General features: G+C 33.2%; 50 protein-coding genes, 1 tRNA gene and 1 pseudogene (1 of these 52 running past the window's edge). 24 read left to right on the forward strand and 28 right to left on the reverse strand.

The window, feature by feature from the left end; translation table 11 throughout:
• Positions 1 to 225: 225 nt before the first annotated feature.
• Both BQ5209_RS07410 and BQ5209_RS07415 read left to right on the forward strand, forming a co-directional pair.
• Positions 226 to 939: a helix-turn-helix domain-containing protein gene (locus BQ5209_RS07410; protein WP_085247906.1), complete on the forward strand. Its 714-nt coding sequence runs from the start codon at positions 226 to 228 to the stop codon at positions 937 to 939.
• A 56-nt stretch (positions 940 to 995) separates the two neighbouring features.
• Positions 996 to 2039: a YdgH/BhsA/McbA-like domain containing protein gene (locus tag BQ5209_RS07415; RefSeq protein WP_085247907.1), complete on the forward strand. Its 1044-nt coding sequence runs from the start codon at positions 996 to 998 to the stop codon at positions 2037 to 2039.
• A gap of 48 nt (positions 2040 to 2087) precedes the next feature.
• Here BQ5209_RS07415 and hrpA read toward each other — a convergent pair whose 3' ends face one another.
• Positions 2088 to 5930, reverse strand: coding sequence for an ATP-dependent RNA helicase HrpA (gene hrpA, locus BQ5209_RS07420; protein WP_370737835.1), 3843 nt, complete (start codon positions 5928 to 5930; stop codon positions 2088 to 2090).
• A 124-nt stretch (positions 5931 to 6054) separates the two neighbouring features.
• Between hrpA and BQ5209_RS07425 the strand changes: the two genes are divergently transcribed.
• The 4 genes from BQ5209_RS07425 to BQ5209_RS07440 all read left to right on the forward strand — a co-directional run bounded on the left by BQ5209_RS07425 (position 6055) and on the right by BQ5209_RS07440 (position 11923).
• Positions 6055 to 6474, forward strand: a complete 420-nt coding sequence (locus tag BQ5209_RS07425; RefSeq protein ID WP_085247909.1) for an META domain-containing protein — start codon at positions 6055 to 6057, stop codon at positions 6472 to 6474.
• Between the two features lie 338 nt (positions 6475 to 6812).
• The gene (gene pykF, locus BQ5209_RS07430; protein WP_085247910.1) at positions 6813 to 8225 is read left to right on the forward strand and encodes a pyruvate kinase PykF; all 1413 of its coding nucleotides are present in this window, start codon (positions 6813 to 6815) and stop codon (positions 8223 to 8225) included.
• Positions 8226 to 8331: 106 nt separating this feature from the next.
• Positions 8332 to 10389: a polyphosphate kinase 1 gene (gene ppk1 / locus BQ5209_RS07435; protein ID WP_085247911.1), complete on the forward strand. Its 2058-nt coding sequence runs from the start codon at positions 8332 to 8334 to the stop codon at positions 10387 to 10389.
• A gap of 64 nt (positions 10390 to 10453) precedes the next feature.
• Complete coding sequence (locus BQ5209_RS07440; RefSeq protein ID WP_085248139.1) at positions 10454 to 11923, forward strand: Ppx/GppA phosphatase family protein; 1470 nt, start codon at positions 10454 to 10456, stop codon at positions 11921 to 11923.
• A gap of 83 nt (positions 11924 to 12006) precedes the next feature.
• On the opposite strand, the gene BQ5209_RS07445 is transcribed toward BQ5209_RS07440, so the two are convergent.
• The 3 genes from BQ5209_RS07445 to BQ5209_RS07455 all read right to left on the reverse strand — a co-directional run bounded on the left by BQ5209_RS07445 (position 12007) and on the right by BQ5209_RS07455 (position 17402).
• A complete protein-coding gene (locus BQ5209_RS07445; protein ID WP_085247912.1) occupies positions 12007 to 13467 on the reverse strand; it encodes a DASS family sodium-coupled anion symporter in 1461 nt (486 codons plus the stop codon).
• Positions 13468 to 13629: 162 nt separating this feature from the next.
• A complete protein-coding gene (locus tag BQ5209_RS07450; protein WP_085247913.1) occupies positions 13630 to 14601 on the reverse strand; it encodes an FAD:protein FMN transferase in 972 nt (323 codons plus the stop codon).
• 29 nt (positions 14602 to 14630) lie between these two features.
• Complete coding sequence (locus BQ5209_RS07455) at positions 14631 to 17402, reverse strand: flavocytochrome c (RefSeq protein WP_085247914.1); 2772 nt, start codon at positions 17400 to 17402, stop codon at positions 14631 to 14633.
• A 527-nt stretch (positions 17403 to 17929) separates the two neighbouring features.
• Here BQ5209_RS07455 and BQ5209_RS07460 point away from each other — a divergent pair.
• Positions 17930 to 18988 carry a beta/alpha barrel domain-containing protein gene (locus BQ5209_RS07460; protein WP_085247915.1) on the forward strand — a complete coding sequence of 353 codons (1059 nt, stop codon included), beginning with the start codon at positions 17930 to 17932 and terminating at the stop codon, positions 18986 to 18988.
• A gap of 259 nt (positions 18989 to 19247) precedes the next feature.
• Here BQ5209_RS07460 and BQ5209_RS07465 read toward each other — a convergent pair.
• A tRNA-Asp gene (locus tag BQ5209_RS07465) sits at positions 19248 to 19324 on the reverse strand.
• Between the two features lie 117 nt (positions 19325 to 19441).
• Entirely contained in the window at positions 19442 to 20176 is a 735-nt protein-coding gene (gene dnaQ / locus BQ5209_RS07470; protein WP_085247916.1) for a DNA polymerase III subunit epsilon, read from the reverse strand.
• A 221-nt stretch (positions 20177 to 20397) separates the two neighbouring features.
• On the opposite strand from dnaQ, the gene rnhA reads away from it, so the two are divergent.
• Positions 20398 to 20871, forward strand: a complete 474-nt coding sequence (rnhA, locus tag BQ5209_RS07475) for a ribonuclease HI (protein ID WP_085247917.1) — start codon at positions 20398 to 20400, stop codon at positions 20869 to 20871.
• A 509-nt stretch (positions 20872 to 21380) separates the two neighbouring features.
• Positions 21381 to 22451, forward strand: a complete 1071-nt coding sequence (locus BQ5209_RS07480; protein WP_167370328.1) for a transglycosylase SLT domain-containing protein — start codon at positions 21381 to 21383, stop codon at positions 22449 to 22451.
• On the opposite strand, the gene BQ5209_RS07485 is transcribed toward BQ5209_RS07480, so the two are convergent.
• The 3 genes from BQ5209_RS07485 to rlmC form a co-directional block, all read right to left on the reverse strand.
• On the reverse strand, positions 22423 to 23211 hold the full coding sequence (locus BQ5209_RS07485; RefSeq protein ID WP_085247919.1) for an endonuclease/exonuclease/phosphatase family protein: 789 nt from the start codon (positions 23209 to 23211) through the stop codon (positions 22423 to 22425). The two genes, BQ5209_RS07480 and BQ5209_RS07485, sit on opposite strands and share 29 nt — an antisense overlap.
• Positions 23204 to 24775 carry a glutamate--cysteine ligase gene (gshA, locus tag BQ5209_RS07490; protein ID WP_085247920.1) on the reverse strand — a complete coding sequence of 524 codons (1572 nt, stop codon included), beginning with the start codon at positions 24773 to 24775 and terminating at the stop codon, positions 23204 to 23206. The genes BQ5209_RS07485 and gshA overlap by 8 nt, the downstream gene beginning before the upstream one ends.
• A gap of 234 nt (positions 24776 to 25009) precedes the next feature.
• Positions 25010 to 26158 carry a 23S rRNA (uracil(747)-C(5))-methyltransferase RlmC gene (gene rlmC / locus BQ5209_RS07495; protein WP_085247921.1) on the reverse strand — a complete coding sequence of 383 codons (1149 nt, stop codon included), beginning with the start codon at positions 26156 to 26158 and terminating at the stop codon, positions 25010 to 25012.
• 216 nt (positions 26159 to 26374) lie between these two features.
• Between rlmC and map the strand changes: the two genes are divergently transcribed.
• Positions 26375 to 27163 carry a type I methionyl aminopeptidase gene (map, locus tag BQ5209_RS07500; protein WP_085247922.1) on the forward strand — a complete coding sequence of 263 codons (789 nt, stop codon included), beginning with the start codon at positions 26375 to 26377 and terminating at the stop codon, positions 27161 to 27163.
• Between the two features lie 62 nt (positions 27164 to 27225).
• Here map and BQ5209_RS07505 read toward each other — a convergent pair whose 3' ends face one another.
• Positions 27226 to 28095 carry a co-chaperone YbbN gene (locus BQ5209_RS07505; RefSeq protein ID WP_085247923.1) on the reverse strand — a complete coding sequence of 290 codons (870 nt, stop codon included), beginning with the start codon at positions 28093 to 28095 and terminating at the stop codon, positions 27226 to 27228.
• A 26-nt stretch (positions 28096 to 28121) separates the two neighbouring features.
• Positions 28122 to 28913, reverse strand: coding sequence for an SDR family oxidoreductase (locus BQ5209_RS07510; RefSeq protein WP_085247924.1), 792 nt, complete (start codon positions 28911 to 28913; stop codon positions 28122 to 28124).
• 77 nt (positions 28914 to 28990) lie between these two features.
• On the opposite strand from BQ5209_RS07510, the gene mtnN reads away from it, so the two are divergent.
• Entirely contained in the window at positions 28991 to 29683 is a 693-nt protein-coding gene (gene mtnN, locus BQ5209_RS07515) for a 5'-methylthioadenosine/S-adenosylhomocysteine nucleosidase (RefSeq protein WP_085247925.1), read from the forward strand.
• Positions 29680 to 30305 (forward strand): annotated as a pseudogene (locus BQ5209_RS11030) (TRIC cation channel family protein). Before mtnN ends, BQ5209_RS11030 begins: the two are co-directional and overlap by 4 nt.
• A 32-nt stretch (positions 30306 to 30337) precedes the next feature.
• Here the strand turns inward: BQ5209_RS11030 and rnd are convergent.
• Complete coding sequence (rnd, locus tag BQ5209_RS07525; protein ID WP_085247926.1) at positions 30338 to 31420, reverse strand: ribonuclease D; 1083 nt, start codon at positions 31418 to 31420, stop codon at positions 30338 to 30340.
• Between the two features lie 24 nt (positions 31421 to 31444).
• On the reverse strand, positions 31445 to 32599 hold the full coding sequence (locus BQ5209_RS07530; protein WP_085247927.1) for a metallophosphoesterase: 1155 nt from the start codon (positions 32597 to 32599) through the stop codon (positions 31445 to 31447).
• Between the two features lie 33 nt (positions 32600 to 32632).
• On the opposite strand from BQ5209_RS07530, the gene cmoA reads away from it, so the two are divergent.
• Together cmoA and cmoB are read left to right on the forward strand one after the other, a co-directional pair.
• Positions 32633 to 33403, forward strand: a complete 771-nt coding sequence (cmoA, locus tag BQ5209_RS07535; protein ID WP_085247928.1) for a carboxy-S-adenosyl-L-methionine synthase CmoA — start codon at positions 32633 to 32635, stop codon at positions 33401 to 33403.
• A 36-nt stretch (positions 33404 to 33439) separates the two neighbouring features.
• Entirely contained in the window at positions 33440 to 34408 is a 969-nt protein-coding gene (gene cmoB / locus BQ5209_RS07540) for a tRNA 5-methoxyuridine(34)/uridine 5-oxyacetic acid(34) synthase CmoB (protein ID WP_085247929.1), read from the forward strand.
• 514 nt (positions 34409 to 34922) lie between these two features.
• On the opposite strand, the gene BQ5209_RS07545 is transcribed toward cmoB, so the two are convergent.
• The gene (locus BQ5209_RS07545; protein ID WP_085247930.1) at positions 34923 to 35444 is read right to left on the reverse strand and encodes a DUF2867 domain-containing protein; all 522 of its coding nucleotides are present in this window, start codon (positions 35442 to 35444) and stop codon (positions 34923 to 34925) included.
• Between the two features lie 267 nt (positions 35445 to 35711).
• On the opposite strand from BQ5209_RS07545, the gene argE reads away from it, so the two are divergent.
• Entirely contained in the window at positions 35712 to 36869 is a 1158-nt protein-coding gene (gene argE, locus BQ5209_RS07550; RefSeq protein ID WP_085247931.1) for an acetylornithine deacetylase, read from the forward strand.
• A gap of 58 nt (positions 36870 to 36927) precedes the next feature.
• On the opposite strand, the gene rnz is transcribed toward argE, so the two are convergent.
• The gene (gene rnz, locus BQ5209_RS07555) at positions 36928 to 37845 is read right to left on the reverse strand and encodes a ribonuclease Z (protein WP_085247932.1); all 918 of its coding nucleotides are present in this window, start codon (positions 37843 to 37845) and stop codon (positions 36928 to 36930) included.
• Between the two features lie 6 nt (positions 37846 to 37851).
• The gene (locus tag BQ5209_RS07560; protein WP_085247933.1) at positions 37852 to 38079 is read right to left on the reverse strand and encodes a YccJ family protein; all 228 of its coding nucleotides are present in this window, start codon (positions 38077 to 38079) and stop codon (positions 37852 to 37854) included.
• A 74-nt stretch (positions 38080 to 38153) separates the two neighbouring features.
• On the opposite strand from BQ5209_RS07560, the gene yaaA reads away from it, so the two are divergent.
• Together yaaA and BQ5209_RS07570 are read left to right on the forward strand one after the other, a co-directional pair.
• A complete protein-coding gene (gene yaaA, locus BQ5209_RS07565; protein WP_085247934.1) occupies positions 38154 to 38927 on the forward strand; it encodes a peroxide stress protein YaaA in 774 nt (257 codons plus the stop codon).
• 10 nt (positions 38928 to 38937) lie between these two features.
• A complete protein-coding gene (locus tag BQ5209_RS07570) occupies positions 38938 to 39897 on the forward strand; it encodes an AEC family transporter (RefSeq protein ID WP_085247935.1) in 960 nt (319 codons plus the stop codon).
• Positions 39898 to 39910: 13 nt separating this feature from the next.
• Here BQ5209_RS07570 and BQ5209_RS07575 read toward each other — a convergent pair whose 3' ends face one another.
• On the reverse strand, positions 39911 to 40762 hold the full coding sequence (locus tag BQ5209_RS07575) for a carboxylate/amino acid/amine transporter (RefSeq protein ID WP_085247936.1): 852 nt from the start codon (positions 40760 to 40762) through the stop codon (positions 39911 to 39913).
• A gap of 502 nt (positions 40763 to 41264) precedes the next feature.
• Here BQ5209_RS07575 and BQ5209_RS07580 point away from each other — a divergent pair.
• Positions 41265 to 42857, forward strand: a complete 1593-nt coding sequence (locus BQ5209_RS07580; RefSeq protein ID WP_085247937.1) for an ABC-F family ATPase — start codon at positions 41265 to 41267, stop codon at positions 42855 to 42857.
• Between the two features lie 88 nt (positions 42858 to 42945).
• On the opposite strand, the gene BQ5209_RS07585 is transcribed toward BQ5209_RS07580, so the two are convergent.
• Positions 42946 to 43281, reverse strand: a complete 336-nt coding sequence (locus BQ5209_RS07585; protein WP_085247938.1) for a YggL family protein — start codon at positions 43279 to 43281, stop codon at positions 42946 to 42948.
• A gap of 27 nt (positions 43282 to 43308) precedes the next feature.
• Complete coding sequence (gene rhlE / locus BQ5209_RS07590; protein WP_085247939.1) at positions 43309 to 44622, reverse strand: ATP-dependent RNA helicase RhlE; 1314 nt, start codon at positions 44620 to 44622, stop codon at positions 43309 to 43311.
• Between the two features lie 297 nt (positions 44623 to 44919).
• On the opposite strand from rhlE, the gene nikA reads away from it, so the two are divergent.
• Genes nikA through BQ5209_RS07620 form a run of 6 tightly spaced genes read left to right on the forward strand, consistent with a single transcriptional unit; the run spans position 44920 to position 51255 of the window.
• Entirely contained in the window at positions 44920 to 46485 is a 1566-nt protein-coding gene (gene nikA, locus BQ5209_RS07595; RefSeq protein WP_085247940.1) for a nickel ABC transporter substrate-binding protein, read from the forward strand.
• 26 nt (positions 46486 to 46511) lie between these two features.
• Entirely contained in the window at positions 46512 to 47456 is a 945-nt protein-coding gene (opp1B, locus tag BQ5209_RS07600) for a nickel/cobalt ABC transporter permease (RefSeq protein ID WP_085247941.1), read from the forward strand.
• Entirely contained in the window at positions 47453 to 48283 is an 831-nt protein-coding gene (gene opp1C / locus BQ5209_RS07605; RefSeq protein ID WP_085247942.1) for a nickel/cobalt ABC transporter permease, read from the forward strand. The genes opp1B and opp1C overlap by 4 nt, the downstream gene beginning before the upstream one ends.
• Positions 48280 to 49146 (forward strand): ABC transporter ATP-binding protein, encoded by an 867-nt coding sequence (locus BQ5209_RS07610; protein ID WP_085247943.1) that lies wholly within the window; start codon positions 48280 to 48282, stop codon positions 49144 to 49146. The genes opp1C and BQ5209_RS07610 overlap by 4 nt, the downstream gene beginning before the upstream one ends.
• Positions 49147 to 49926, forward strand: a complete 780-nt coding sequence (locus tag BQ5209_RS07615; RefSeq protein WP_085247944.1) for an ABC transporter ATP-binding protein — start codon at positions 49147 to 49149, stop codon at positions 49924 to 49926.
• 3 nt (positions 49927 to 49929) lie between these two features.
• The gene (locus BQ5209_RS07620) at positions 49930 to 51255 is read left to right on the forward strand and encodes an MATE family efflux transporter (protein ID WP_085247945.1); all 1326 of its coding nucleotides are present in this window, start codon (positions 49930 to 49932) and stop codon (positions 51253 to 51255) included.
• Positions 51256 to 51476: 221 nt separating this feature from the next.
• On the opposite strand, the gene BQ5209_RS07625 is transcribed toward BQ5209_RS07620, so the two are convergent.
• The 9 genes from BQ5209_RS07625 to BQ5209_RS07665 all read right to left on the reverse strand — a co-directional run.
• Positions 51477 to 51905: a hypothetical protein gene (locus tag BQ5209_RS07625; RefSeq protein ID WP_085247946.1), complete on the reverse strand. Its 429-nt coding sequence runs from the start codon at positions 51903 to 51905 to the stop codon at positions 51477 to 51479.
• 683 nt (positions 51906 to 52588) lie between these two features.
• Positions 52589 to 52795 carry a hypothetical protein gene (locus BQ5209_RS07630; RefSeq protein ID WP_085247947.1) on the reverse strand — a complete coding sequence of 69 codons (207 nt, stop codon included), beginning with the start codon at positions 52793 to 52795 and terminating at the stop codon, positions 52589 to 52591.
• Between the two features lie 425 nt (positions 52796 to 53220).
• Entirely contained in the window at positions 53221 to 53757 is a 537-nt protein-coding gene (gene hxlB / locus BQ5209_RS07635) for a 6-phospho-3-hexuloisomerase (RefSeq protein ID WP_085247948.1), read from the reverse strand.
• Between the two features lie 10 nt (positions 53758 to 53767).
• A complete protein-coding gene (locus tag BQ5209_RS07640) occupies positions 53768 to 54418 on the reverse strand; it encodes a ribulose-phosphate 3-epimerase (protein WP_180214328.1) in 651 nt (216 codons plus the stop codon).
• Positions 54419 to 54432: 14 nt separating this feature from the next.
• On the reverse strand, positions 54433 to 54948 hold the full coding sequence (locus BQ5209_RS07645) for a YjbQ family protein (protein WP_085247949.1): 516 nt from the start codon (positions 54946 to 54948) through the stop codon (positions 54433 to 54435).
• A gap of 106 nt (positions 54949 to 55054) precedes the next feature.
• Entirely contained in the window at positions 55055 to 55339 is a 285-nt protein-coding gene (locus BQ5209_RS07650; RefSeq protein WP_085247950.1) for a PTS sugar transporter subunit IIB, read from the reverse strand.
• A 13-nt stretch (positions 55340 to 55352) separates the two neighbouring features.
• Positions 55353 to 56690: a PTS galactitol transporter subunit IIC gene (locus tag BQ5209_RS07655; RefSeq protein WP_085247951.1), complete on the reverse strand. Its 1338-nt coding sequence runs from the start codon at positions 56688 to 56690 to the stop codon at positions 55353 to 55355.
• A 29-nt stretch (positions 56691 to 56719) separates the two neighbouring features.
• The gene (locus BQ5209_RS07660) at positions 56720 to 57175 is read right to left on the reverse strand and encodes a PTS sugar transporter subunit IIA (protein ID WP_085247952.1); all 456 of its coding nucleotides are present in this window, start codon (positions 57173 to 57175) and stop codon (positions 56720 to 56722) included.
• A protein-coding gene (locus tag BQ5209_RS07665; RefSeq protein ID WP_085247953.1) for a BglG family transcription antiterminator crosses the window boundary here: on the reverse strand, positions 57165 to 57671 show its end. The gene runs 1470 nt beyond the window's last position; 507 of the gene's 1977 nt are visible here — the last part of the coding sequence; its start codon lies beyond the right edge, outside the window; the stop codon is at positions 57165 to 57167. Before BQ5209_RS07665 ends, BQ5209_RS07660 begins: the two co-directional genes overlap by 11 nt.

Consider the following 57671-nt stretch of genomic DNA (forward strand, 5'->3'; position numbering starts at 1 on the left):
TTTTCTGTGTATTTTTATTTGAAATAAGAAAATATGATATGTGATTAGATCGCATAATATGACGTTAATTTAACTACTCGCATAATTTATAATTAATCAATAAATGAAAAATTAAAATAATCAAATCAATCTTGTTTATAGATACCAAAATTAAAATAACTAATGTTGTTTTATTGTAAAATATGATAATCTTACTATTTTATAAACTATAATTATTCGTTAAATATGCAAAATTTTTCCAAGACATTACGTTCAAAAAGTTATTCTGTTCCATGCGAACTATGCAGTATAGCATCTATGTGTATTCCAATGTTACTTGATAATAAGTTAGATGGTATATTAGAGCGTAAAATGTCTTATACTAAAAACCAAATTCTAGTTAGAGCTAATACACCATTTACTAAATTCTATATTATTCATTCAGGCGCATTAAAAACTTTTGTTACAACGCCTGATAATCAACAACAAATTAATGGTTTTTATTTACCTGGTGATATTGTTGGTTTAGATTCACTTTCAACCAAAGTATATAATAATAATATTCAGTCTCTTTGTAATACACTCATCTGTGAGCTTTATTATGACGAACTGATGTCATTAGTTGATACTCAAAAACATATCAGAGATCTGGTATTTAATTTACTCAGCTCGGATCTTTATAATTATCAAAAATTAGTATTATGCTATTCACAGAAAAAAGCGGATGAACGGCTAGCAACTTTCATATATTCGCTTTATCAACGTTATGAAAAAAGAGGTCATTCTTCGTTAAATATTAAACTGATGATGAGTCGAGCGGAGATTGCTAACTACTTAGGATTAACAATTGAAACGGTTAGTAGAAATTTATCAAAATTACAGGAGCAAAATATTGTGTCAGCTAAAGGAAAATATATTTTTATTAAAAATTTAAATGCTTTGATAGATTTAGGTAAGTAGACGCATAGCATATATGTTAAAATAATCACAATAATTCATTGTAAGGTCATTAATATATGAAAAGTTTAAAGAAAGTATTCATTGCTACAGCTATGACCATTTTCTCTCTTTCTTCGTTTGCTGCTCAACAATTAACCGAGCAACAAGCTAAAGATTTACAACCATTTAAAAGTATAACTATTCGTGGAGCCTTTTATACTGATAATGATTATGTTTTGGCTATATCAAAAGCAGCAGATAAAGAAGGTGCTGCTTCTTTTTTCATAACAACCACCAATATCAGCCCTTCTAATGACACTTTACGAATTGTCTACGCTAAATTATATAAAGCAGATGCTCCTAAAGCTGAAGAACAAACTGAAAATTTACGCAAATTTGAAGGTGTATATGAATATCCAAAATCTAAAGCAATTCGTTTAGAGCCTTTCAATGTTGTGCGTATTCGTGGTTATTTTCCTAATGAATATGATATGAATCAAGCAATTGCGAAAGAAGCATCGACAAAAGGTGCTTATGCCTTTTATATTGATTCTCGTTCTGAATTAGGTAGTAATATACAAGTTGCAGCCTATTTATTTAAGAAGGATGCACCTGAACGTAAACTACAACCAGAAAATGCAATTCCTTATGATTCTGAAGCTGGTCAGCAAGCCCTAGCTAAGGGTGGTGATGCTGCAATGCAAGTTGAAAAACCTGGTTATTATTCTCCTTCAGCTTTTAATGAGAAATTTTATGCTGATAAATTTAATAATAAAGTAAAAGTCATTGAGCAACCGATTGATAATACAACAAAATCAACATCAACTAACACGTCTAAGTCTGACGTTAGTACGATGACTTCAGAGCCTCAACGAATTAATCGTTACACTGTCACATTGCCAGATGGACGCAAAATTCAAGAATTGAATGATGCAACTGCTGCTAAAATGGTAGCATTTGATACAATTAAATTTAGAGGCTACTATGTTACTGATCAGGAAATTTCTTATCAGGCAGGTAAACGAGCAATTGATGCTGGCGCTAAGTATTATCATATTGCACGAGTGTCTCACGATCCAAATGGTCCGAACATAACTGTTTTTGTCGATCTTTATCGATGAATTTACTAGGGCGCATAAGCGCCCTATTTTTTTATTTAATTCTATTAACTATTGTAACTCAGATTTTACTTTGTCAATTTGTTGCTTAATACGTTTTGCAGAAATTGGATATAACGTGCCTAATTGTTGTGCAAATAAATTTACTCTTAACTCTTCAATCATCCAACGGATATTAGTTACGTTTTTTTGTAATTTTGAATTATCTGGTAAGCTATTCACCCACTTTTTGTATTGAATTTCAACCTCTTCTATTATATTCATTGACTGTCTATCTTTAGTCGAATTCAATATTAGTTTTTCAATTCTTTTTTCAATTGCAGATAAATAACGGTTGATATCTGGCAGTCGATTATAACCCGATTTGGCAACAAATCCTTTGTAAACAAGGTTGTCAAGTTGCATTTTTATGTCAGATAAAGCAAAAGCTAATGATAAATCAATACGACCTTTTAACTTTTTACTGATGTTGTAATGTAGAGTTAAAATGGACTCAACTTGTTTTGCAATATCAACAACCAATTCATTAATATGAACTTTGGTATAACCCAATAATGCCTGATAGTTATCTTGGCTTTGAATTACCTGATTGTTTTTTTCAATCAAATAGTCAACACCACAAGCAATACAATCATCAATTAAGCTTAGCACTGAACCAAAAGCATTGAAATATAAACCTAGTTTAGATTTATTCGGTAGTTTTTCATGTAGATATTTTATTGGTGATGGTATGTTAAGTATAAGTAGTCGTCTTAATCCTAGTTTGGTTAGCCGTTGTTGCTCAGCTTGATTGTCTATTAATTTAATACTTACTGAATGCTGATTATCAATGATTGCTGGATAAGCTTTAATAGTGTAATTTTTATGTGTTTTTTCATATACACTTGGCAAAGAACCAAAACTCCAATCTGTTATATTACTTTGTTCAATTTGAGCTGTTTTTTTGTTTGTTACAGATGACAATGCTTGTTGAACTTCATTTTTGAGTTTCTCTTTTAGTAAACCTAAGTCTTTGCTTGCAACAATTTCTTTATTGCTATTATTAACAATGCTAAACGTTATTTTCAAATAGTCAGGGACTTGATCAAGTTGCCAATCTTCAGAGATAATTTTTACCCCTGTCATTTTGTAAAATTCGCTTTCTAGACTTTCAAGCAAAGGCTTATCTATAGTAAGAACTCTACTTAAAAAAGCATCAGCATAGTTTGGTGCAGGTACAATATTCCGACGCAATGATTTAGGTAATGATTTAATTAAAGCAACAATCAAATCTTTCCTAAACCCCGGTACTTGCCAATCAAATCCCCTATTTTCGATCTGATTTAACACATTAAGTGGTATCTTTATAGTGACGCCGTCACGTTTTTGCCCAATGTCAAATTGATAACTAAGTGCTAATTTCAGGTTATCTTGATACCAAAAGTCAGGAAAATCATTTAAATTATCCAGTTGTGCCGATTGTTTGATTAACATCTTTTTCTCGACATTCAGAAAGTCAGGATCGGATTTTTGTTTTTGTTTCCACCAAGTATCAAAGTGTTTAGATGAAATAACCGATTTATCAATTCGTCTATCATAAAAATCAAAAAGTTCATCATCATCAATTAAAATATTTTGTCGACGGGTTTTATGTTCAAGATCTTCAACTTCATTGATCAATTTTTGATTTTGTTTATAAAACTGATGATTGGTTTGCCAGTCACCTTCAACCAAAGCATGACGAATAAATAAAGAACGACTCAATATGGGATCAATTTTACTATAATTAACTATTCGACTGGCAACGATGGGTAAACCAAATAAAGTCACTTTTTCATTCGCTATCGCTGTACCCTGTTTTTTAGACCATCTTGGCTCGTTATAGCTATATTTAACTATATGCTTGGCTATAGGTTCAACCCATTCAGCATCAATTTTAGCCACCGTTCTCCCCCATAATCGGCTTGTTTCAACCAATTCACTTGCAATACACCATTTAGGTTGATGTTTGAAAAGTGCTGAATTAGGAAAAATTGCAAATTTAATATTACGCGCACCAATATATTCATGCTTCTCAAGCTCTTTCATTCCAATATGGGATAATAAACCACTTAGTAACGAAATATGTAATGAATTATAATCTGCAGCTTTACTATTAATAGGAAATGCTAATTGTTTAATCGTCTGTCTAATTTGTGTATAAACATCTTGCCATTCCCGAATTCGAAGGTAGTTTAAAAAATCTTTTTGGCATAATCGTCTAAATTGATTTCCGGATAATATATTTTGTTGTTCTTTAATATAATTCCATAAATTGATTAAAGAAATAAAATCGGATTCCTTATCAATAAAACGACGATGTTTTTCATCAGAAGCTTGTTGCTTATCAAACGGTCTTTCTCTTGGATCTTGAATTGATAATGCAGCTGTAATTATCATGATTTCCTTAGTACAACCTAATCGTCTAGCTTCAACCAGCATTCTCGCCAATCTTGGATCGATAGGTAATTGTGCTAAAATTCGCCCTATTTCAGTTAAATGATATCGATGATGTTTGGTAAAAACAGCTCCAAGTTCTTCTAATAATCGAATGCCATCACGAATATATTTTGCATCAGGTGCTTCAACAAAAGGAAATTCAGCAATATCACCTAAATCTAGCGAGGTCATTTGTAGTATCACCGATGCTAAATTAGTTCGTAAAATTTCAGGTTCAGTAAACTCAGGGCGCGATAAGAAATCTTGTTCATCATATAAACGTATACAGATACCATCCGAGGTTCGACCACAACGCCCTTTTCGTTGATTAGCTGAAGCTTGTGATATGGGTTCAATCGGCAAGCGCTGAACTTTAGTACGATAACTATAGCGACTAATTCTAGCTAAACCCGGGTCGATGACGTATTTTATTCCTGGCACAGTTAACGATGTTTCAGCTACATTTGTTGCAAGAACGATTCGTCTTTTAGTGTGTGATTGAAAAATACGATTTTGTTCTGTTATTGATAACCTTGCATATAAAGGCAAAATATCTGTGTGTCGAAGTTCTAATTTATTAAGTGTATCAGCAAGATCTCGAATCTCTCTTTCGCCGGTTAAAAAAATCAATATATCGCCATTACTTTCAGCTGACAATTCATCAATTGCATCTATGATGGGTTTAAAATCACTATTTCTATCTTTGTAATTATCATCTCCAGCCAGTGTAGGTGAACGATATCTAACTTCAACTGGATAGGTACGACCAGATACTTCAATAATTGGTGCTTGATTGAAATGTTTAGAAAAACGCTCTACATCAATCGTTGCTGATGTTATTATGACTTTTAAGTCAGGACGTTTAGGCAATAATTGCTTAAGGTAGCCTAAAATAAAATCGATATTTAAGCTTCGTTCATGAGCTTCGTCAATAATAATCGTATCGTATTGTAACAATAGTTTATCTTTTTGAATTTCAGCAAGTAATATGCCGTCAGTCATTAATTTAATCAGTGTTGAGTTACTTACATGATCAGAAAATCTGACTTTGAAACCAACAATTTGCCCTATTTCTGTTTTTAATTCTTCTGCGATACGATTAGCCACTGAACGTGCGGCTAATCGCCTTGGCTGGGTATGGCCAATATAGCCTTTGACACCCAAACCTAATTCTAAACATATTTTTGGAATTTGTGTTGTTTTACCTGAACCCGTTTCGCCAGCTATTATAACGACTTGATGATGCTTAATTGTGTTATAAATTACCTGTTTTTTTTCAGCGACAGGCAAGTTATCAGGAAAATCAATGTTCTTCGGTAACGATTCTATTCTAGCTTGGTAATGTAAGTTAGCATCTTGTATGGCAGAATCTATATCAGTTATAGTTTGACTTTTCTTAGCCAACTTTATTATTTTATGTTTATTTAACAAAGTCATTGAATCAAGATTTTTTAATTGCAGTTGAGATAACATAGCGAGTCACGAGTCAGATATTTTACGAAAAGTTATAATTATGATTAGGCTTAATTATAGCAAATTTAACCTATTATTAGGAGCTCAAATGAAAAAAACATTATTACTCATTTCTCTATTTACAGCTATTTTTGTTATGTCTGGATGTAATGAGTCGAGTAAAATACAAAATAGTGATCTTATGCATCATCGTTTTGTATTGATTAAAGTAAATGGTCAAGATATTTTTTCAGATGAACCTGCAGAGCTTATATTTGGTGAAAACATGACAATCACAGGAAAAATGTGTAATCAGTTTACTGGTCAAGTTACGTTAGATGAAGGTAACATTAAAGGGTCAGGTGTTGCAATGACTAAAATGCTTTGTAATGATGATCAATTAAATCAATTAGATTATATTATTGAAAAATTGATTAAAGATGGGGCAAAAATCAATTTAACCGGTAATCAATTAATCTTAAAAAATCATGAGAATGAACTTATTTACCAACTTAAAGATTTAATGTAATTCAGACTATTTTGGGTAAAAATATTTCTATTATGTGGCTATTCTTAATTAATCCATAAACAAAAAAAGATATTTGACATAAAAAACTTTATTTAAAATACTGTTAAGAATATAATAAGGGTAGTTCTTATTGGATTTAAGTTATTGATGAAATTATCATATTATTCGAGTGTTTTGTGTGAATTTTGTAGTTACTTAAAGCTGCAAGAAACCCTTTTTACCAATCCCACCAATGCCTTGTCATTGGTTTTTTTTTGCTTAACATTGGTTTATCAAATTTTTAAATTGAATTAAAACTTTAACTTTAACATTAAATAAATTAACAAGTAGATATTATTATGAAAAAGACAAAAATAGTTTGTACTATCGGACCAAAATCCGAATCAAAAGAAATGTTAGCTAAATTATTAAAGGCGGGCATGAATGTTATGCGTTTAAACTTTTCACATGGTGATTATGAAGAGCATGGCAACCGTATTAAAAACTTGCGTGAAGTGATGCAAGAAACAGGGTTAAAAGCCGCAATTATGTTAGATACCAAAGGTCCTGAAATCCGCACCATTAAACTGGAAGGTGGGAATGATGTATCGCTAGTTGCCGGTCAAACATTTACTTTTACAACAGATAAAAATGTTATTGGAAATGCTGAACGAGTAGCGGTTACTTATGACGGCTTTGCTCATGATCTTAAGCCTGGTAATCGAGTACTAGTTGATGATGGCTTAATTGCTATGGATGTTAAAGAAATCAAAGATAATGAAGTTATCTGTACAGTTTTAAATAATGGTGATCTTGGTGAAAATAAAGGTATCAATTTACCAGGCGTTTCAATTAAGTTGCCGGCACTTGCAGAAAAAGACAAAAATGATCTCATCTTTGGCTGTGAACAAGGTGTTGATTTCATTGCCGCTTCATTTATACGTAAACGTTCTGATGTTGAAGATATCCGTGCTCACTTAAAAGCTCATGGTGGTGAAGACATTAAAATCATCTCTAAAATCGAAAACCAAGAAGGTTTAGATAATTTTGATGAAATTCTTGAAGCTTCTGACGGTATTATGGTTGCTCGTGGTGACTTAGGTGTTGAAATTGCCGTTGAAGAAGTTATTTTTGCTCAAAAGATGATGATCAAAAAATGTAATAGAGCCTCTAAACCAGTTATAACTGCAACACAAATGCTCGATTCAATGATCAAAAATCCACGCCCTACTCGTGCTGAAGCTGGTGATGTAGCTAATGCAATTATTGATGGTACAGATGCTGTTATGCTTTCAGGGGAAAGTGCTAAAGGTAAATATCCGCTAGAAACAGTTAATGTAATGGCTACTATCTGTAAACGCACTGATAGTACAATTCCAGCATCATTAGAATTAACTTCAAAAGAAGAAAAATTACGTATAACAGCGGCAGTTTGTTGTGGTGCTGTAGAAATTGCTGAACGTTTAAATGCGCCATTGATTGTTGTTGCAACTCGCAGTGGTAAATCAGCTCGTGAAGTTCGTCATTATTTCCCAAGAGCGCGTATTTTAGCTCTTTCATCAAGTCAAAAAACGGTTAATCAACTAGCTGTTACTAAAGGCGTAGAACCTATTTTAATTGATTCAATCAACTCAACTGACGATTTTTATCGTTTAGGTAAAGAGATGGCAGTTAAAGTATGCGGTTTACAACAAGGCGATATTATTGTGATGGTGTCTGGTGCTTTAGTACCTAGTGGAACTACTAACACTACTTCTGTTCATCGTATCTAAAAACGAAATTTTTAATCTACCTAAAAAAAGCTAGCTGTCTGCTAGCTTTTTTTTGTACATAAGCTATTCTGTATAAAATATTATTGATAAAATTTGAAAGACTAAAATGATTGAAGCAAAAGTATATTTACCTAAAGAGCTCAGCTGGTTATCTTTCAATCAGCGCGTTTTACAAGAAGCTGCAGATAAAAGTAATCCCCTTATTGAGCGTATACATTTTTTAGGTATATACTCGAGTAATCTTGATGAATTTTATAAAGTACAATTTGCAAACTTAAAAAAATATGTACTTATAGAACAAGAACAAGCTCACCCTTTGTCTAACTCTAAAAACTTATTGCGCCAAGTAAATCAAAAAGTTATACAATTAGAATTACAGTTTGACCAACTCTATAATGAATTGTTATTGGAAATGGCTAGAAATCAAATCTTTTTGATTAACGAAAGACAGCTCTCATCATATCAAGAAAATTGGATAAAAAATTATTATAAAAAAAATCTTAGACAATACATTACCCCTATTTTACTTGATAGTCACACTGAACTTATTCAATTTTTAAAAGATGATCATGCCTATTTAGCTGTAGAAATTATTTATGAAAATAACATTAGTTATGCGCTACTTGAACTACCAACGGATAATATTCCCCGTTTTGTATTATTACCTTCAGAAATTTCAACTAAAAATAAATTCATCATTTTTTTAGACAACATATTACGTTATTGTTTACCTGATATTTTTAAAGTGTTTTTTGATGCCAAAGAATTAAATGCTTACTCAATTAATATCAACAGAGATGCAGAATACGAACTAAACACTGAGTTAGACAGTTTACTTGAATTGATGTCTCAAGGTTTAAAACAACGTTTGACTGCACAGCCAGTACGTTTTACTTATCAAAAAGATATGCCTAAAGCATTATTTGAATTATTGATTAGTAAATTACGATTAACAGAACAAGACGCAATGCCAAGTGGACGTTATCCTAATTTTAAAGATCTTGTTAAATTTCCTGATTTTGGGCAAAAAAATTTATTAAATAAAAAAATTCCAAGTCTCAGTTATAATAGATTTAAACAATTTCGTAATGCATTTGAAACGATTAAAGATCGAGATGTTTTGCTTTATTATCCTTACTACTCTTTCGGTCATGTCCTAGAAATCATGCGGCAAGCTTCATTTGATCCTTCTGTCACACACATTCGAATGAATATCTATCGAGTTGCGAAAGATTCTCGCTTTATTCACGCCGCTATTAATGCAGCCAATAATGGTAAAAAAGTTACGGTAGTGGTTGAATTACAAGCACGATTTGATGAAGAGGCAAATATAAAGTGGGCCAAACGATTAATTAGTAGTGGCATTAAAGTAATCTACTCACAACCAAAACTAAAGATCCATGCCAAATTGTTTTTAATTGATCGTAAAGAAAACGATGAAATTGTTCGTTATGCTCATATCGGTTCGGGTAATTTTAATGAAAAAACAGCAAGAGTTTATACCGATTTTTCATTATTAACGGCAGATCCCGCAATTACAGATGAAGTTAGAAATGTATTTAATTTTATCGAAAACCCATTTAAACCAGTATCATTTAACCATTTACTTGTTTCTCCACAAAATACACGATTGCGATTTTATGAATTTATTGAACGAGAAATAAACAATGCCAAAGCAGGAAAAAATGCAGGTATATATTTAAAAATTAATGCAATAACTGATAAAGATATGATAGATCAATTGTACCGTGCATCTTGTGCTGGCGTGAAAATTAGAATGATAGTGAGAGGTACTTGCGTATTAGTACCGCAAATTCCAAACTTAAGTGAAAACATTACTGTCACAAGTCTTGTTGATCAATTTTTGGAGCATGCTCGAGTATATATTTTTGAAAATGATGGACAAAAAGATACTTATATCTCTTCTGCTGATTGGATGCCTCGTAATATAGATAATCGTATTGAAGTGGGAGTAAAAATCTTCGATCCAATAATAAAATCAACTATACATAATATTTTTGACATACAGTGCAATGATAATGTAAAAGCTCGCATTATTGATAAAGAGGCAGCTAACAATTATGTACAAAGAGGTAATAAGAAAAAAATCAGAGCCCAATATGCCATTTATGATTATTTGAAGCAGTCAGAGTCTTTTGAATGAGGATTTTAAAGTGAATAAATTCAATGAGTATGCTGTCGTTGATCTTGGTTCAAATAGTTTTCATATGGTCATTGCTCGTATCATTAACGGTGCCATACAGATCATTTATAAAAATAAAAAAAATATTCATCTTGCAACTGGGCTTAAAGCCAACAACGAACTCACTGAATCAAGCATTATGCGAGGAGTAGAATGCCTTGCGCTATTTGCAGAACGATTAAATGGATTTCCCCCCGAACATGTTCGTGTTATAGCAACTCATACTTTACGAGTGGCAAAAAATAGACATAAATTTTTAATGGCTGCCGCTAAAGTATTTCCTTTCCCTATTGAAATTATTTCTGGTCAAGAAGAAGCCCGTCTTATTTATTTAGGCACCATGACAGGAGAATCAACATCATCAACTGATACAAAATTTGTGATAGATATAGGTGGGGGTTCTACAGAAATTGCAATAGGAAAAGGAAATGATCTAAATCCTTTGATTGTTGCCAGTCGCCCCATGGGTTGTGTAACTTATACTAAACAGTTTTTTGGTGAAAAAAAAATTGATGTTGCTTCATTTCAACAAGCAAAACTTGCAGCCGAACAGCAAATTGAAAGTATCATTAATACGATAAAAAAAATGAATATTACAGTTGCATTTGGTACATCTGGAACAATTAAATCTATTTATCATATTTTATTAGATATTGGTGTTAACGATGGTATAATTACACCTAAAAGATTAGACGACTTAATTAGTTATGTTTTAGAATTTAAATCCTTTCACGACATTGATTATCCATCGCTTTCCAATGAAAGGAAAAATGTCTTTATTAGTGGACTGGCCATATTTAGTGGTGTGTTTAATGCACTGGGCATAGAGGCTTTACAGTTTAGTCCATACGCATTACGAGACGGCGTATTTTATGAGTTAATTGATGGTCCTAACTACCAAGATATTAGACAAAATACAGCACAATCGCTTTCAGAACATTACAACATAGATCAACGTCATGCTAAACAAGTTGTAAAAACTACAAAATATTTTTTTTCACAGTGGCAACAGCAAGTATCAATGACGATTCCGCCAAGTCTTGAATCAATGTTATATTGGGCAGCTCAGTTACATGAGGTGGGGTTAAAAATTAACTTTTCTTCAATTCATAAACATTCAAGTTATATTTTGCAAAATAGTAATCTACCAGGGTTTAATGAAGAGCAACAATTACTTCTATCTACCCTTGTTCGTTATCATAGAAAATCAATTAATATTGATGAACTACCTTATTTTAGCTTATTTGAATACAAACATATTATATCATTAATGCAAATTCTGAGATTATCAATCCTAATAAATAATCAACGGAATCCCGAAATTGATTTGCAAACCTTTCAATTAAAATTGTTAGAAAATAAACTAACCAAAATCACTTTAGAAGTTAACAAAGAATTTGTTAAAAATAATAAATTAATATTACTTGATTTAGCACAAGAACAAAAATATTGGGAAATGATTGATGATTGGAAACTATCAATTGCAATTTACTAGTTAAAATTAATTTATATATAAAAATACCGCCCATTAAAAGGCGGTATATATTATTAATGAATAATATCACTATCTACTAATTATTAACCAAAGCCAATAACTTTCCACCATAAAATACCAATAGTAAATACGATAATCAGATTTACGATACTACAAATAAATCCAACTTTCCACCAAGTTTTTACTGGGACAAATCCTTCAGCAAATAATAGCGGATTTCTAGCATTGGCAAATTGTGTAATTGATCCAAAGTAGTTAGTGCAAATAACCAGAGCAAAAATCGCAATTAAAGTTGGTACACCAAGCGCAATGGCAATCGATAAGAAAACTGGAAATAATGCAGCAATATGAGCATTTCCACTTGCAAAAAAGTAGTGTAAATAAACATAAGCAATACATAAGACAATTATTACAAATACCCAACTGCTTTCTCCCAAATGACTTTGCACTACACTACCTATTGTGTCACCTAGCCATTTTGTTACGCCGAGTTTATTCACTTGACTTGCCATCATTAATAACGCTGCAAACCAAATTAATGTGTCCCAAGCTGATTTTTCACCTTTTATATCATCCCAGCTTAGTACACCAGTTAAAATCAAAATAGTCAAACCAATAAAGGCTGTAGTTGTTGAATCTATACCAACGTTTTTACCAAAAATCCAAAATGCTAATAATAAAACTACAGTCCCTCCCATAATGATTTCTTTAATTGTGATTGATCCCATTTTTTTTAATTCTTCTGCTGCTAACTTTGGCGCTTCTGGCGTTTTTTTTAGTTCTGGATTAGTTAAAAAATAAATAACCAAAGGGATCACAATAAATGAAACCAAACATGGCACAATGACTGCAGCAAACCATTGCCCCCAGCCTAATGTAATACCTAGCGATGTTGTGACTAATTTGGCGGCCAATAAATTTCCAGTAAATGCGGTTAAGAACATAGCCGAGGTGATATCATTCACATGACTAATAGTTAACATTAAAAATGTACCAATACGATTTCTTGATTCATCTTTAGGATTTGAATTAAAGTTAATGGCTAAAGCCTCTGCTATTGGATATATTACACCGCCAGCACGCGCCGTGGTACTTGGAATAGCTGGTGCCAATGCAATATCAGTGACAGATAAACCATAAGCAAGCCCCAATGTATTTTTACCCAACGTTTTAACAAGATAATATGCAATGCGTTTACTCAAACCAGTTTTGATAAAACCACGAGCGATCATGAAAGCAATAACAATCAGCCAAATAAGACTACTATTTAATTCGCTTAACGAGATTTTTATCGATTCAGTTGCGGAGGTTGCACCAGATGGTCTTAATACGGCAAAAACGGTAATTGCTAATAAACCAATTGCTCCAATTGGCATTATTTCAGCCACAATGCAAGCTATGGTAGCAACAAAAATAATACTTGTTTGCCAACCTTCTTGGCTAATACCTTCTGGTGGTGAGACATATAACCAAAGTAACGCGGAAATTGCCGTAATAATGATGAGCGCAGGCCATTTCACTGGAGGTTTCTTTACTAAATTCATAGTATTTTCCTTTTAAATTTAAATATTTTAATAAGTTAAAATTTAATTCTGTTACAATTATGCTACTGTTCATACTATTATTGGCCAAATTTATCGCACTAACATTAGTACAAAAACCTAAATAAAATCAATAGTTTTCCTGAGGAATTTTTAATCAAAAATTTAATTATAATCAGTTTTTATTTGATATTGAGTATCAATTTGTTGAAAAATAAAATTATCGGGGTTTACTAATATGGCTGTTTTATTTTTTAACAAAAAGATAGCCGACAAGTTTTGATGCTTTTGCAAGTATTGTCTGCTTTTATCAACTCCCCATCCATAAAAGACGGTTGAGTAAATATCACCCTCTAATGAAGAATCTGAAATGATAGTTACGCTTTCTAATTCATTATTTAATGGATAACCTGTTTGAGGATTTAATAGGTGATGATAAAGACGATCATTTTGTATAAAAAAACGCTCATAAATGCCCGATGTGACAACTGATTTATCTTTAACTTTTATAATTCCTGATAGTTTTCCATTAGTGGAAAATGGTTTTCTTAATCCTATATGCCAATAGCCGTTACCATCTGTTAAAGATGAGTCTAATGTTAATACATTACCACCTAAGTTAATGATACCTTTGTACACTTGATGTTGGTGTAAAATTGATTTGACAACATCGGCAATATATCCTTTAGCAATTGCACCTAAATCAATTTCCATTCCCGGTTTTCTTAAAAAAACAGAATATGTGTTTGTATCCAGTTCAATATTTTTAGGATCAATTAACAACAGTTTTTCTCTAATTAACTTAGCTGATGGAACTTGATAACCATTGAAACCAATTTTCCAAAGTTTAACTAAGGGACCAATAGCAAAATTAAAACAACTATTAAAATATAGACTTATTTTTTGAGCTTGTTCAATCAAAGAAAAAACAGAACGGCTCACTATAACGGGGTGTTGTCCCGCAGCTGAATTAATTGACATAACTTCGGATGATGACCTATTAACGGTCAATTTATCCTCAAGCGTTTTTATTGTCTGAAAAACGGCATATGCAGCGGCTTCATTAGGCTCGAAAAGCATTAATGAAACCGTTGTTCCCATTAAAGTTTGAGTATATTCATAGCTCTGACTTACCATGCTAAATAATTTCAACTAATTTTAAAAAATTAACTTTTAATATAATCAACAGCTTTTTTACCCGCCTGCATGCCAAAAATAATGATATCTGCAACTGCGTTACCACCTATACGGTTTGCGCCATGTACTCCCCCCACTACCTCACCTGCAGCGAAGACGCCATGAATGATATTTTTATTAGCATCTAAGACTTGTGTTTGAGTATTAATAGTAACACCTCCCATTGTATGGTGAACGCCTGGTGCAATTTTTATTGCATAGAAAGGTCCTTTTTCTATTGGATGACGCATACCTGTTGTTCGTCCAAAATCTTCATCATTTTTAGTTGTTGCAAAATGATTGTATCGTTTTATAGTTTTAGTTAATGTATTGTCATTAATCGATAGTTTTTGAGCTAATTCTTCAATCGTATTTGCTTGGATAACAAGTTCATTTGCAACATATTCTTCAACTGATCTGTTTTCATCACGTACTTGTTGATCAAATAAAATATAAGCATAGTGTTCCGGTAGTTTGATAATCTCAGCTGATACATTGTCCCGGGTGTCAAGTTCATTAACAAATCGTTGGCCTTCTTGCGATACAAGTATCGCGCCCCCACCACGAATAGATTCTGAAATTAAATAAGAAGAGGTTTGTTCAACGGTTGGATGAATTTGAATTTCTCCCATATCAACGGTTCCAGCACCAAGCTTTTCAAGCATCATAATACCAGAGCCGGTAGCACCTTTATGATTAGTGGTGACAAATCCTTTAAGATCAGGGCGATATTTTTCAACCATTGCAGTATTGGCACTAAATCCACCGGTTGCAATAATGACAGCTTTGGTTTTTATCATATGAGTTGAACCGTCTTCTTCTGAAACTTTAACGCCAATAATTTTATGGTTTTCGGTTACAATTTCAGTAACTGCTGTATCAAGCATGACTTCGATACCACGCTTATTGATATTTCTGACTAGCCCACTGATTAAGAAACCACCTACCGCTGCTCCACTTTCTGGGCGGTGTGTTCGATCAATACTCATACCGCCAGTTGTTGTAATACCACTTAGTTCAATACCATTATCATCTAACCAATTGATCGCATCTGGTGCATTTTCAACAAAATACCGCAATAAGTCAGGGTTATTTTTATTTTTTCCACCTATCATCGTTTCTTGATAAAAGAGTTCTTTACTGTCTTTGATACCTTTAATTTTTTGGAACTTGGTTTCTGCAGCATTCATACCTGCCGAGGCTTTATTCGTATTACCGCCAATAACAGACATTTGCTCAACAATTACCACATTTGCGCCCAGATCATGAGCTTGTATAGCGGCTGCTAACCCTGCACCACCACTACCAACTACTATAACATCGAAAGATTGGTCATTTGGATCGCCACCTTCGGCAATAATTGCAGCTTTATTAGATTTTGCCATCGCTTTAGTGACAGCTTTTTTGAAAGCTTCGCATTGAGTAGTTGCTCCCGAAATAGTATCAACATGTGGGCTGTTTGAATCAATAATTCTATTTTTTATAACAGTGAAGTTATCTAGAATGTCATTATCAAACTCTTTAGCGTTCACCAACGCTATATCTTTAATAAAATCTTTACCTAATTCAACATTAATAAGAAACTCATAAGATTCGTCATTGACTGTTTCTTGGTAATTACCTGGTTGGAATTTTTTAACATTAAGGTTAACATCTCGAATCAAGCTTTCAACCAAAGAAAAACGCCACAAAGGTTCAGGAATATTAAGCTCTTCACGTTTATCACTATTGATAAATAGTTCTAGTTTCTCGCCTTTCTTAATACGGCTTATCCAATCAGGATAAGCAATACAAGCCCGACCAACTGCAACTAAGTCATAACCATTGTCTATGGCATTATCAACATCATTTTTATTAATAACATTACCAACACCCACAACAGGAATTTTAGCTAATGTTTCTGAACGCATTGCAACATATTTATTGATTAACGGCGTAGGATCTTGTGTATCAACTATTGATGGTCTAAGTGTCGCTCCCATTGAAAAATGGAAATAATCAAGTCCTTTTTCAGCCAATTTTTCAAGTAAATACATTGTATCATCAAAACGAATTCCTGGGACTTCTAACTCTTCGGGAGAAAAGCGGTAGCCAACAATAAATTCAGATGTTGCATATTGCTTGACCATATTATGGGTAATATCTAAAACAGCAAGCGGGAATCGAGTACGATTATCACGGCTACCGCCCCATTTATCGTTCCTTTGATTTGAATTAGGGGAATAAAATTGTTGGATTAAATAGGTATTGGCGCCATGAATTTCTATGCCGTCAAAACCCGCTTGAATAGCTCGACGTACGGCTTGACCAAACTTATCAATCATGTCGTCTACTTCTGCCGCTGTTAATTCAATTGGAGTGGGGGCATTTGGACGTGGGGCCGCAATAGCGCTAGGTCCAACTGGCGATTGGCCTCCAATTAACTTTGGTTCAACCATCCGTCCACCATGATAAACCTGAATAATAGCTGTAGATCCTTGTTCTTTGATAATCTTAGCTATTTTTGCTAAACCTTCTATTTTCTCATCACTATCTAAACCTATAGCGCCAGGAAAAGCTAATCCTTTATTATCAACAAAACCACATTCGACAATAATAGTGCCTATTTCACCTGATCTTACACGATAATATTCTATCAAGTCATGCGTAACTGAACCATCATAAAAACCAGAACAAGTTGTCATTGGTGCCATCATTATGCGGTTTTTTAGCCTAATACCATTAGGCAGCGTTAGCGGCTTAAAAATATTTTCATTTTGCATTTTTATATACCTAACATTTAATCTTTTTAGTTTCCAGTAATGATAACATTACCAAAAGCCATTCTCCACTTAGATTAATGTCACTAATAGTAACGTGTATCATTTTTTCGACTAAAATTTTCTTAGGTTTATTAATTGATTAGAAAATTATCGATATAAATAAATTACGGTTTTAGTTATTTTTTAGCTTCTATAACGGTTAAACTGTCACAGTTATAACTAAAAATCTAAAAAAAAACACTATAAGTATTTCATTTGGTTACATATTTTTTATGATTTTTATGTTGAACTTTACTTTTGTTAATATAAAATGCATTAAAGTTAACATAAAGAGAATATCGTAATGTTTGTAATACCGATTGGGCGCTTAAAATTAAAACCAATTTTCTATTCTCTATTGATCCTATTTTTTAGTCCTCCTTTAAGGAGGATTTTTTTTGTTTTAAAAAGCTCTTCTTTTTATTTTTATTTTTATTACAAATTAATGATCAATCTTACCTTAAGAACATCCATAATTAGGAGATAGTATGCAATTTTTAACACCTTTTTATAATCCAACTATAAGTTACGAAGATAATTATGCTCAAGGTCCCTTTGGTCTTTTTGCACAATTAGATAAAGCGCAACAAATCCCAACAAAATCTTCAAAGTTCTTAAATGTTGATGTCAATTTACCATTTGGTATACCTGCAGGCCCCTTATTAAATGCACATTATATCAAAGCAGCATTTGCTTATGGATTTGACTTGTGTGTTTATAAAACAGTCAGAACCAAGTTGCATAAGTGTCATCCTTTACCTAATGTCTTATCGGTTCATCCTAAAGGTAAATTATCGTGTAATTTAGATACGGTATTAGCTAATACTGATTATAATCAACCGTTATCAATTACTAACTCATTTGGTGTTCCTTCTTTTTCTCCAGATGTTTGGCAACCTGATATGGCTGATGCTGTGAAAGCGGCTAATCATGGACAATGTGTAATTGGAAGTTTTCAAGGAACACAGGGTATTGGTGATATAGAAAAAGATTATGCTTTAGCTGCAAAATTAGTTCGGGAAACCAATGCACCTATTCTTGAGGCAAATTTAAGCTGCCCGAATGAAGGGGCAAGTAAATTACTTTGCTTTGATATTGATAAAGTTGAACGAATTGTTAATGAAATTAAAACGGCTGTTTCTGATCGTCCACTTATTTTAAAACTAGCTTATTTTGCTGATGATGAAAAAATTATTTCATTACTCAATCGAGTAGGATCCATTATTGATGGTTTAAGTACTATTAACACGTTATCTGCAAAACCTGTTGATGCTCATGGCCATCCTGCATTAGGCGAAAATAGAAAAGAAGGCGGAGTTTGTGGTGATGCAATCCGTTGGGCTGGTTTAGATATGGTGAGCCGTTTAGCTAAATATCGTCAGGAAATGGATCTAAAATTTGCTATTGTAGGTGTTGGTGGTGTTAGTTCTAGTGAACATTATCATCAATTTATAAAAAGTGGTGCTGATGCTGTCATGAGTGCTACTGGTGCGATGTGGAATCCATTACTGGCGATAGAAATTAAACAAACATTTAAATCTAATTGATATATATCATCAAAACAGGGCTTGATGTCCTGTCTTTTATTTAATCAATCACAGCATTTTACTATTTTTCAAATAGTAATAACCAAAAATAAAATGGCTTAGATAAAAAGAATAGAAGATATTCTTATTTATTTTCAAGGCAGTTAAATAGCATCGGAATATACGTTATCAGAAAGCGCTACAAATTTGACACAACGAGTATTGTAATAGAAAAGCACTTTAATTTAATAGAATAGTTTAATTAATATTATTAAAGAATTGGCGGAACGGACGGGGCTCGAACCCGCGACCCCCTGCGTGACAGGCAGGTATTCTAACCAACTGAACTACCGCTCCGCTTTTGTTTGATAGTTTTAATGTTAGAACATTAAAGTAGGCGTGATATTAAAGATTATTTTTATTCTCGTCAATAGATTTTTTTAAAATCATTATTAATCGAATACAAAACAATCGTTAATTTAAATACCACACTGCACCACCACTTTTTTTATCAATTTTTTTTAAAACTGACTCATGTTCAGAAAGTTCATATTCTGTTGCTTTAATTACTTTTAAAGGTATACCGTTACGTTCTACTCTTTTTATTACATGAGATTCTGATGAAGATGAATTATTATCTTCTGAACTAAAAGATAAAGTTGTTTGTCCACCAGTCATAGCTAAATAAACTTCAGCTAAAATTTCGGCATCTAATAATGCACCATGTAATGTTCTATGAGAGTTATCTATCTGATAGCGCTCACATAATACATCTAGATTATTACGCTTCCCAGGAAAAAGGCGTCTTGCCATGGTCAAGGTATCAGTCACAATACAATGATCTACAGTTTTAAAATCTAGTCCACAAAGACGAAATTCATAATCCATAAAGCCCACATCAAACGAGGCATTGTGAATAATTAATTCTGCACCATCAATAAATTTAATAAAATCATGTGCTATATTTTTAAAAATTGGTTTATCTTTAACAAACTCATCACTTATGCCATGCACTTTAAATGCATCCTCATCAATTAAGCGTTCTGGATTAATATAAACATGAAAATGGTTACCCGTTAAACGGCGATTAATCACTTCAACGGCACCTATTTCAATAATCTTATGTCCTTCATAGTGATTTTTACCTTCTTGGTTCATGCCGGTAGTTTCAGTATCTAATACAATTTGTCGTGTGGAATTATGTATCACTTGCTTCTCTTTTTATATCAATAATTGGGTAAAAACATTTTTAGTGGTATAGTCTAGCACCAAAAAACTTTAATGTTGATACTTTCATAAATGAAGATAGTCGTCAATTTGCTAACATTACAAAAATAGTAAATAAATTAAAGACCATTAACTCACTTTTTAAATTAAAGTAAACAACAAATTTAAATCAATTCTCAATAGTTATAAAAGAAATCAAAAAGATGTTAAAAAAAATCAAAATATATACAGATGGTTCTTGCCTTGGTAACCCCGGTCCTGGTGGTTATGCAGCTATTTTACAATATAGACAAGCTGAAAAAATATTATCGGCAGGTTTTTTTAACACAACAAATAATCGCATGGAGTTATTAGCAGCAATTGTCGCTTTAGAACAATTAAAGCAACCTTGTCAAATTGAATTATATTCTGATAGTCAGTATTTGCGAAATGGAATTATCAATTGGATACACGGTTGGAAAAAAAATGGTTGGAAGACATCTAACAAACAACCAGTAAAAAATGTCGACTTATGGAAAAAACTTGATGGATTAGTACAGATTCACAAAATTGATTGGATTTGGGTAAAAGGTCATGCTGGACATATTGAGAACGAACGTTGTGACATTTTAGCCAAAATGCAGGCTCAATCCCCTACTCTTTACGATACCTATTTTGAACAATTATCAGTCGACTAATTTGAACTAACTGATTTAGGAATAATTGATCAAACAGATTCCAGCTAACGAGGCGTTTAGCATTAGAGTCTTAAAATCTAACTGCTCAATGAAAAACAATACTAAATTACATAAAATTCCGTCTTATTTAGAGTGCAATATAAACAATATCGATGACCTTATCATCTACTTTATTAAATATCCAAAAAATCAATATTTTTTTAAGATGTAAATGGAAAAAAATTATAAAATAAATCTAAATTTAACATTTAGTTAGAGTTACTCTCTTTTTTTAGAAGCCAAATGGATATTTTTTAGGTATAATAAATAGCTTAAACAACAAACAATCTATCAGTATAATGAAAAAATTATTAATATTTACAATATTATGTTCATTTTTAGTCGCATGTCAGAATCATGGGCCACGACATAATGCTGTTGTTAGAATTAAATATTCAAAAAATACAGCGAAAAATAATAGAAATAGTTCCAGTAATTATGTATCTATAACTCAAAATCCTTGGCAATTTATGTTGAATCAAATTGACGTTAATGTGCCAGAAAATAGCCGAGTTATAGCAGAAAGAGAGCGTTTACTACGTAACCCTCAAGGATTTGAAACAGTTGCATTACGTTCTGAGCCTTATGTTTATTACATCATTAATCAACTCAAAAAGAACAATTTACCGGTTGAATTAGCGTTAATTCCATTAATTGAAAGTGCTTATGATCCACTTGCAACATCATCAGCACATGCAGCAGGATTATGGCAATTTGTACCAGTTACAGCTAGAGAGTATGGCTTACAACAAAATAGTTCGTTTGATGCTCGTCGCGATCTAATCGCATCCACTAGTTCTGCAATTTTATTGCTACAAAATTTAAACAACCGTTTTAATGGAGATTGGTTATTAACGCTTGCTGCTTATAATGCAGGTGAAGGACGTATAAGAAGAGCGATTGAAAAAAATCAAGCAAAAGGCTTACCTATTAATTATTGGTCGTTAGAGTTGCCAACCGAGACCATGCACTATGTCCCTAAAATTTTAGCAATAATTGATATTATTAAAAACAATAAACGTTATGGTATCAAGTTACCTGATTGTAATTACGAAAATTCACTTGTTAGAATTGATATGTCAAAAAATATTTCGTTAGCTAAAATTGCAAAATACACTGGGATATCACTCAATGAACTAACATCATATAATGCAGGATATGTGCAACAAACTGTAAATGGCCCTTTCCATCTACTAGTTCCTTATACTCATGCTGAAACTTTATTTAAAAAGTTACAAGCCGAAAATTTGGTTGCAAATGAGATTACGGAACTTTTACAGGATATTCCTCATAGTAATATGCCATTTGAATTTAGTCATTCAAATTCAATTCAATACAACAGTATTACTAGTAATAGCGATCGAGAAAGAAATGTAAGAAAAATTGCTTATCTTGTCAAAGCTGGAGATAGTCTTTATTCTATAGCCAAAAATTACCGTGTAAAAATTACGGATATATTGCAATGGAATAATCTAAAAAATTCTAGGGTTCAAGAAGGTGATATTTTAACAATTAATCTCGCCAGTGCAAATCCAATTTAAAATTAACTAATAGAGGATTATGATCTGATGCGGTTGTGCTAATAATTTCAGCTGCGTTAAGTTGTAATCCTCGATAAAAAACAAAATCAAGTGGTCTACCCATAAACGTCTTTCGAATGTCGACTGAAAAATTAACTGGTTTAACTTCAATTGAACGAACAAGATGGTATAACAAATTAAGCCTCTGCCGACTCCAGGCATTAAAATCTCCTGCCAAAATAACTGGGCCATTATGCTCTTTTATTCGATTTAATAGCATATATATTTGCTGTCGATAGACTTTTACACCAATACTGAAATTTACAGCATGTATATTAGCAACTAATAATTGTTGCTTAGAATGACGAATTGGATAAATAGTAATCAAAGCGGATTTAGAAACACGGATTAATGGTTCCTTTTCTCTGAAAGAAAAAAGAGAGGTTGGGAGTGAATCAGAAATTGTCATGACTCCAGCATAAATATCGTTAAAACGATATGCAGGCACATGATCTGCAATTTTATTATGTTGTGAAATAAAATTAAGTAAAGGTGATGTTGTTTGAGCTTCTTGTAATAAAATTAGTTTAGTTTTGTCAACATATTGTTTGAGTGTATCAATACAATCAGCTCTTTTTTGTTTAAAAATATTCCAAACTAAAATTGAAAAAGATCTTTGATCAATTAACGGTTTATTAACTCTTATTTGTTGATGAGGCAAGATCAACTCAACTTCATTGCTTGCCTGATACCGTAAAGTATAATAACGTTTTTTAAACATTTTTATCTTTCATTTTTTGCTCCAAATATTCATCAAAAGATAAAGTATCATCCTGTTCTTTCTTTTCTTGTTTTTCAATAGATAAATTGCGTTGTTTAACAAAGTCACCTTCAGTTAATAGTGCTAAAGGTTCTGCCATAAGTTGTTTTTTATACTGGCTTGCTAAAGTTAAACCAAATTTTGCTGTACCTAAATCACTTATTGCTTGTAGTGTTCTTGCTGATAGCGTTAATTCCGGTTGATCAAACATTGAATCTAAACGTTCACACACTTTACGATAACACTGCGTGTCATCTTGATGATCTAAAACATCAGCAACATGCAATAAATCTTCAAATAATTCGTGTCCAACTTTAGCTAAAGGTTCTCGATTACTATCACAACCAATACCGATTTCAAGTCCTGGTTTTCGCCCTTCCATAATGACTCTATTCCAATTTGATTTAGCACATTCAAGTTCTTGACTGCTCATTTCAGGTGCTGGTGCTAGAGCACACCAAATTAAAAATAGATCGATAAAGCGTATCTGCTCTTCCGTAATCCCGACTGGTGAAAATGGATTAACATCTAATGCACGTACTTCAATATACTCAATCCCACCGCGTAACAGAGCATCTGATGGAGACTCTCCTGCCATTGGTACTCGTTTAGGTCGGATTGGCGCGTAAAATTCATTTTCAATTTGCAATACATTATCATTTACTTGGCGATAATGACCATCAACTTTAATACCCAATTTAGCAAATTCCGCTGATTTTGTATGGGTGGCACGTTTAAGTCCTTTGACATATGTTTCTAAATGATTGAAAGTAATACCAAGCTGTTTTTGTGCATTATTAGTGTATCCAATATCACTTAATCTTAAAGAGGTTGCATAAGGTAAATAGCAATTACCATTTGTTTGTTCAATAAAGGCTTGGGCTTTTTGTGGATCTTGAATAAATGAAGAACACATCGAGGGAGAAGCACCAAATAAATAAGGAATAACCCAACCAAAACGATAATAATTGCGTATTAGGGTAAAATAACCTTCAGAAATAACCGATTTCCCTTCTTCAGTATTTTTTATCCCGTTTCTTGCTTGCCAAAATGCGGTAGGTAATGAAAAATTATAATGAACGCCAGATATGGTTTGCATCATTGCACCATAACGGTTTTTTAGACCTTCTCGATAAACTGTTTTAAAACGCCCTTCATTAGATGTACCATACTGTGCAAGGATAATATCTTTCTCGTTTGCAACAAAACAAGGCATACTTAAGGACCACATCAGTTCATCGCCGACATTTACGCTAGCATAACGATGCAGATCGCGCAAAAACGTTAACATATAATCAATATTAGTATTAACTGGTGTGATAAATTCTAACATTGATTCAGCAAAGTCAGTTGTGATCCAGGGATGAGTTAATGCAGCACCAATTTTTGAAGGAAATGAAGTTTTCGACAATGATCCATCAGGCAAAATGCGTAAAGTTTCACGTTCAATACCACGTTGAATACCTTGTAAAATGGTGTAGTGTTTTTCTAACCAATCAAGTGCTTTTGAGACATCAGGAATCATATTTTACGCATCCTTAAAATGAAGTTATTTAATATTTTTTATATTAACATAATTTAGTATTAACAATGGGGTAATTTATAAAAATGCCTAACATAAAAACTCTATTTATGTGTAAACATGCTCATTCAAAAGACGATAAGCACCCATTTTTTTATTACAGATAATATAATATCAAATATTTAATTGCTTTTAAAAAAACACAACTATTTTATAGATGAAAAAAGAATTTATAACTTATTTATCTTTCTTCTGTAATAGAACCAACACTTCCATATGCGAGGTATGTGGAAACATGTCAAATAATTGTACTTTTTGGATTTGATAATTTGATAACATTTTTAAATCATCGACTAAAGAAAATAAGTTACAACTTGAATACATAAGATAATTGGGTGCCATTTGTTCCAAGTACTGCATAAGTGTTTTACCTGCTCCACGTCTTGGTGGATTTAGTAACACTAAATCCGGCACACTTTGTTGAGCTATCGCATATTGTGTTGCATCAAATGATTTAAAAAATAATTGCTTAAAGCCTAACTTGTTTACTGATTGAGTTGCACACTCAATTGCATCTTGACTAATTTCAATCCCGGTAAGTTGCATGTCCTTTTCAGGATCTAGGCTAATACAGCTTAAACCAAAACCGCCTACGCCACAAAACAGATCCCAAATTGAATGAATAGGTAAATTTGAGATCCAGTCACTTGCAGTTTTATACAGGCTGCTGGCAACATAGGTATTGGTTTGAAAAAAACTTTTAGACTTAATAAAAAGAGGAATACCATTTAACGTCATTGGTAAGAATGGATTATCGGTTAAAACAATTTCTTCTTCCCCTTCTAAAATAGCTGCATGATTAGGTTGGATATTTATTGAAATTACCTTTAAGTTTTGTATTTTATCTTGTAATTGTTTGACAGAATTATTTATTTTATCGACAAATTTGTGCGATTTTAAAACAAATCGCAGCATAAAACAGCTTATATTATTCTCTTTACTTTCAGTAACAATAACAAATTTCAACTCTCCTTTACGCTTATTAATATTATAAGGTACAAGTCCTTGTTTACGGATGAAAGTTCGAACTATTTTAAGGATATTTTGCATATTATTGGAATAAAGGGGACAATCACATAAATCGACCATCTCATTTTCTGTTTGTATTCCTAAAATTGGCTTTTCAACAGTGCCCAATACCACCATTTTTGCTTTATTACGAAAAGCAACTTCATTACTAGGGAATGGTTCTCTAACATCTTTAGGTTCAAATGGAGTTAATTGTTGTAATAGCTTATTTTGTTTTTCTGCAAGTTGTACATAGTAAGGACGATCTATCCACTGACAAGATAAACATTTTTTTTGCTGATAAAAGCGACATTGCATTACGATAAAAACCTTTTTTATAATGAATTATAATATACATAAATCATACTAATAGAAGTGCAGTTTTGAATTTTATACTAAAACACATACTTTCCTGAAGCTTTTTCACCAATATTACAAAAGCATAAGTAAAATACTTAATTTAACGCTTGGTATGATTTGAAGAAATAGCGGTGTATAATGGGGAGTTATCATTAATATTACAGGAACAATTTAATGTCTATTAAGTTAAAAACTCCCGCAGAAATCGAGAAAATGCGCATCGCAGGAAAACTTGCAGCTGAAGTATTAGAAGTCATTGAACCCTATGTTAAACCAGGTATTAGTACTGGTGAACTAGACAAAATTTGTTATGAACATATTGTTAACGTTCAAAAAGCTATTCCAGCTAATATTGGCTATAGTGGCTATCAACACACCAGTTGTATTTCAATTAATGATGTGGTTTGCCATGGTATTCCGAGCTTTGACAAAAAGTTAAAAGATGGTGATATTTTAAATATTGATGTAACAGTTATCAAAGATGGTTATCACGGTGATACTTCTAGAATGTACATTGCTGGTAAGCCAACTATCGCAGGTGAAAAATTGTGCCAAGTTACACAAGAAAGCCTTTACGAGGCGATTAAAATTATCAAACCCGGCATACGTTTAAAGGAAATTGGTAAAACGATTCAAAAATATGTCGATAAATTTGGTTTTTCTTCAGTTCGGGAATATTGTGGTCATGGTATTGGTGAGGTCTATCATGACGAACCTCAAGTTTTACATTATGACGCTGATGACGGCGGTGTAATTTTAAAACCAGGCATGACTTTTACTATTGAACCTATGATAAATACAGGCGATTGGCGTACCCGTACCATGAAAGATGGCTGGACAGTCAAAACCAAAGATCATGGTCTTTCGGCACAATATGAACATACTATTTTAGTTACTGAAAATGGTGTTGAAGTCTTAACATTACGTAGTAACGAAGATTTTCCTCGCATTATTGAACACTAAATAAAAAGCGATTCAACAATAATTTATTGTTGAATCCTGCACTTTATTAAATTTCATAAATCTTAATATAATAAAGTATACAACTTACGTCGATAACTACTGGCCAATGGATTACTTGTACCTAATGCTGCTAGTAAATCAAGTAATGTTTTCTTCACTTGTCCGTCACCAACATTAAGATCTTTTGTTAGCGGTTTAAATAATAACTCTAATGCTTCCTCATGACGTCCTACATGCATTAATTGAGAAGACAATTGAATCATTAATTCAACGTTATCAGGATGTTGAGCAAATTCTGCTTGTAATTGCTGCAATTCAGGAGAATTAGCAGCTTGTTCAAGTAGTTCTATTTCAGCTTGTAATCCATGATAGCTTGAATCTTGATCTTGTAGTGGAATAGTTGCAAGCACTTCTTTTGCTTCATTTAGTTGTTTAAGTTCAATTTGTGATTTTATTAGCATTAATGCAATATCTGTTCTTGGTTTGCCCAAATGATCGGTAAGTGATTTCCAAGTTTGCCGTAATAGTGGTAATGCTTCTTCATATTTGGCTTCATGAAATAAATTTTGAGCTTCAATTAATTTAAGCTCATCTTCATTTGGTAGCACTTTTTCTAAAAAAGTTTTTATGGTTTCTTCAGACTGAGGTCCTTGAAAACCATCTACAGGTTGACCATTTTGAAATAAATAAACTGTTGGGATTGCCCGTAAACCAAATTGAGCAGCTAACATTTGTTGTTCATCACAATTAACACTTGCCAAAATAAATTGACCATGATGTTCATTAGCTAATTTAGTTAAAGTTTGAGTCATTGCTTCATAATTTGGACTTCTAGCCGACCAAAAATAAAATAGCACAGGGAATGACGATGATCTTTCAATCACCTCTTGAATATTTTGCTCATTAATATCAAAAATAAATTGATTTTGCATATTATGTCCTAAGGTATAATGATTTATTATTTATTTTTTAAAATTTTATCCATTAATCTATCAGGAAGCAAACGTTTAGCAATAGCCGCTATTTTGGTTATTTTTGTTACCCTGTAACGTATTTTAGGTTTGTCATGTTCAAGGGCATGGAATAAGTAAGGCAACACTGCCTCGGGCGGTAAAGTAAATCGTTTAGCTATAGGTGGATTTGTTACCATATTTTTTTGCTCTGTTTGATTCACATTGTTTGAGAAATATGTCTTTAATGGGCCCGGTTCAATTAAACAAACCTTTATATTGGTTTGTGCTAATTCCAACCTTAATACATCAGACCAAGCTTCTAAGGCATATTTGCTAGCTGAATAAGCACCTCTCCCCGGTGTTGCAACGATACCAACAATTGAACTTGTTTGAATAATACGTCCTTCATCTTGTTCTAGCATGGCTGGAAGTAGTAATTTTGTCAACTGATGGACTCCAAAAAAATTGGTGGAAAATTGAGATTCTAACTGCTCACGGCTGATCGTGCTTAATCGACCATAAACCCCGAAACCTGCGTTGTTAAATAACGCATATAATTTGCCTTCAGACAAAGCAAGAACATCTTGTGCTGCTTGCTTGACAGATTCTGGATTGTCAAGATCAAGAAGCACAGTTTCAAATCCTTGCTCAATAAGTTTTTGTTGGTCCAATGATTTGCGACACGAAGCAATAACACGATAGCCACGTTTTTTTAAAGCAATGGCGGAGGTTAGCCCTATTCCACTTGAGCAACCTGTAATAAATATTGTTCGCAATTTAAGCTCCGATTGATTCATATATTGTCAAATTTTTCTTCTCAAACTATGATAACACATCTAATTTGAAGTTACCCAAACTAAGCCAAGAGGATCGTATGAAAATTGCTATTATTGCTGCAATGGAAGAAGAAGTAGCCATATTAAAAAGTAAAATCACCCATTATCACGTTGAGCGTTATTCAGGTTGTGATTTTCATTTAGGCCAAATTGCTGGTTGTGAAATTGTTCTACTTCAATCTGGTATTGGTAAAGTAGCTGCAGCATCAGGCACTACGTTATTATTAAATAATTATAAAGTAGATGCTGTTATCAACACAGGTTCGGCTGGAGGGTTATCTTCCAACCTTAATATTGGTGATATTATTGTTTCAAAGGATGTTTTTTACCACGATGTTGATTTGACTGCTTTTGGTTACAAACCAGGCCAAATGTCTGGATGTCCTGTAGCATTTGATGCTGATCAAAAATACCAATCATTAGCTAAACTCTGTATAAAAAAGCACGGAGTTAATGCGATTGAAGGTTCAATTGGTAGTGGAGATGCTTTCATAAATGGTAAAAGCAATTTAGCAAGAATAAAACAAACTTTTCCGAATGCTATCGCTGTTGAAATGGAAGCCGCAGCTATTGGTCATGTTTGCTGGTTATTTAAAGTACCATTTGTGGTTGTTCGAGCTATCTCAGATAATGGAGATAATGAATCTGCAGTTGATTTCCAATCCTTTTTAAAGTTAGCTGCAACACAATCATCACTTATTGTTGAATCAATGCTAAGTGAGCTTGCGTGAGTTATCTTTTTTGGTTTGACATATTAGGTACCATTGTATTTGCTATTTCTGGCGTATTATTAGCAGCTAAAAAAGAGATGGATCCAATAGGTGCCTTAGTGCTAGCAGTCATTACCGCTATTGGTGGCGGTACAATCCGCGATATTGTTTTAAATCATGAGCCGATCTTTTGGATCACTGAGTCTACCGATTTGTATGTTGCAATTATCACATCGTTAATAATAATGCTCTTATTACGTTACTCATCATCAGTATAGTCCCTAAATGGTTATTTTCTGTATTAGATGCAATCGGTCTTGCTGTGTTTGTGGGTATTGGCGTCAACAAAGCAATTTATTCTAACGTAAATAGTTTGGTAGCAGTTTGTATGGGGGTTATAACTGGTGTAGGTGGAGGTATTATTCGAGATGTACTTGCTCAAGACATTCCAATGGTATTTAAAACCGACATCTATGCAACTGCTTGCGTCATTGGTGGAACAATCCATGTTATCACCTATAATGCACTCAAACTACCTTTAGAATATTCAACATTCATTGGTATTTTGGTCATACTGGTTATTCGATTATTAGCTATTTATCGTAACCTTACTCTGCCTATTGTTGGATTAAAAAATCATTAAATGGATAAACAGCACCTACACTTAATCAATAATCAAAGACAATACTGCTCAAATAAAGGTTTACGCCAACCTATTAATAATTCTGGCGTATTCCCCTTTTTATCGATTTTCCACTTTATGTATTGATTAATTAATCGACGTGAAAGCAATAAATCCTCACTAAGCCCTGTTTGTAAGGCAATAGTCTGCGCTGCGTGTTTTAACTCATTAGTAATTTTTTTATAATCTGGATAACTATTAATTCGACGAATTAATGGTATTTCAGGGATAGGAGTAGATAAAATATCTAAAATTGTTTGACCATACAAGCGAATTTCTTTTCCTTTCATACCTAACTTATCAAGTTCTCCTAATGATGTCGGTAAATAACGTGCAATTTTCAATAATACTTCTTCATGTACTACAAAATTTATAGCAATATCATGTTCTTTCGCTAATCTATATCGCCAGCTTGCTAATTTATACAATTGTCCTAAACTTTTCCCTTTTAATTGCCAACTATTTTTAATATTTAAATAAGCATCATTTGGATCCATTAACTCCGATTTACGGGCAACCGCCATTTGGCACTCTTGATAAGCAGCTTGTAAATAATGATTAGTGCTTAACTGAGACTTTAAAATATTAATCAATGGGAAAAGATATAACACATCATTAATGGCATATTTACTCTGTTTTTCAGTTAATGGACGTTTTAGCCAATCTGTTCGGGTTTCACTCTTATCAAGTTCGACCTCTAAATATTTTTTTACTAAACTAGCATAACCACTACTTAATGGATTATCTAGAAAAGAAGCCAATATCTGGCTATCGACAATCGGTGTTGGAACACAACCAAAATGATAAGAAAAGACCTCGATATCTTCACTACATGAGTGAAAATATTTTTCAATAGTGGGATTATTTAATATAGCCAAAAAAGTCTGCCAATCAGTAATATTAATTGGATCAATTAACGCTGCATGTTCACCATTAAATACTTGTAGCAGCCCTAAATGAGGGTAAAAGGTTCGGGTTCTAACAAATTCAGTATCCAAGGCCAAAGCTGAGCTATTTTCGATTTTTGAACAATAATCAGCTAACTGCTCATTAGTAATAATAAGTTGATAAGACAAAGTCAAATTCCTGTTCACATTAGGTTATTTATTATGAGTTTTTTTCTGAAATTCGATATCAATCACTACAATTTCGGAACGTGTCATTAAGCGAATAGGAGGTCCCCAAATTCCATAGCCACTACTCACAATACTGGTAAAATCATGATTTTTATTTTGGTATAAACCGTAATTACTTTTATACATTAATTTTTCAATAAGATTAATAGGAAATATTTGCCCAGCATGTGTATGCCCAGAAAGCATCAAATCAACACCAAGCTCTTCCGGTTCATTAAGGTCTTTGGGTTGATGATCTAATAAAATAATTGGCTTATTAGTATCAGTGAACATCATCAAATCGGATAATGATGCACGCTTTACACCATAAAAAAAAGAAGAAAAATCATCTCTCCCCACTAATGTAACCCCTACATTATCGAAATAAATAATATCATCTTTTAATACCTTCATACCTGCTTGCCTAAAGGCGTTAGTGATATCTTCTTCTCGATTATTTTTTTGATTAGTGGCTAAATATTCATGATTACCAAAAATAATATAAGTACCATATTTCGATTTTAATTGCTGAAATTGATGATCAAATCCTCCTTGTGTGAAGGGTTTTAAACGTTTATCCAATGTATCTCCAGTAATAAAAACAAAATCAGCATTAAGATTATTAACTTCATCAACCATTTGTTGAATAAATCGATGTGTTATTAGCTCATTAAGATGAATATCTGAAAGTTGAACAATACGTAAATGATCAACGTTGGCTGGTTTATTAATTTTAACTTGGTAATGAACAATCTTTGAATCAGTTGCCATTTTATGACCAAAAGTAATTAATAAGACAACTGCAACACCATATAAAACATTAAACAATAAGCTAGGTTTAAACTTTTTTTTACTAAGCCAATGTATAGAGTCAAAAATAAGTAATATAAAAACACTGCCAATCATAAAACCGGTAATGGCATTACAAAATAATGGTAGCCAATAACTTGAAATACTGTTTAATAGTATAGAAAAAATTAGTGATGACCCAGCTATAACAACAACTATCCAATAAATGATTTTATAATAGCCAGTTGCATGAAAATTAAACCAAAACAGCCATCGCTTTCCTAAATAAATAGTAATTGCAACATTAATAACAATCGCTATAAACATAGTAACAAAATCGATAAATGCCATAATTATCCGAGCAATTGAACATTAAAAAATGATATGATAGCAGAATTAATTTCTATAGTACCAATTAGTTTTATGGATATCAAAAAAGATAAGCTATTCTCAACCCCCATTGATAAATTAGGTGATTGGACGTTTGATGAAAAAGTTGCCGAAGTTTTTCCTGACATGGTGCAACGTTCTGTTCCTGGTTATTCTAATATCATCGCAATGATAGGCATGTTGGCAGAAAGATTTGTACAACCTAATTCAACAATTTATGATTTAGGCTGTTCATTAGGCGCTGCCACATTATCTATTCGCCGCCATGTTCATCAAGAAAATTGTCATATTATTGCGGTCGATAATTCTCAGCCCATGGTTGATCGCTGTAAAAGGCATATTGAATCTTATAAAGCAAATACGCCTGTCGATGTAATTTGTGATGATATTTGCAACCTCAATATGCGAAATGCATCAATGGTAGTACTCAATTTTACTTTGCAGTTTTTGAAGCCTGAAAATCGCCAACATATTTTAAACAACATCTATAATGCATTAAAACCTAATGGTATTTTAGTGCTGTCTGAAAAATTTAGTTTTAGTGATTCTACTGTCGATGAATTGTTATTTAGTATGCACCATGATTTTAAACGTGCTAACGGCTACAGTGAACTTGAAATCAGCCAAAAACGTAACATGTTAGAAAACGTCATGCTAACAGACACAACTGAGACACATAAGCAGCGACTATCTGAAGCAGGTTTTAAACATATTGATACATGGTTTCAATGTTTTAATTTTGGCTCGATTATTGCCATAAAATAAAAAGTTAATTTAAGTGTAATAAATAAGGATAATAGAATGATTGATTTTGGTGATTTTTACCAGATTATCGCAAAAAATAAACTGAGTAGCTGGTTAGAAGTATTACCGGCACAGCTTGCAAATTGGCAAAAACAAAATATTGATAACCGTTTTAGTCAATGGCTCAATAGTATTAAACATTTACCGTCTATCATCCCAGGTCAAATTGATTTACTCCATAGTGTAACTGTAAATAGTGAACAACCTATCTCGACAGGTGAACAGCAACGAATTACTCAACTATTGAAAAACATGATGCCATGGCGCAAAGGCCCTTTTCACTTATATGGTATTGATATTGATACAGAATGGCGTTCAGATTGGAAGTGGGAACGCTTAATTAATCATATTGACAGTTTAGAAGGTAAAATTGTTTTAGATGTGGGTTGTAACAGTGGCTACCATTTATGGCGCATGATTGGCGCAGGCGCAAAACTAGCTGTCGGAATCGATCCCATGGCGCTTTATCTATGCCAATTTGAAGCTATTCGCAAACTACTTGGTAACGATTTAAGAGCGCATTTATTGCCACTTGGTATTGAACAACTACCCAAACTTAGCGCTTTTGATACAGTATTTTCAATGGGTGTTTTATATCATCGCAGGTCACCACTTGATCATTTATACCAATTAAAAGATCAACTAGTTGAAGGTGGACAATTAGTACTCGAAACTCTGGTCATTGATGGAGAACAACATCAAGCATTAATGCCAGGAGAACGTTATGCTCAAATGCGGAATGTTTATTTTATTCCATCTGTTCCAACGATGATTAACTGGTTAAAAAAATGTGGATTTTCTGATGCAAAAATGGTTGATATATCACTCACCAGTTTGGATGAACAACGTAAAACAGAATGGATGACATCAGAGTCACTTGCCGATTTTTTAGATCCCACTGATTCAACTAAAACAATTGAAGGCTACCCAGCTCCAATGCGCGCTGTTTTTATTGCTAAAAAATGAAGTAAAGCTATTTATAAAGTACCCATGATTAAAAGTAATAATATTATAGATAATTAATAATAAAAATAACTTAAAAAAGGATAGCAAGCTAATTGATTTACATTAAATACATACAATTAGATTTATTGCATATATTTTGTGCAGATAATTATATTATTTAAATAATTTTTTGAAAATTTAAACCTGTTCTAGACTATATAGCAAAAGCATTTTCAAGAAAGTATGTATTTAAATATAATGATAATCAATTTATGTTAATAATTGAGATAGTTGGAATAGAAAATAATAAGTTATTTATTTGTTTCTTTACTGATTGTAGTAAAAAACTTTTTAGCCCAATAATTCGTGATATAAAATGGTCAACATCAGTTTGGCATTCCAATTTAAAAATTATTACATGATTAATTTTGCATTAATTAAAATAAAACCTCAGTAGGATGGCTGTATATTATCAATAAAATAGCTATATTACATCACGATTAGCTAATAATAACCTATTTATAAAACTAACTTATTATTGAATATTTTTAAATAATTTATTAACAATATAAGGATGTAAAATAGCAACGGGTAACATATATAATTTCCCCCAAATATTGTGATTTTTAACTGATGCAATTAAATATACTGTATTTTTACTTATGTCATTACCTTTATCTACAACACGAATACAAACACATACATCTAAATGGCAATCTTTTACAACTAATGTCAGTTTAACGTTGGTTTCCTCTGTTATGGTAAAAAAATCGGCCATATTGCTTTCGTCTGGTTGATGTTTATTTTCCGCAGAACTATCAAATCCATTAATCGCTTTGACACCGATTAATTTCACTAAACAATCCCTTATTTTAAAGAGTATTTTTAGCCATCTAGGTTGATAAGATGTCATCATTTTATAAGCTTCATAGGCTGTCAATTTTTTAGAAATATCTTTTTTTTGACAATCTAAATAATCAATTTCTTCTGCAATAAAGCTTACATTATCAGGTAATGTTTGCCGTACTTTTATGATATTGTTTTGTTTATTTTTCATATAATTATTCCCCTTCCTCCTATTATATAAAATGCTTATCTAAAACATGAATAAAAGTGATAAAAAACACCACATTCAACAAATTTAGCAGTCAATTTAACTCATAATCAGCTAACTATACATTAGTTAATGTACATATTGAATACTATCAAAACATAAAACATTAATTGAAACAAAGTGGTTAGTTGTATGCAAAAAATAATGTAAATGGTATGCTTATAACATTATTAAAAGTATATCTTCGATTTGTCATTTAAAGGTGCATTTATGACGCTACCATCTTTTTTAACACTATATAATGAATTAATTTCAACACCAACAATTAGTAACGTTACTAACGAGCAATTAGATTATTCTAATAAACCACTTATCGATAAGTTAGCAAGTTGGTTTGAAGATTTAGGTTTTGTTATTGATATCCAACCCGTTCCTAATACTCGCCATAAATATAATATGTTAGCTACTTATTCAAATAGCGAAAATAAAACACAAGGCGGGTTATTGTTAAGTGGACACAGTGATACTGTTCCGTTTGACGATGGGCAGTGGACTAAAGATCCTTTTAAACTAACCGAAGAAAATAATAAGCTGTATGGGCTTGGTACCGCCGATATGAAAGGATTTTTTGCCTTTATTTTAGATGCTCTGCGTGATATTGATCTTAAAAAGTTAACTAAACCCATTTATATCCTTGCCACTGCCGATGAAGAAACATCAATGGCTGGTGCGGCATTTTTTGCTAGGAATACCAAGCTATTTCCTGACTGCACTATCATTGGTGAACCAACATCGTTAATCCCAATTCGTGCACATAAAGGATTTATCTCTAATTCCATTAAAGTAATTGGTAAATCAGGACATTCGAGCGATCCCGATAAAGGTATTAACGCTATCGAAGTAATGAATTTAGTCATTGAACGCTTGTTAGTACTAAAACAAAAATTTAAAGAACAATATCATAATGACGGGTTCAGCGTACCTTACCCTACCCTAAATTTAGGTGTTATTCATGGTGGCGATGCAGCCAATCGTATTTGTGGTTGTTGTGAGCTTGTGATTGATATTCGTGTATTGCCCGATAACGATGTTGATTCACTTTATCATGCGCTTTGTGAAGCACTACAACCCGTTATGGATAAATACCCAAATCGAATCGAGATAAAATACGAGGTTACTCCAATTCCGGGATATGAATGTAAAAAAGATCATCCAGCATTACAACACATTGAAAAATTAGTCGGTCATAGTGCCGAAACGGTTAACTATAGCACCGAAGCACCATACTTAAATCAAATCTCGCCGACAATTGTATTAGGGCCGGGATCAATCGAACAAGCACATCAACCGGATGAGTTTATTTCCATGGACTTTTTAAAACCAACCAAAGTAACTATAGAAAGGCTAATTAAGGATTTTTGTCTTTAGTCAATTATCTCAATTCGCCGATAACCTCGGCGAAATTTAATAAAAGAAATTTGATTAATTAAACGTGAAAGGTTGCAAAATCGGTAGCGATTTCAGTATTAACAAAGACACTTTGGGCTTCATTAACTAACTTTTTATTATCATTCAAACTATATCTAGGGCTTATATGAGTCATAATAAGCCGCTTGGCATTGGCCTGTTTGGCAATGGTTGCGGCATGAATGGTTGTAGAATGCCCACGTTCGAGTGCTTTATCTGTTAGTGCATGTTCTTGTGTTGCTTCATGAACAAGCAAATCCACATCATTAGCAAGCTCAATCGATGCTTGGCAAGGTATGGTATCACCTAAAATAGCCAGCTTTTTGCCTTTTTTTACTTTACTTTGATAATCAACTCCACGAATAATGCGCCCATCATCTAAAGTTACCGTTTTACCTTTTTTTAGATCACTATAATAAGAGCCAGCCTGAATATTAGCTTGCTTTAATTTATCGATATCAAGCTGAGCTGGTAGATCTTTTTCGATAATACGATAACCAAAACACGGCACACGGTGTTGTAATAATTTTGCTTCAACTTGAAACTGATTATCTTCAAAAACAATGCCATTTTCTTCAAGTTCAATAATATTGAGTGGATAGGTTAACCAAGAATAGCTAATTTCAATAACTGTTTCGACAAGCTGTTTAATTCCTTTCGGAGCAATCAATGTTAAAGGTGATTGATTTTGCATCAAAGAACGGGACGTTAAAACACCTGGTAGCCCAAATACATGATCACCATGTAAATGTGTTAAAAAAATGATCTCAAGTTTAGCGAGGCTACATTTGGCTTTTTGCATTTGCATCTGAGTTGTCTCGCCACAATCAAAAAGCCATAACTTACCCCGCTCTTGTCTAAGATCAAGCACCATACTACTTACATTGCGCTCTGCTGTTGGGGAACCAGCACTTGTCCCTAAGAAAGTTAAATTCATAAAGATTTAAACATTTTTACGCTCAATAGTTTGCTCACCCCAGAACAACTTATCGGCTTTGGTTTTAGAAAACGCGAGTTTCAACACTTCATCACTACCTTCCGACCAAATTTGTTCGGCAAGTTTTTCATCATGGTTAGCTAGCTCAAAAATCGCCTCTGCAATTTCAATCGAGGTTTCACGAACAGAAGCCCAAGATTTAATATCATGTATTTCTTTTTTATCGATGTTCATTTTGCTACTCCTTTGGATTGAATTAGATGTAAAATAAACCTATTTATTGCAAAATACAATAGGCTATATACGTTATGATAACAATTATTTCTCCAGCAAAAACTTTAGATTACCAATCACCATTATTAACCAAAAATCACACATTACCTCAATTTATTAACTCAACTAAAATACTCATTGAAGATTGCCAAAAATTAAGTGTTGAGAATTTGGCTAAATTAATGTCTATTAGCGAAAAATTAGCCGAACTCAATTATGAACGATTCAAAAATTGGCATAGTGATTTTAATCTTGAAAATGCAAGACAGGCCATACTTGCTTTTAAAGGTGATGTTTACGAAGGATTACATGTTGAAGATTTTACTGATAAAGATCTACAATTTGCACAATCTCATTTAAGAATATTATCAGGTCTTTATGGTATTTTAAGACCACTTGACCTAATTCAACCTTATCGTTTAGAAATGGGGATCCGCTTAAAAAATGGCGATAACAGTAACCTTTATCAATTTTGGGGCGATAAATTAACTCAACACCTTAATAGCGAACTAGCCAAATCATCACATCGCACATTAATCAATTTAGCCTCAAACGAATATTTCAAAGCGATCAAACCAAAACAATTAAACGCAACTATTATTCAGCCCATCTTTTTAGATCAAAGCAAAGATACTTATAAAGTTATCAGTTTTTATGCTAAAAAAGCACGCGGACTGATGAGTCGATACATTATAAAAAATTGCATTGAAAAGAGTGACGATATTAAAAGTTTTAATCTAGAAGGCTATCAATTTGATTCAAAACGCTCAACTGACTTAGAATGGTACTTCATACGCAATCATCAATAAAATAATAACGATGGAATTTTTTACTACATTATGGGCGCAGTTTTTATCTACCCTGCCCCTTTTTATGCTAATTTTATTGGGTTTTTTAGCGGTTAAACTAGGTCGTTGGCAAAAAACAGTCACCGATAGCTTAACCAAATTTACCTTTTATATTGCATTTCCCATCATGCTGTTTCAGATCATGAGCCATTTTTCTGAACATTCGCAAATCGATATAAAACTGTTATTCGCCTTTTTTGGTGGATCCTTTATCGTCTTTGCAATTGGCTGCTTAATTGCATCAAAAATATTTAAGTTAAATGGATCAGAAAGTACAATATTTGCTATGGGTAGTATTTACACCAATACGGTGTTTGTTGGTATTCCTATTATTAAAATGTTATTAGGCGATGATGCCATCCCCATTGTTGCCATTATCGTTATCTTTAATGCGTTAATTTTATGGACGCTTGCGACGGTTTCTATTCAATTTGTGCAAATGGGAAAATTTTCAACTAAAGGGATTGTTAAAGCCTTTAAAAATGTTTCAAAAAATCCCATTATTATTGGAATTTTTACAGGCATTGTAGTGAATTTTATTGGTTTACCGTTACCTAACTTTATCGATAAATCAACCAAAATGGTGAGTGAGATGACCGCCCCTCTTTCATTAATTGTTTTAGGAATGGGACTGGCTGAATATAAAATTCGCGATAAACTTTTAATTACAACAGCTATCTGCACATTAAAATTAACTGTGTTACCTATTATTACTTATATTTTAGGTAAACTCATTGGACTACCAACTTTAGAATTGCAAGTGGTGGTATTACTCAGTTCGGTTTCAATTGCGATAAATTGTTATATGATGGCAAGGCAGTTTGAAGTATTGCAAGGTCCTATCGCTTCTAGTTTGCTAATATCAACGACGCTGTCTTCTATCACAACGCCATTGATTTTATCTATTATGTTGCAGTTACCTTTTGCTTAATATTGATTGAGTATTATTTAATACGTTTAAACTTATTATGCAAAATTAAGGCAAAAATAATAACTGTACTACCAATTAAAAATCTTCCCCAATCAATGGATTGATGCCAAATCACCACATTCACCAAAATCCCTGTTGGGATAACCGCATTATTCATAATAGCCAAAGTGCCCGAATCCACTTTGGTTGCACCATAATTCCATAAAAAGTAACACACACCAGAAGCAACTACGCCAAGCCAAATAATAATTCCCCATTGCAAACTGGTTGTTGGTAATTTTGATACATCACCAAACAGCAACCAGCCAAAGCTAGCAACAACCACCGCCCCAGAATAAACCCAAGCAAAAGCATGATGTTGGGGCATTGGATAAACTTCCATAATTCTTTTATACCCTACTTGACCTAATGCAAAAACGATATTCGCGCCCTGAATTAATAAAAAACCGATAATAAAATTGGCACTAATATGATCATAACGAATAATGGCTGCACCAACTACTGCAATAATTGCCATTAAAAGATAGCTAATTCTTAATGGATGGTGCTGCAAGAGATCATAAATAACAGTAACATAAATTGGTGTAAAAATAGTGAATAATAAAACCTCAGGCACCGAAATATATTGAAAGGAATTATAATAAAAAAAGTACATAATCCCTAATTGACATGCCCCCACTCCCATTAAAAGCAATACCTGCTTAAAACAAATATGTTTAAAGCGTAAAAATGGAATAAAAGTAATAAAGGCAAATAGCACTCGCATTACCACAGCAAACCAAGCATCGACTTGTCCACTTAAATAAACCGCAATAAAACTAAATGAGAATGACCAAATAATTGTTACAAAAATAAGATAAAGCATAATTGATTAATATAAAGAAAATAATTTAGAAACGCATCGTATCAATTGGCTTAACACTTGTAAACTTTATATCATAAAAATTGATTACTATATAAAATATTCGATAGCCTAATGACCTTGTCGTGTAGTACTAAAAAGTGAAAATAACTTATTATTAATTGCCAAAATCAACATTAATAAACAAGATAGACCGTCTTGTTAATTTGGTATTCTTGTTCAAGTTTGTTTTATAATTAATAATAATCAATGTAAGCAAACAAATTACTTTTTTACTTATTTATTCAAATAATTTACTGTTTTTATTAAAAATGAATCTCTTTCTAAACCTTATAAGTTGCTAAACAAAAAATTAAATAACTCACTATTAACATCAGTATATAAATCGGGATCCTCAAAAATGATTAATTATGGCATAATGTGCGCCAATTCATATTTTAGCGACTTCACTCAAAAGCTAATGATTACTTTTGAATGAAACGCATTTTAAAGAGAGTTAATTTTCGTGTTAAGTACAAATAACATCACAATGCAATTTGGCAGTAAACCATTATTTGAAAACATCTCGGTTAAATTTGGCAACGGTAATCGTTATGGTCTAATCGGTGCTAATGGCAGTGGTAAATCCACCTTTATGAAAATCATTGGTGGCGATCTCGTACCTACATCGGGTAATGTGGCTTTAGATCCACATGAAAGACTCGGTAAATTACGCCAGGATCAGTTTGCTTTTGAAGAATTTACCGTCCTTGATACCGTAATTATGGGACATACCGAATTATGGCAGATCAAGCAAGAACGGGATCGCATCTATTCACTCCCTGAAATGAGTGAAGAAGATGGCTTTAAAGTCGCTGATTTAGAAACCCAATATGCTGAAATGGATGGCTACAGTGCCGAATCTCGGGCTGGCGAATTATTATTAGGTGTTGGTATTCCAATTGAGCAACATTATGGATTAATGAGCGAAATCGCACCAGGTTGGAAGTTACGGGTATTATTAGCCCAAGCCCTATTTTCAAATCCAGATATCTTATTACTCGATGAACCAACCAATAACTTAGATATTGATACAATCCGCTGGCTTGAAGATACCTTAAATCAACGCGAAAGTACTATGATCATTATTTCGCATGATCGCCATTTTTTGAATATGGTCTGTACTCATATGGCAGATTTAGATTATGGTGAATTGCGTATCTATCCGGGTAACTACGACGATTATATGACTGCATCAACGCAAGCGAGAGAACGTTTGTTAGCCGATAATGCCAAAAAGAAAGCACAAATTAGTGAACTACAATCGTTTGTTAGTCGCTTTAGTGCCAATGCATCAAAATCCAAACAAGCAACATCACGCGCAAGGCAAATTGAAAAAATCAAACTTGAAGAAGTCAAAGCTTCTAGTCGGCAAAATCCTTTTATTCGTTTTGAGCAAGATAAAAAGCTATTTCGTAATGCGCTTGTTGTTGAAGACCTTACCAAAGGATTTGACAATGGTCCTCTTTTTAAAAATCTTAAGCTCATGGTTGAAGTGGGCGAAAAAGTAGCTATTTTAGGGACTAATGGTATTGGTAAAACCACATTATTAAAAACGCTAATGGGTGAACTGACTCCTGAGCAAGGTGATATAAAATGGTCTGAAAACGCAAATATTGGTTATTATGCGCAGGATCATGAATACGAATTTGAAGATGACTTAACAGTATTTGACTGGATGAGCCAATGGAAACAACCAAACGACGATGAACAAGCCGTGCGTAGTATTCTAGGTCGATTATTATTTTCACAAGATGATATTAAAAAGCAAGTTAAAGTCTTATCTGGTGGTGAAAAAGGACGCATGTTATTTGGTAAATTGATGATGCAGCGCCCTAACATTATTGTTATGGATGAACCAACTAACCATTTAGATATGGAATCTATCGAATCACTCAATATGGCATTAGAGCTTTATCAGGGCACACTATTTTTTGTTTCGCACGACCGTGAATTTGTTAGCTCACTGGCAACACGCATTGTTGAAATTACCCCTGAAAAAGTAATTGATTATACGGGTAATTATGAAGATTACTTGCGTAGTCAAGGAATTGAATGATACGTTTAGAAGAAACATATCAATTGATAACAAAAAGCCACTGACTAATGTGGCTTTTTTTCTAACTGAAATAATTCAAATAATTAAATTAAAAATCTAACTCATCCCACCAAATATCAATAAGTGGACTAGCTTTAACATTTTTTAGGCCATGAGTTTCCAGCCATTTTGTGACAATGTCACGATGTTCTTCAGTACAATTCCCTAATTTTTGGGTGCAAATAATTCCTTTCCAATTTAAATAACCACTTCCCTCATAAGCTAAACCATTAGGTTGAATAGCTTCAAGAATAAACTGATCAACGATATTATCTAAAGTCTCTTCGTTTGTGCCTTCGTCAAAAGACCAACTAACCGTAAAGCCTAACTCTTTAAACTCTTCAATGTGTAATTTTTTTCGTAAACGTCTGCTGCGATTTACCATAATAGTTTCCTTCTACATTATTAAATATTAATTAGGTTGTTTATTTTTAGTGTGATTATGTCGGCTTGATGAATTCACACCATTTTGATTGAACTGCGACGATCGGTTTGAGTTTGCACTTCCTCTTTTTGGCGGTACTCGCCTTTGTGATGATTTTTTTACCGGTTCAGCTTTAATCTTAGGATCAACTTCAAAACCTTGAGTTGTTAATTCTGGAATCGTTTTTTTAATTAACTTTTCAATCGCTTTTAATTGAGGAAGCTCATCAATGCATACCAGCGAAATAGCCTGTCCTTCATTTTGAGCACGTCCTGTTCGCCCAATACGATGCACATAATCTTCTGCCACTTGCGGAAGTTCATAATTCACCACATAAGGAAGTAACTCAATATCAAGACCGCGAGCGGCAATATCGGTTGCCACTAATGCTCTAATTTGTCCACTTTTAAAATCTGCCAAAGCTTTAGTGCGTGCGCCTTGGCTCTTATTGCCATGAATGGCTGCCGCTTTTATACCATCTTTAGTCAACTGTTCAGCTAAGTGATTCGCACCATATTTAGTGCGAGTAAAGACCAACACCTGTTGCCACTGATTTTTACCAATTAAATAAGACAACAACTCACGCTTACGACGCTTATCAACCCGATGCACGTATTGGGTGATCTGCTCTGAAGCGCTATTTGTTTTCGCAACAGCAACCAATTCTGGGGCATGCAAAATCGATTGCGCTAATACTTTTATTTCATCAGAAAAAGTTGCCGAAAACATCAAATTTTGGCGTTTTTTAGGTAATTTTGCAATCACACGGCGAATATCATGAATAAAGCCCATATCTAACATACGATCAGCTTCATCCAATACGAGCATTTTAATCGTTGAAAGATCTACGGCATTTTGTTGCACTAAATCGAGTAATCGCCCTGGTGTTGCAATTAATACATCCACACCACCACGTAGTTTCATCATTTGCGGATTAATACTTACTCCACCAAATACCACCAATGACCGAATGGGTAAATAACGGCTATATTCACGAATATTTTCGCCAATTTGTGCAGCAAGCTCACGAGTTGGTGCTAAAATCAGTGCATATAAAGGACGTTTGCCTTTTTTTGCTTCAGGCTTATTAGTTGCTTGAGCTTGCTGTTCGACCCATTTTTGCAGAATGGGTAAACCAAAACCTGCCGTTTTACCTGTACCGGTTTGCGCACTTGCCATAAGATCTTTACCGGATAAAATGACGGGAATAGCTTGCTGTTGGATGGGAGTTGGGTCTGTATAGTTTTGTTCTTGAATTGCTTTTAAAATCTCAGCGTCTAAGCCAAGAGAGTCAAATGACATGAAATGATTCCTAAATAAATGAAAAGTGGATTGTCCGCTTACATTATAAAGCAATTCTATAATATTTTCTGTTTATTTTGTTAATGCTATTTTTAACAATAAGATTAACTTTTTTGTTTATTATCATAATAATAAAGTTACAGTCATATTGGTAAATATGATTTTAGCATAACTCATATTTTTATAATGTTATGATTTTTTAATATATTTATCAATTAATAATATATAAATGATATTTATTATCATTTGTGATTATGCTAATATTTTGCATCTTAATAATAGTTAACTGGATTGCTTATGCATTTAAACTTTAATCGAATTAAAAATGTGTTAATGGCCGCACTTTTATCACTTTTTAGCCTTAACTGTTTTGCTAAAGATGATATCACTTTTGCAAACTTCCGTGATATTCGTGATTTGAACCCTCACCTTTATGGTGGCGAAATGTGGGCTCAAAATATGCTGTATGAATCACTTGTTCATTATAATGAAGATGGCACATTTTCCCCTTGGCTTGCAGAAAGCTGGACTGTCACTAATCAAGGAAAAACCTATACCTTTAAACTTAGAAAAGATGTGACCTTTAGTGATGGCGCTAAATTCGATGCCCACAGTGCCAAATTAAACTGGGATGCAGTTCTTGCCAATAAAGTCCGCCATACATGGCTTGAAATGGTACGTTTAATTACTGAAGTTAAGGCAGTGGATGATTATACTTTACAAGTCAATCTATCTGAACCTTATTACCCTTTTTTAATTGAAATTGCCGTCACCAGACCAATGCGTTTTATTTCGCCTAACGCGATGATTGATGGCGAAACAAAAAATGGCGTTAAATCTTTTATTGGTACTGGTCCTTATGTTTTAGGCGATCATAAAAAAGATCAGTATGCTATTTTTAATGCAAACCCTAACTATTGGGGCAAAAAGCCGCAAATAAAAACAGTAAAAATGAAGGTCATTGCTGATAATCAAAGCCGTTTAATGGCGCTTGAAAAAGGTGAAATTGATCTTATTTATGGCAAAAACATGGTTGATGCTGATTCGTATGAACGATTTGCTAAAATGGATAAGTTTCAAACGTTAATGTCAAAACCTGTTTCTAGCCGAATGGTCTTGATGAATACCACAAGACCCCAGCTTAACGATGTCAATGTGCGACGAGCAATTGAACATATCATCAGTAAAAAAGATATTTCTGAAGGGATCTTTAATGGCAGTGAAGCGCCAGCAGATACGTTAATGGCAACCAATATTCCTTATGCTAATATCAGTCTAAAACCCTATCAATACGATACAAAATTAGCAGAACAACTATTGGATAAAGCTGGTTGGGTTAAGGGTGATGGTCAACATTATCGCCAAAAAGATGGAAAACCTTTCGAAATAACGCTTTATTATGATAGCAATACCGCCTCGCAAAAAACCATTGCGCAATACATGCAAGATGAGTTTGAGCAAGTGGGGTTAAAACTCAATATTCATGGTGAAGAAGAACAAGGCTATCGTGATCGTCAAAAAGCTGGCGACTTTGATATGGTTTTTGATATTTCATGGGGGATGCCTTACGATCCCCAATCTTTCTTAGCCGGTATGAAACTGCCAGTGTATGGCGACTATATCGCTCAGCAAGGTTTAAAAGAAAAGTCTCAAATTGATGCCAACATTGGTAAAGCGCTGATTTCAACTGACGAAAAAGAACGACAAGAACTTTATCGCTATGTACTGGAAACGCTGCATAACGAGGCGGTCTATATTCCTTTAACTTATGAACGTAACCGTGCTATTGCCATCAAATCATTAAAAGGCATCGAATTTGCACCTTCGCAATTTGATATTCCATTTGACAAAATGCACTATTAATTGACTTATTTTATTACTTAATAAAAATGTTAAATTATATAATAAGACGTTTAATAATGATGATACCGATTGTTATCGGTATCTCATTTATCGCATTTTTGCTAATTAACTTAGCCCCATCAGATCCAGCAGAAGTGGCATTACGTTTAAACGAAATCGTGCCAACCCCTGAAGCAATTGAAAGTATGAGTCAAGAACTTGGTCTAAAGCAACCGTTTTGGCAACGCTATTTTAATTGGCTATATAATGTCTTTCATCTTGATTTTGGACGTTCATTTATCGAGCGCGACAGATTAGTCTGGGACGAGATGATCCGCTGTTTAAAACCCACGCTTATTTTAGCCACTTCATCTTTTATTTTTACCTTGATTATCAGTCTAGTACTGGGTGTATTATGCGCCATTTTTTCCAACTCAATATTTGATCATATTTTGCGTATCATCATATTTTTAGGTACTGCCATGCCAAGTTATTGGCTTGGTCTATTATTGATTTGGCTATTTGCTAACTATCTTGACCTATTACCAACTGGTGGTTATGGTTCTTGGCAAAATTTAATTTTACCCACCTTGACGTTATCATTTGTGTATATTTCTACTTATGTTCGTTTTATTCGAAATAATATGATCGAAAATATGCATAACTATTTTATTTTTTATGCCCGCAGTCGCGGACTTAAAGAACGAGTGATCATTCTAAAACATGTATTAGTTAATTCATTACATACCACAATCACTGCGCTGGGTATGACTATTCCACAACTTATCGCTGGATCATTTGTGGTTGAATATATTTTTTCATGGCCAGGGCTTGGACGCTTATGTATTTCAGCAATTATGAACCGAGATTACCCAGTTATTCAGGCTTATATCTTAATGATGGCTATTTTATTTGTGGTTTGTAATTTTATTGTCGATATTTTACACCAATTATTCGACCCACGATTAAGAGATAGTGGTAATATTTCATGAATTTACTTAAACAACTTGTTAAAAATAAAGTTGGGCTATGTTGTTTAATCATCATTGCCACTATTATAATTTTAGGTATTTTTGCTCCCTATATTGCACCATTTGAGCCCAATAAAGTTCGAATAATGCGTAAATATGCCGGTATTTCTGCCGAACATTGGCTTGGTTGTGATCATTTAGGTCGAGATATCTTTTCACGATTACTTTATGGTATTCGAACAACACTCTTTTTATCGTTACTAACCATGACAATTACCATTATCATTGGTTCAATAATTGGCTTAATTTCGGGCTATAAAAGAGGCAAGCTTGATGAAATAATTATGCGAGCGTGTGATATTATGCTCTCCTTTCCTAGCCAAGTTATGATACTTGCCATTGTTGGGGTACTTGGCGTTGGCATCGAAAATGTCATAATCGCCAATATTGTTGTAAAGTGGGCTTGGTATAGCCGAATGATCCGCAGCAGTGTAATTAAATATAGTCGTAAAAACTATATTCTTTTTTCGCGAGCAATTGGTGCACCCCATTGTTTTATTATTCGTCGACATTTATTACCAAATATCATCTCTGAACTCATTGTGCTTGCAACACTCGACACCGGTTGGGTTATTTTAAACATCTCAGCACTCTCTTTTATTGGATTAGGTGTACAAGCGCCAACGGCTGAATGGGGGCTGATGTTAAGTGAAGCGAAAAATGTAATGATTCAGCACCCTATGCAAATGGTCTTTCCTGGCATTGCTATTTTAATTGTCGTTGCTGCCTTTAATATGCTCGGGGACTGCTTGCGAGATATTTTTGATCCAAAGGAAAAAACAGCATGAGTGATAAATTGCTTGAGGTTAAGAATCTAACCGTAACGCTAGATAGTAATCAAAAATTGCTCAATGACATTTCATTTTACCTTAAACATCATCAATGCCTCGGCATTGTTGGCGAAAGTGGTAGTGGCAAAAGTTTAACATGCAAAGCCATTATTGGCTTATTAGAGCCCTATTTTTCTGTTCAAGGTGAAATTCTTTTTTCACCGCAAAACGCCAACATTCAGTTACCTGAAAATGGTGATTTATTAAAGCAGACTAGAGAAACCCTACGGTTTATTCGTGGCAATGTGATTTCGGTCATTTTACAACACCCTATGAGTGCTTTTGATCCCCTTTATCGTATTGGTAAACAAGTAGTCGAAACATTACTTGCCCACCAATCAATCAGCAAAAGTGAAGCCATAACAAAAGCCCTTAATATGATCGCAGATATTGGACTTAATGATCCTAAACAAGTTTATAATAAATACCCTCATCAACTCAGTGGTGGAATGTTGCAACGAATCATGATTGGTATTGCTTTAATGCTTGAACCTGAACTGATTATTGCTGATGAGCCCACAACAGCTTTAGATTCAATTAGCCAGTTTCATATTTTAAAAATGTTTGAACAAATTAAACAACAATCTAAAACGGCCATGATCTTTATCTCGCATGATTTGGGTGTTATTCATCATATAGCAGATCATATTATTGTGATGAACCAAGGCACAATTGTCGAACAAGGTAGCTGTGAGCATATCTTTTATCATTCTGAAAATGACTATACACAATATTTAATTAATGCACGAAAGCAATTATTAACCAAATTTAATACAGTTATTCACCCAAATATGCTGGCATCAACATCGGAGACAATTTAAATGCCACCGTTATTGCAAGTTGAAAATGTAAACAAAGCCTTTTTACAACCCAATCAAGGCTTGTTCAGCCGAAAAAAAACGCCCATTATTAAAGATGTCTCTTTCTCATTATATCAAGGGGAATGCTTAGGCATTATTGGTGAAAGTGGCAGCGGTAAAAGCACGTTAGGTAAACTGATTTTAGGACTTGAAAAACCTGACAGTGGTAAAATCTACTTTAATGGATATGATACTGCACAACGTGCTTGGCACAAATCGGCGATGCGAAGAGACATTAGCGCGGTATTTCAAGATTATAATACTTCGGTTAATCCCTATTTTACTGCATCTGAAATTATTGCCGAACCCATTGATATTTACGAAAAAACATCATCAAATACACGTAAAAAACGCATTGATGAACTTTTAGAGCAAGTTGGCTTAGATCACACCTTTTATAACCGCTTTCCTCATGAAATGAGCGGTGGGCAATTACAAAGGATCTGCATTGCACGAGCTATTGCTTGCTCACCTAAATTTATTTTATTTGACGAGGCAGTCAGTTCTTTAGACATATCAGTACAAACGCAAATATTATCTTTGCTCGCTGATTTACAAAAACAGTTAAACTTAACCACGATTTTTATTACTCATGATTTAACCACAATCACTTATTTATGCGATCGTGTTATCTTTTTTTATCAAGGCAACATTGTTGAACAGGTGGATAACATTGACCAATTAAATCAAGTCAACCATGCTTATTCCAAACAACTTCTTGACTCTATTTTAGGTTTTTAAATTATGACAGCACCATCAACATTAAATAAGCAGTATCACTTTAAAGATTATCTTGCTTTGGTAATTCCCTTTATTATTTCAACCATCACAACGCCCTTACTTGGTGTTGTAGATACTGCCCTAGTGGGGCATTTACCCAATCCAGCATTTATTGCAGGGATTGCTGTAGGTACGGTTATTTTTAACACCCTATATTGGTTATTTGGCTTTTTACGTGTCAGTACAACCGGTTTTACAGCACAAGCATTAGATGATCCCATTTTATTAAGAGCCTCACTCATCCGCCCTCTTTTTATTGCAATTTTATTAGGTATCATTTTTATTATTTGTCAAAGCGTGATCTTCAATACCGCAATGCAGATTATTAAACCAAATCAAGACGTACAACATCACGCACGCACCTATTTTACTATCCTGATTTGGGGTGCGCCTTTTGTGTTAATCAATTACGTTTTGGTAGGATGGCTAATGGGCATGGCGAAAATAAAAGCTGTATTATTTTTGCAGGTATTAATCAATCTACTAAATATTGTTATGGCTGTAATTTTGGTATGGGGATTTCACTTTGATGTATCAGGTGTCGCCTTTGCAACCTTAAGTGCGCAAATAATCTGCACATTATTAGGCATTTGGTTTATTTATCATTATTTACCTAAAGCCAAACAAAAAACCGATTTCGCAACAATATTATCTTGGCAATCATTAAAAGGCGTAATTTTAGTCAATAGCAACTTAATGATTCGAACTATTTGTTTGTTAATTGTCACCAATCACTTTATCTCGATTGGCTCTAGTTTTAGTACCGAAGTATTAGCCGCTAACGCTGTCTTATTCCAAATTCATTACTTAATGGCTTATCTATTTGACGGCTTTGCCAACGCCTCAAGCGTATTTAGTGGCAAAGCAAAAGGTACTAAAGACATCACTTTATACAATCAAACGTTACGCTGGTCAAAACTCGCTTGTATTATTTGTCCAATCCTATTAGTTGCAATTTGGTTGACCCTTGATACCACTATTATCAAATTACTCACCAACCAAACTAATATTATTAACCTCTGCATGCAATATCAACCTTGGTTAATCATCTTCCCTATCGTGGTGGCTGGTGGTTTGATCTATTACGGCGTCTTTTCCGGTATTAGCTATACTTCTTCTATCCGTGATTCAATGATACTTTCTTTACTATTATGGTTAGTATCGCAATATATTTGCGTACCAATCTGGGGCAATAACGGGTTATGGCTTTCTTATATTTTATTTAGCTTAGGTAGAACCTTATTTTTAGTCATTTGGATAAAAAAATCCAAAAGTTATCTATTACACTAATCAACTAAACTATCTGCTCGATATCTGGTTTTTATGCTACCTAAAACATTGATCAGATAGTTTATATAAAAAATGCCAAAGATAGTCAATTTAGTCGTGGAAAAGACAACGCTATTGTGGCAACAATTTTATTAAACTCAGCTTGCAAAATTACCGATAATTTTACAGTCAACTTTAAGGGAATAAACACAGCATTGATACCGCTGCAATCAATAATCTGCTTATTGTTTTTGACAAATTCCATCAATGGATAACGTTGCAGGTACAATGCGATTATCGGTGAATTGAAAGCGGAACAAGAAGCTAATATTATAAGCACGTAATACATCAATCACGTCTTGCTTGTCACAAAATTGTGCATTTAGACCAAGCCTAATGCCTTCGGTAATCTCTTCCATTGATGCACTTTGGCTATCAATTGGCATATTGTATTCAAAAATGATGCTATTGAGATTGTTAAAGATGTTAGTCACTTCATAACCGGCTTCGACTTTAATGGGAAATGTTCCACCTTCGCCTAATATCGATCTTTTGGCACTATCTGCAAAGGCTTTAGTTATATTTGCTGAGGGTGGTAATTCGGTGCTATACGCACTTGAGATCATAAAAAAAGCAGAAACTAGCACAGCCAATTTTATTCGTTTTTTCACTTCAGTATTCCTTACATTGTGTTTGAATCAAATTATATTATCATAATGGTATATAAATACCTCTGTATTTATATGGACTTAGCATTATTGCGCTAATAAGTGACATTGTCACAAATTTAAAGTCACTATTATCTTTTTATTATCTAGTTTAAATTTTTTATACCCGAGAATAACAAAGTTCATGCCGAGTTAACTGCACTTTAGTTTTTAAGACATGTTATGTCTGATATGATATTTTAATTTATTGCTCGCCATCACAGTGCTATTTTGGCTTTAAACTATCAATAACATTATAAATATTTATTTTAACGTATTCTAAAACAAAACTACATAAGTAATAAGTAACATGCAATTTTTCAAAATTGATTTGCTCATTGGTGATCTCATGTTTCCTATCACTGAATTAAATTAGCATTTTTTATTATTTACTGAAAGTTATCGGCAGTTGCCTGATATTTTTCCAATATCTGAAATTACGTTAGTCAATATTCATATTCATCTAGCTCACGCCATTTCCCTAAAAATAATGCTCTATAATAGATATAAATTCAATGATTAGTAAACATGTTATAAGTAGTATCTTCATAGATTGCCCATGCTAAGTATGAGTCAATACCTAAACTTGATACAATCAAAAAAGGTAACCTTATCAGTTACCTTTTAATTGTGTTAACTTGTTAATATTACTTTTTATTTGGATGAGGATCTTTTACTGCATCACCTTGTCCAGACATAATATACCAACCATTTTTGCTATGCGGTTTTTTATTATAATCAGGGCAAGGAGGTAACGATTTTTTGCTTTGGTTTGAATATGTATAACCACAATCAGCACACTTATAAGTACCAGCCGAAACATCACTACCATATGGAGCAAATTTTTGTACCATGATAAGTTTCCTCCTAGTAAAATTGGTGATAAGCCCAATTGCTTATCAATGTATATATAAGCGCTGATTTAAAAAAAAAGCAAGTATAATTTTTCATCAAAAAAACAGTAAAATATTTTTTAAATGGCACAAAAAATAGTCAGGTAGCTAATTGATTTTATTTAACTTTAATTTTTAATTAAATTAATTACTTATATAATGTGTTTTCTATTTTTATATACTGGTTGTTTTTATTTTTTAAGTAAAAGTCCGAAATGTTCATCAAAACGTTTCAAGTAGCGATGAATTTAAGTATAAAAGTGAAGTTTGATTGTTAAGCATTGCAATACTAATATAGAATAACAACAGCCTAAGCTGTTGTTAATGACTTGAGTGTTTTTATAAAATATCAGATATCTAATTAATTTTATTTATAAAAAATAAAATCACTCAATATTCGCATGCCGACACTTCATTATCTCTGGGGTCTGTTGTAAGCTTTCCATTAAACTATAAATAACACTGTCATAAGTTAGTAATGAGAGTTGCTCAAATGTGCTACCCATTGGTTGGCTTAACTTATCAACTCTTATAGGAATAATAACTATATTATCGGCTAATTTTGCCAAGGTCGAGGTGCCGTTTGTTGTGAATAATATGACTTTGACGCCCAAGTCTTTTGCCTGCTGTGCGTAGGCAATTAAGCTTTTGGTTTCGCCTGAATTAGAGCCTAAAATCAGCAAATCACCTTTATTGGCTTTGGGTTTACTAACTTCGGTAATTAAGCTGACCTTTAAACCTAAATGCATTAACCGATTGGCAAATGCACTTATCATTAACCCTGAACGCCCTGTTCCCGCTAAAAATAGATGGTTTGCACCAATAATCGCATTTTTAAATTCGTGTAATTGTGCTTCGTTGATTGTGTCTATTTGCGCCGCTATTTCAGTTAATATATTACTTAATATTGTTTTTATGCTCATTGCACTTTCCTTAATTAGTTGCCACTTTTAATTTTTCAATATTGTTTGCAATATCATTATTTTTAAAGATAAACCCACCCGAAACAATATTATTAGCTCCGGCTTTTAAGCATAGTGATAGGGTTTTATCAGTAATATTTCCGTCGACTTGAATATCATAAGAGTAATTATTTTTTTGCCGTTCTAAACTCAGTTGTTCAATTTTTTGTAATGTGAAAGGCAAAAAGGTTTCGTTTTTTTGTCCGGGATTAACGGTCATAACAAGGACAAGATCAACAAGCGGCAATAGCATTTTAATGTGTTCAACCGGTGTGCTTGGGTTGATTGCCAAACCGACTTTTATATTATTGTTTTTTATTTTATTGATGATAAACGAATGATGAACCGTTGCTTCATAGTGAAAAGTGATAATATCGGGTTTAGCTTCAATAAAATCGAAAATTGATAATTCAGGTTTTTCAATCATTAGGTGGCAATCTAAAATAAAATGGGTATGCGATTTCAAATTTGATACAAAACCAGTATTAAAACCTAAATTTGGGACATAGTGATTATCCATTACATCAATATGTAAATGCGTAATGCCTAGTGATTCAAGCGTATCTAACGTTTCTTTGATCAGGTAAAGATCTGAATTAAACAATGATGGAGACAAAATCATAATTATCACCTTTATTAACAGCCCATCAACATAAAATTAACATTGCGGGTTCTTTCTCGTAATGAATCCCAGTCAACAAAATAAATTCGCCCAAGTTCGCCCATAAGAGGCTTGCCATTCTTGATGATTAATACCAATGAAAAACTACCAAATAGCGATGATTTGATATGAGCATCGGTATTAAGCATTACCCATTTTTTAGCAGGATAATTGGGATCATTTAGACTTAAACCAAACTCAATATGCTTTGGTCCAGGGCTATTGTATTGATTTTCGCAAGTCATTTTAGGAACAATCTGCTCTAACACATTATTAATATCAACATGCAAATATTCGTCACCAAAAAAATTGGTGTCGTGCATACATTCATCAAAAAAAAGTGAACATGTCGTATGCGTTGTGGCGATGGTCAGTTGACCATTTTGGATATTTGATTGTGCAATAAATTGGTTTAATTCATTAGTAATATCGTGATAAGAGTGTCGACCAGATACCGTTTCAATTTTTATGGCGTGGTGATAAATGTTCATATTGGTATTATTCCTTGTTTATATGCCCCATTTACTTGTTTGCCGTTGGGCTAAATAGCAATGTAAATGAGGCTTAGTTTTATACACCTTATTTAATTTGATAATGCTAGATGGCTAAACGCTTTTTTAGTTCAGCAAAAAATTCTTTTAAACCAACGCCAGTCAACAAAGCTAAACCATTTATAACTTTACCCTTAATTGATTCTGGTACGATGGTAGTGCTAATAACTACGTCATATGTGTCTATTTTATTTAACTCATCGGCTATTTTTGATTGATAGATTTTGACACTTTCTGTTAATTTTTCATCATTTAGCCATTTAGTCACTTTACTAACAGCAATAGTTGATGTTGCATGCCCTGCACCACACATAATGAGTAATTTTTTCATAATCATGTTCCTTTTAGTACATTTCGATTTTTTTGATTTTATTGATATAAATTAGCGAGCATAAAATCACTAGAGCTAAACCTATCAATCCGATATAACCAAGATAGTTTAATAACAACACAAATAAGGTGACTGGCCATAAACCACATAAAATAACTGTGACAATGCCCGCAGTGCCCACATCATAGTTAGCTAAATGAAATACATCGGTAATAACCGGCGCTAGCCAAGTTGCCATATATAGGCAAATCACTAAATAAATTGTGCCCCCAATAATTGATCGAACAATATTTCCTTTAAAAAACGGAACCATCAAACAGATACCAAAAGCGTAGAAGGCTAAATCACCAAAAGGTAACACTTTATTACCCGGCAAGATTAAGGCTAATAGGAGTGAAACCGGAACCATAATTAATGCCGTTGCCATAACAGCGGGATGTCCAACCGTTAATGCCGCATCCATACCAATATTAACTTGTTTGCCATTAAGTTTTTTACTGGTGAATTCTCGAGCAGCTTCAGCAACCGGTAGTAAACCTTCCATAAACATGGCAACCATTTTGGGCATTATTTTCATAATTGCCGCAGTTGAAATTGCTAGCTTACCGATTTGCGGAACATCATAACCAGCTAAAATTCCCACAACTAAACCAATAATTAAACCAATAACGACCGTATCACCAAAAATACCGAACCTTTTGGTTAAAGTTTCTGAATCGGCATTTAATTGATTAAATCCAGGAATACGATCAAAGATCCAATTTAAAGGAATTGCCACAACAGCGCCCGACAAGGCCATTAAGTGAGTAATTGAAATACCTGGATAGCCAAAAAATGAACTTATCGGTTTTTGTAATAAGTCGGCTAAGAACCATTGCAACATAACAGCCGTGATACATCCAATAATCCCTACCCAATAAAATCCCGTTACCGAATAAGCCACTAGGCCTAAGAATATCGCAAACCAAAAATTCCAAATATCAACATTTAAAGTGCGCGTCCAACCGAGTGAAATAAAGATAAAGTTAATTATCAACGAAATAGGAATAAGCAGTAATCCTAACGTAGTTGAAAACGCCAACGGTCCACCTACTCCACATCCAATATCCATGATGCTTAATGATGTTCCGTATTGTTCCCCCATTTTTTGAATTGCAACACCTAAAGTGTCAGACAATAACGTGATCACTAAACCTAAACCGACTATACCAATACCGACAGTAATACCGGCCATAATCGCTTTGGAAAACGGCACTCTAAAAAATAAGGCGATAATAAAGATAATGATAGGTAAAAATACTACCCCTCCTAAATTTATTAGCCATTGAAAAATGTTAATCACACTATCCATTTTAGGACTCCTTTATAAAAGTTAACTTTCTATTTCACACCAGCTACATTTAAAATAGCGATAAATTCGTTAATTGAATGACATTGTTCCAATAATTTTATTTGTTGTTCATTTTGAAATAAGCCTATTAAGTTTTGTAAATTTTCAACTTGTTCATGAGGTTGTTTCATGGCAAGCATAAAAATAAATTTGACGGGAATTTTTTCGTTTTCATCAGTCATACATCTAAAAATGACTGGCTGTTTTAATGATGCAAAACAAATTTGTGATTGATTAACTCTTGATGAATCCGTATGTGGCAAAGCAAACCCAACAGAATTAACCAATAAACCAGTTGGATATTGTTGTTCTCTTTGTAAAATACCGTCTAAAAAATCTTGTTTAACTATCCCATTGCTAAATAACATTTGTGCCATTTGCGTGAGAACTTGTTCTTGATTTAATGCCTCGATATTTAAAAGGCATAACTGTTTATCAAAGTACATTTTTGATTCCTCTTTGATTATCCAAAAATAATTTTAGTTGTTTAAAGCTGGTGATATTTTTTAATGCTGATATAGCATGCTTGTTCGAAACAATTTCGTAAATTTCAGTAAATACTTCATTGATACTATTAATGTTTTTTTCAGAAAGGCTAACCATAATAATCACGCTAACATCAATAACACCCCATTTGATGGGTTTGCGTAAGGTCATAATGGATATACTAGATTTAGTCACAAACATCGGTGAGCCATGAGGTAAAGCGATACCATTTTCGATAGCCGTGTCGCCTATTTCTTCGCGCTGTAAAACAGAATCGCGGTAGTGAGAAGTGACATAACCTTTATCTTCAAGACGATGTATTAATTTGTTAAGACATTCATTTTTATTATCAATATTGACATTTAATTGAATAAGGTCAGGATCAACAAATTTTGCCATGGATGGATAACAATTCTGTTTTTCAGAAAAATCAGATTGTTTATTTAAGACATAATT

It is taken from the genome of Gilliamella mensalis, from assembly GCF_900103085.1.
Lineage (GTDB): Bacteria > Pseudomonadota > Gammaproteobacteria > Enterobacterales > Orbaceae > Gilliamella > Gilliamella mensalis.

What these genes read in the sequence shown, in the direction of transcription:
- BQ5209_RS07425 (WP_085247909.1), top strand. Translation starts at nt 6,055, where the DNA reads ATGAAAAAAACATTATTACTCATTTCTCTATTTACAGCTATTTTTGTT.
- argE (WP_085247931.1), top strand. Translation starts at nt 35,712, where the DNA reads ATGACGCTACCATCTTTTTTAACACTATATAATGAATTAATTTCAACA.
- BQ5209_RS07650 (WP_085247950.1), bottom strand. Translation starts at nt 55,339, where the DNA reads ATGAAAAAATTACTCATTATGTGTGGTGCAGGGCATGCAACATCAACT.
- nikA (WP_085247940.1), top strand. Translation starts at nt 44,920, where the DNA reads ATGCATTTAAACTTTAATCGAATTAAAAATGTGTTAATGGCCGCACTT.
- BQ5209_RS07585 (WP_085247938.1), bottom strand. Translation starts at nt 43,281, where the DNA reads ATGGTAAATCGCAGCAGACGTTTACGAAAAAAATTACACATTGAAGAG.
- BQ5209_RS07655 (WP_085247951.1), bottom strand. Translation starts at nt 56,690, where the DNA reads ATGGATAGTGTGATTAACATTTTTCAATGGCTAATAAATTTAGGAGGG.
- mtnN (WP_085247925.1), top strand. Translation starts at nt 28,991, where the DNA reads ATGAAAATTGCTATTATTGCTGCAATGGAAGAAGAAGTAGCCATATTA.
- BQ5209_RS07505 (WP_085247923.1), bottom strand. Translation starts at nt 28,095, where the DNA reads ATGCAAAATCAATTTATTTTTGATATTAATGAGCAAAATATTCAAGAG.
- BQ5209_RS07570 (WP_085247935.1), top strand. Translation starts at nt 38,938, where the DNA reads ATGGAATTTTTTACTACATTATGGGCGCAGTTTTTATCTACCCTGCCC.
- BQ5209_RS07615 (WP_085247944.1), top strand. Translation starts at nt 49,147, where the DNA reads ATGCCACCGTTATTGCAAGTTGAAAATGTAAACAAAGCCTTTTTACAA.
- BQ5209_RS07410 (WP_085247906.1), top strand. Translation starts at nt 226, where the DNA reads ATGCAAAATTTTTCCAAGACATTACGTTCAAAAAGTTATTCTGTTCCA.
- rnz (WP_085247932.1), bottom strand. Translation starts at nt 37,845, where the DNA reads ATGAATTTAACTTTCTTAGGGACAAGTGCTGGTTCCCCAACAGCAGAG.
- hrpA (WP_370737835.1), bottom strand. Translation starts at nt 5,930, where the DNA reads ATGACTTTGTTAAATAAACATAAAATAATAAAGTTGGCTAAGAAAAGT.
- BQ5209_RS07620 (WP_085247945.1), top strand. Translation starts at nt 49,930, where the DNA reads ATGACAGCACCATCAACATTAAATAAGCAGTATCACTTTAAAGATTAT.
- BQ5209_RS07440 (WP_085248139.1), top strand. Translation starts at nt 10,454, where the DNA reads ATGGTCATTGCTCGTATCATTAACGGTGCCATACAGATCATTTATAAA.
- pykF (WP_085247910.1), top strand. Translation starts at nt 6,813, where the DNA reads ATGAAAAAGACAAAAATAGTTTGTACTATCGGACCAAAATCCGAATCA.
- yaaA (WP_085247934.1), top strand. Translation starts at nt 38,154, where the DNA reads ATGATAACAATTATTTCTCCAGCAAAAACTTTAGATTACCAATCACCA.
- BQ5209_RS07560 (WP_085247933.1), bottom strand. Translation starts at nt 38,079, where the DNA reads ATGAACATCGATAAAAAAGAAATACATGATATTAAATCTTGGGCTTCT.
- cmoA (WP_085247928.1), top strand. Translation starts at nt 32,633, where the DNA reads ATGATAGCAGAATTAATTTCTATAGTACCAATTAGTTTTATGGATATC.
- BQ5209_RS07660 (WP_085247952.1), bottom strand. Translation starts at nt 57,175, where the DNA reads ATGTACTTTGATAAACAGTTATGCCTTTTAAATATCGAGGCATTAAAT.
- BQ5209_RS07455 (WP_085247914.1), bottom strand. Translation starts at nt 17,402, where the DNA reads ATGCAAAATGAAAATATTTTTAAGCCGCTAACGCTGCCTAATGGTATT.
- rhlE (WP_085247939.1), bottom strand. Translation starts at nt 44,622, where the DNA reads ATGTCATTTGACTCTCTTGGCTTAGACGCTGAGATTTTAAAAGCAATT.
- gshA (WP_085247920.1), bottom strand. Translation starts at nt 24,775, where the DNA reads ATGATTCCTGATGTCTCAAAAGCACTTGATTGGTTAGAAAAACACTAC.
- BQ5209_RS07610 (WP_085247943.1), top strand. Translation starts at nt 48,280, where the DNA reads ATGAGTGATAAATTGCTTGAGGTTAAGAATCTAACCGTAACGCTAGAT.
- BQ5209_RS07450 (WP_085247913.1), bottom strand. Translation starts at nt 14,601, where the DNA reads ATGGTAAGTCAGAGCTATGAATATACTCAAACTTTAATGGGAACAACG.
- BQ5209_RS07485 (WP_085247919.1), bottom strand. Translation starts at nt 23,211, where the DNA reads ATGTTTAAAAAACGTTATTATACTTTACGGTATCAGGCAAGCAATGAA.
- ppk1 (WP_085247911.1), top strand. Translation starts at nt 8,332, where the DNA reads ATGATTGAAGCAAAAGTATATTTACCTAAAGAGCTCAGCTGGTTATCT.
- hxlB (WP_085247948.1), bottom strand. Translation starts at nt 53,757, where the DNA reads ATGAGCATAAAAACAATATTAAGTAATATATTAACTGAAATAGCGGCG.
- BQ5209_RS07510 (WP_085247924.1), bottom strand. Translation starts at nt 28,913, where the DNA reads ATGAATCAATCGGAGCTTAAATTGCGAACAATATTTATTACAGGTTGC.
- BQ5209_RS07480 (WP_167370328.1), top strand. Translation starts at nt 21,381, where the DNA reads ATGTTGAATCAAATTGACGTTAATGTGCCAGAAAATAGCCGAGTTATA.
- BQ5209_RS07645 (WP_085247949.1), bottom strand. Translation starts at nt 54,948, where the DNA reads ATGAACATTTATCACCACGCCATAAAAATTGAAACGGTATCTGGTCGA.
- BQ5209_RS07460 (WP_085247915.1), top strand. Translation starts at nt 17,930, where the DNA reads ATGCAATTTTTAACACCTTTTTATAATCCAACTATAAGTTACGAAGAT.
- map (WP_085247922.1), top strand. Translation starts at nt 26,375, where the DNA reads ATGTCTATTAAGTTAAAAACTCCCGCAGAAATCGAGAAAATGCGCATC.
- BQ5209_RS07545 (WP_085247930.1), bottom strand. Translation starts at nt 35,444, where the DNA reads ATGAAAAATAAACAAAACAATATCATAAAAGTACGGCAAACATTACCT.
- BQ5209_RS07445 (WP_085247912.1), bottom strand. Translation starts at nt 13,467, where the DNA reads ATGAATTTAGTAAAGAAACCTCCAGTGAAATGGCCTGCGCTCATCATT.
- BQ5209_RS07415 (WP_085247907.1), top strand. Translation starts at nt 996, where the DNA reads ATGAAAAGTTTAAAGAAAGTATTCATTGCTACAGCTATGACCATTTTC.
- rlmC (WP_085247921.1), bottom strand. Translation starts at nt 26,158, where the DNA reads ATGCAATGTCGCTTTTATCAGCAAAAAAAATGTTTATCTTGTCAGTGG.
- opp1C (WP_085247942.1), top strand. Translation starts at nt 47,453, where the DNA reads ATGAATTTACTTAAACAACTTGTTAAAAATAAAGTTGGGCTATGTTGT.
- cmoB (WP_085247929.1), top strand. Translation starts at nt 33,440, where the DNA reads ATGATTGATTTTGGTGATTTTTACCAGATTATCGCAAAAAATAAACTG.
- BQ5209_RS07630 (WP_085247947.1), bottom strand. Translation starts at nt 52,795, where the DNA reads ATGGTACAAAAATTTGCTCCATATGGTAGTGATGTTTCGGCTGGTACT.
- opp1B (WP_085247941.1), top strand. Translation starts at nt 46,512, where the DNA reads ATGTTAAATTATATAATAAGACGTTTAATAATGATGATACCGATTGTT.
- BQ5209_RS07530 (WP_085247927.1), bottom strand. Translation starts at nt 32,599, where the DNA reads ATGGCATTTATCGATTTTGTTACTATGTTTATAGCGATTGTTATTAAT.
- rnhA (WP_085247917.1), top strand. Translation starts at nt 20,398, where the DNA reads ATGTTAAAAAAAATCAAAATATATACAGATGGTTCTTGCCTTGGTAAC.
- BQ5209_RS07575 (WP_085247936.1), bottom strand. Translation starts at nt 40,762, where the DNA reads ATGCTTTATCTTATTTTTGTAACAATTATTTGGTCATTCTCATTTAGT.
- BQ5209_RS07640 (WP_180214328.1), bottom strand. Translation starts at nt 54,418, where the DNA reads ATGATTTTGTCTCCATCATTGTTTAATTCAGATCTTTACCTGATCAAA.